The 57671-nt window shown below is 67.3% G+C and carries 26 protein-coding genes (2 of these 26 cut by a window edge); 7 read left to right on the top strand and 19 right to left on the bottom strand.

The window, feature by feature from the left end; genetic code table 11:
* Positions 1 to 394 carry the 5' portion of a hypothetical protein gene (locus ABZS43_RS06330; RefSeq protein WP_355034763.1) on the bottom strand. It extends 350 nt beyond the left edge of the window, so the window shows 394 of its 744 coding nt (coding positions 1-394); the start codon lies at positions 392 to 394; its stop codon lies off the left edge, out of view.
* Between the two features lie 328 nt (positions 395 to 722).
* Between ABZS43_RS06330 and ABZS43_RS06325 the strand changes: the two genes are divergently transcribed.
* Genes ABZS43_RS06325 through ABZS43_RS06310 form a run of 4 tightly spaced genes read left to right on the top strand, consistent with a single transcriptional unit; the run spans position 723 to position 4179 of the window.
* Positions 723 to 1067: a hypothetical protein gene (locus ABZS43_RS06325; RefSeq protein ID WP_355034762.1), complete on the top strand. Its 345-nt coding sequence runs from the start codon at positions 723 to 725 to the stop codon at positions 1065 to 1067.
* On the top strand, positions 1064 to 2353 hold the full coding sequence (locus ABZS43_RS06320; RefSeq protein WP_355034761.1) for a hypothetical protein: 1290 nt from the start codon (positions 1064 to 1066) through the stop codon (positions 2351 to 2353). Before ABZS43_RS06325 ends, ABZS43_RS06320 begins: the two co-directional genes overlap by 4 nt.
* Positions 2346 to 3014 (top strand): hypothetical protein, encoded by a 669-nt coding sequence (locus ABZS43_RS06315; protein WP_355034760.1) that lies wholly within the window; start codon positions 2346 to 2348, stop codon positions 3012 to 3014. The genes ABZS43_RS06320 and ABZS43_RS06315 overlap by 8 nt, the downstream gene beginning before the upstream one ends.
* Positions 3015 to 3024: 10 nt before the next feature.
* Positions 3025 to 4179 (top strand): RDD family protein, encoded by a 1155-nt coding sequence (locus ABZS43_RS06310; protein WP_355034759.1) that lies wholly within the window; start codon positions 3025 to 3027, stop codon positions 4177 to 4179.
* A 71-nt stretch (positions 4180 to 4250) separates the two neighbouring features.
* Here ABZS43_RS06310 and ABZS43_RS06305 read toward each other — a convergent pair whose 3' ends face one another.
* The 15 genes from ABZS43_RS06305 to eccA form a co-directional block, all read right to left on the bottom strand.
* Positions 4251 to 4691 carry a VOC family protein gene (locus ABZS43_RS06305; protein ID WP_355034758.1) on the bottom strand — a complete coding sequence of 147 codons (441 nt, stop codon included), beginning with the start codon at positions 4689 to 4691 and terminating at the stop codon, positions 4251 to 4253.
* A 208-nt stretch (positions 4692 to 4899) separates the two neighbouring features.
* Complete coding sequence (locus ABZS43_RS06300; protein ID WP_355034757.1) at positions 4900 to 5871, bottom strand: glycine betaine ABC transporter substrate-binding protein; 972 nt, start codon at positions 5869 to 5871, stop codon at positions 4900 to 4902.
* A complete protein-coding gene (locus ABZS43_RS06295) occupies positions 5868 to 6584 on the bottom strand; it encodes an ABC transporter permease subunit (protein ID WP_355034970.1) in 717 nt (238 codons plus the stop codon). Before ABZS43_RS06295 ends, ABZS43_RS06300 begins: the two co-directional genes overlap by 4 nt.
* An 80-nt stretch (positions 6585 to 6664) precedes the next feature.
* Complete coding sequence (locus ABZS43_RS06290; RefSeq protein ID WP_355034756.1) at positions 6665 to 7858, bottom strand: ABC transporter ATP-binding protein; 1194 nt, start codon at positions 7856 to 7858, stop codon at positions 6665 to 6667.
* On the bottom strand, positions 7845 to 8501 hold the full coding sequence (locus tag ABZS43_RS06285; RefSeq protein ID WP_355034969.1) for an ABC transporter permease: 657 nt from the start codon (positions 8499 to 8501) through the stop codon (positions 7845 to 7847). Before ABZS43_RS06285 ends, ABZS43_RS06290 begins: the two co-directional genes overlap by 14 nt.
* A gap of 170 nt (positions 8502 to 8671) precedes the next feature.
* Positions 8672 to 9610: an MHYT domain-containing protein gene (locus tag ABZS43_RS06280; RefSeq protein ID WP_355034755.1), complete on the bottom strand. Its 939-nt coding sequence runs from the start codon at positions 9608 to 9610 to the stop codon at positions 8672 to 8674.
* 360 nt (positions 9611 to 9970) lie between these two features.
* Positions 9971 to 10594, bottom strand: a complete 624-nt coding sequence (locus ABZS43_RS06275; protein WP_355034754.1) for a hypothetical protein — start codon at positions 10592 to 10594, stop codon at positions 9971 to 9973.
* Between the two features lie 454 nt (positions 10595 to 11048).
* Positions 11049 to 12641, bottom strand: coding sequence for a PfaD family polyunsaturated fatty acid/polyketide biosynthesis protein (locus ABZS43_RS06270; RefSeq protein WP_355034753.1), 1593 nt, complete (start codon positions 12639 to 12641; stop codon positions 11049 to 11051).
* A complete protein-coding gene (locus ABZS43_RS06265) occupies positions 12638 to 19792 on the bottom strand; it encodes a beta-ketoacyl synthase N-terminal-like domain-containing protein (RefSeq protein ID WP_355034968.1) in 7155 nt (2384 codons plus the stop codon). The genes ABZS43_RS06270 and ABZS43_RS06265 overlap by 4 nt, the downstream gene beginning before the upstream one ends.
* Before the next feature lie 5 nt (positions 19793 to 19797).
* Positions 19798 to 25974, bottom strand: coding sequence for an SDR family NAD(P)-dependent oxidoreductase (locus tag ABZS43_RS06260; protein ID WP_355034752.1), 6177 nt, complete (start codon positions 25972 to 25974; stop codon positions 19798 to 19800).
* A complete protein-coding gene (locus tag ABZS43_RS06255) occupies positions 25971 to 26315 on the bottom strand; it encodes an acyl carrier protein (protein WP_355034751.1) in 345 nt (114 codons plus the stop codon). The genes ABZS43_RS06260 and ABZS43_RS06255 overlap by 4 nt, the downstream gene beginning before the upstream one ends.
* A 224-nt stretch (positions 26316 to 26539) precedes the next feature.
* Positions 26540 to 27298, bottom strand: coding sequence for an alpha/beta fold hydrolase (locus ABZS43_RS06250; RefSeq protein ID WP_355034750.1), 759 nt, complete (start codon positions 27296 to 27298; stop codon positions 26540 to 26542).
* A gap of 20 nt (positions 27299 to 27318) precedes the next feature.
* Complete coding sequence (locus tag ABZS43_RS06245; protein WP_355034749.1) at positions 27319 to 27525, bottom strand: hypothetical protein; 207 nt, start codon at positions 27523 to 27525, stop codon at positions 27319 to 27321.
* A 313-nt stretch (positions 27526 to 27838) separates the two neighbouring features.
* Complete coding sequence (locus ABZS43_RS06240) at positions 27839 to 28543, bottom strand: hypothetical protein (protein ID WP_355034748.1); 705 nt, start codon at positions 28541 to 28543, stop codon at positions 27839 to 27841.
* Between the two features lie 645 nt (positions 28544 to 29188).
* Positions 29189 to 31006 carry a type VII secretion AAA-ATPase EccA gene (gene eccA / locus ABZS43_RS06235; RefSeq protein WP_355034747.1) on the bottom strand — a complete coding sequence of 606 codons (1818 nt, stop codon included), beginning with the start codon at positions 31004 to 31006 and terminating at the stop codon, positions 29189 to 29191.
* 228 nt (positions 31007 to 31234) lie between these two features.
* Here eccA and eccD point away from each other — a divergent pair, with 228 nt between their 5' ends.
* The 3 genes from eccD to eccCa are packed head-to-tail and all read left to right on the top strand — an operon-like array spanning position 31235 to position 38134.
* Entirely contained in the window at positions 31235 to 32689 is a 1455-nt protein-coding gene (gene eccD, locus ABZS43_RS06230; RefSeq protein ID WP_355034967.1) for a type VII secretion integral membrane protein EccD, read from the top strand.
* Entirely contained in the window at positions 32661 to 34112 is a 1452-nt protein-coding gene (mycP, locus tag ABZS43_RS06225) for a type VII secretion-associated serine protease mycosin (protein ID WP_355034746.1), read from the top strand. The genes eccD and mycP overlap by 29 nt, the downstream gene beginning before the upstream one ends.
* The gene (gene eccCa / locus ABZS43_RS06220; protein ID WP_355034745.1) at positions 34109 to 38134 is read left to right on the top strand and encodes a type VII secretion protein EccCa; all 4026 of its coding nucleotides are present in this window, start codon (positions 34109 to 34111) and stop codon (positions 38132 to 38134) included. The genes mycP and eccCa overlap by 4 nt, the downstream gene beginning before the upstream one ends.
* 91 nt (positions 38135 to 38225) lie before the next feature.
* On the opposite strand, the gene ABZS43_RS06215 is transcribed toward eccCa, so the two are convergent.
* The 3 genes from ABZS43_RS06215 to ABZS43_RS06205 form a co-directional block, all read right to left on the bottom strand.
* On the bottom strand, positions 38226 to 38609 hold the full coding sequence (locus ABZS43_RS06215) for a hypothetical protein (protein WP_355034744.1): 384 nt from the start codon (positions 38607 to 38609) through the stop codon (positions 38226 to 38228).
* A 95-nt stretch (positions 38610 to 38704) separates the two neighbouring features.
* Positions 38705 to 41020: a hypothetical protein gene (locus ABZS43_RS06210; RefSeq protein WP_355034743.1), complete on the bottom strand. Its 2316-nt coding sequence runs from the start codon at positions 41018 to 41020 to the stop codon at positions 38705 to 38707.
* A 59-nt stretch (positions 41021 to 41079) separates the two neighbouring features.
* Positions 41080 to 57671 carry the 3' portion of a C2 family cysteine protease gene (locus ABZS43_RS06205; RefSeq protein WP_355034742.1) on the bottom strand. It continues 23341 nt past the right edge of the window, so 16592 of the gene's 39933 nt are visible here — the last part of the coding sequence; its start codon lies beyond the right edge, outside the window — the gene reads right to left on this strand; it ends in the stop codon at positions 41080 to 41082.

Below are 57671 nucleotides of genomic sequence, written 5' to 3'. Positions count from 1 at the left end.
GCCGAAATGCCGCGACCAGGAAAAAGATATCGGCGAGGGCGACAATCGTCGCGCCACTCACGGCAGCGGTCAGGTAGCAGTACGCGAAGACATGGCTCTGAGTGGCCATGCGCTTCATCTGGACAACGATCACCATGAAGTACGGGGCCAGCAGGATCCCGCAGAGGTTCAGGGTGATCATGCTGAACCGGATCAGCGCCTGGTTATCGGCGTAGAAGGCCGCGACCTGTTCGGCGCTGTCGGCCGGGGACATGGGCGGATAGAAGCCGGGGAAGGCCAGGAACGCGATCAACAAAACACCACCGGCGACCGGGCCGGACCATAAGCTGATCGACTGGGTCGTGATGTCAGTGGTTGCGATGGGCGATTCTTCCGCCTCGGTGATTGCTTGCATCGGACCTCGAGTCACTCGGCGGTACAGACCTATCCGAATCGGCTACTAGCCGATCGGCTAGATAGACTATAGGCTCGCCGTTCGATGAAAGTCGATGCTTATCCCGAATCAGGCGCTCACCCCGCAAACGTGGGTTCCTGGCGAGGGGCGAAGGCGTTTTCGGGCAGCCATGAGGGTGGTCGTACGGACTCCCCGGAGTCGTCACGGGTGTTCACCTGCTCGATGGAACCGTTTTTCGTGCGGCTACGTCCAACTACTGAAGCGTGTGGTTTCCACCGATCCCATCCCGGGACCGGCTCGAACCATTTCGGCACGAAGGAGTGTGGGCATGGCCGGTGTTCTCAGTGTGGACATCGAAGTGTTGGGTAAGGCCGTCCGGTCGCTGGAGAGTGCCGAGCAGGTGCTGTCCGACGCGATGAAGGCGATGTCCGGAGACAGCCATGCCGATATCGGTACCAAGGAGCTGAACGACGCCGCCAACAGCTTTCAGATCCGGTGGAAGTACGGGATCGAGCGCATCGGTCAGTCCGCCGAGGTGACGGCGGAGGGCGTCTCGAAGTGCCTCGAGGCCTATCTGGCAACCGACAATGCCTTCGCGAAGGCGCTCGAGCAGGCGAAGGCCGTTGTCGACGGAACAGGTACGCAGCAGCCGAGTGCCCAAGAGAACGCATGAGCGAGAATCCATACCCCAGCCTGGGATTCAACCCGGTTCCGGGCGCGGTGACCGACGTGGCGAGTCTGCAAGGGCAGATCAGCAAGGCGTTCGAGGCGGTCGAAGAAACCAATGGGTTGTTGAGTCGCTTGCGTAACAGCAACGACGACGTGTGGAAGGGCGAAGCAGGCGACGCGTTCCGCGCCGACTTCGATGCCACACTGGCACAGGACCTCGGGTATGCGCAGAGTTCACTCGAGAAAGCGGTCGCGCTGATCCAGGAGTGGCATACGAGTCTGATCGCCTTCCAGGACACCGCCAAGGGACTGGAGACCGAGGCGGCGGAAGCCAAGGGACAACACACGCAGGCTGTCGCCAATTTGCAGAGTGCTCAATCCAATCCGGACTTGTCGCTGGCGAACACGAGTTTCTCGGACTCGGCAAGTTTGCAGACCGCGCAGACTCGCCTCGACGCTGCGGTCGCCCAGGTGCGAACGGCCAGCGCATCAGTGGATGATTGGCAAGCGAAGATCGACGCGATCATCAAGCGCGCCCGTGATCTCGAAGGGACTCATGACACCCTTGCCCGTCGAATCGCCCGCGAGTTGGACGCTGCCGCGAAGGATTTCGCCCCCAGCCCGCCCGACAAGAGCATCTGGGATCGGATCACCGACGCCATCGAATCTCTGGGCGAATGGATCGATGAGCACCGCGAGGGTATTCACCAAGTGCTCTCGATCATCGCCGCGATCGGCAGCGTCATCGCCGTCTGCACACCTCCGCCGTTCGACATCATCGGCTTCGCGGTAGCCGCAACCGCGACAGTGGGCCTGCTTGGACTTGATCTGTCCGATCCAGAAATACGACAGGGCCTCGCGAACGGCGAACTCGACGCGTGGAAAAAGGTCGGACTCGACTCCTTGGGGATCGCTCCCGTCGGCGGCGCCGGTCTTGCCGCCGGAAAGATCGGGTGGACTGCGCTCAGGGGCGGTGGTGAGGCTGTTCAACTGGGTAGGTATGCCGCACAGGCCACTGAGGGAGCGGGACTCGGCAGGGCCCTGTACAACGCGGTGACGCATGAGCCGCTGCTGTCGTCGAAGATCGTCAACAAAATCCCCGGTGTGTCGAGCCTTGCCGAAGGTGTGGGACTCACCAACTGGGCTCGCGACGTATATCAGGCGACAGGCTACGTCGGTTCGCATGCGGGGCCCGTCACTTCCCTCGAGGCTGTCGATCTGTTTGCCCGGACAGGTAAGTACTGGAAGTCCGTCGCCGGTCCGGTCGGATCAATGATCGGAGATGACTGATATGTCGGAAACCGACGCGTTGCCGACGATCTCAATCGCCATGGCCGTGCCGCAGGGGTTCGTGGCGCTTCCGCTCGGCACCATCGACGAGGCCATAGCACAAGCGGAATCGATGTTCGCTTCGCTCGGCCCCGGCACCGTGAGCTCAGCGGCTCCTGCGGTGCTCCAGGCGCTGCAGGTCCTGCTCACTCGCCTCGCGCAGCTCAATACGGTGTACTGCGGCCTCGGCAGGCATCTGTCAGCGGCCGGCCGGCAGATCTCGTCGACCCTGACCGTTTCGTTGCACGAGTACGGCGAGCGCAGGAACCCCCGGTTGACATTGGGTGACGTACTGAAGGGGAGATGTGACGCCGGTGAGAAATTCGAGAATGCCGAGTTCGTCGAGGTATCCGGGCGACCGGTGCTGTTACTCGACCAAGTGAGAGCGACGCCGACACCCGAACTGCCCGGGTACGACTCCTCCGATCCCGAGCAGGCGGTCTATCAACTCGAGGCCGTTGTTCCCGCACCGGACGGTTCCGCGATCGCGGTTATCGAGTTTTCCACGCCGTTCGTGGAACACGGAGTCGAATATCTTTCGACAATTGTCGTGATGGCCGCGTCGATAGAATTCGTGCCGATATCGAGAAGGTCTACGACCTCATTCTCGCTGGACCTGTGAGGGTATGGTCATGTCCTACAGCGGATCTACTGCGGCACCTCCGGCGATGTCGTGGCCGACAACCAAGGCAGCGGCGCGGAGGGGGAAAGTCGTTCGTTGGTCACTGCTATTGTTCGGTTCGGTGTGCTTGCCGCTGACCGTGGTGCTGATTGATATCAGAGATCGGCTCGAGTCCATGCGGCTATCGGCACTTGCCGGCGTCTGCATGAACTTTGCCGCCATCGGTGCGACTGTAGGTCTCATCTTCGGCGGAGGTCTGCTCTGGATGAACCGTAGAAGGCATCGGGCACTCACACGTCACCCATGGATTGTCTGGCCGATAAACTACATTTCCACCGGGCGCTATGAATGGGTCGAACTGCTCGATCAGAACCGTCAACCGGTTTCTGCCTTGATTTTGAGCACGTGGCCGAAAGACATAGGAAAGCTGGTGAATCACACGACGTCAGAGGTGTGGTTCGCGGGCGATCCAATGAAGTACGGCGTCCTCTCCAGACCCGGAGGCGGTGACCTCCGATACGCCTATTCTTCGAAAGCCCGCCAGCCTCCGCGGTTCGATTTCGGGGTGCACAACCCGAGCGATCAGGAGGATCACGGTGACCCCGTGTCGGTGACCCCGAAGTACGAGCTGACGCGGGAACGCGGTCAGTTGATGATGAAACCCGTTGGCGCGCAAGCGGAGGAACCGATACCGCACGGCGCGAAAGGTGATACCAGGTATGGGTCACCACGCATGCTCCGGCGAGTTCTGGCCTTCGCCTTCGACTGTGTCGTACACCTCGGCGTCGCGCTCGGCGCGGCGATCGCTGTCAGCCCCGCGTTTTCGATCGAGGCCGCTACGCGGTTCGATTGGAAGCATCTCGGCGTGAACCCGATCATCGCGCTCGGGTTCTGGCTGTCGGCATCGGCGGCCGATCGAGTCTTTGCGCAAGCGGTGTTCCATACGACGGTGGGAAAGGCATTGTTCGGATTGCGCGTCATTCGGCCCGACGACGGCGCCTACCCTTCGTTCGGAAGATTGCTGGCTGTGTGGTTGGTCGACCTGTACATGGTGGTGGCAGTTCCGATCGCGCTCGTCACCTTTTCCGATGTGCCCGGGCCGGATAAGATCGATGACTACTTTCTTCCGGCTGTACGAAGTAGGGACCTGCAGCAGCGCGAGTAATCGGAGGGCACCGGTGTGGCGGTGAGGTGCCGCAACTGAGCCAAGGACCTGGTCGTCGCCTACGGCGACCTTCAGCTGAGCTGCTCGGCAAGTCCGACGACGATGCCCTCGGGGCCACGGACGTAACAGAGCAGATAGATATCCTCGTACTGCACCAGCTCACCGACGAGTTCGGCCCCATGGGCGCGGAGCCGGGCGATGACGTCCTCGATGTCGTCGACGGCGAACATGATGCGACGAATACCCAGCGTGTTCGCTGGCGCGTCTTTCGGCTCGGTGGTGACGGCCTTCGGCCGGTGGAACTTCGCCAGCTCGACTCGGCCGTGGCCGTCCGGGATCCGCAGCATAGCGACGTCCTGTTCGACGTCGTCGAGCCCTATGACGCGCTCCGCCCCACGCCACTCGAGTGGCCCCTTACCCTCCAGCTCCATACCGAGTTCGACGAAGAACGCGATAACAGCGTCCAGATCCTCGACAACGATGAGGACGTTGTCCATCCGCTGAATCGCCATTTCGGGCCTCCTTCGATGTAAGTGCGGCCACGGTGTCCGCATCTGCCCCGGAGACGGCACCGCCAAGCCATTCTCGACATTCTCTGTCTCATCGCCTCCAACGACACAGCGGCGCTCGTCCTCGGCGCGGCTCAGCGGTGACGCACAACAGGCGTGCCGAGCACGTCGGAAGCGCCGAATCCGCCCGCAGGCCCAACCTGATCGGGTATCAGCCCTTCGTTACCATGCCCTGCGCGACCATCCAGTCGCGGGCCACTTCGGCCGGTTCCCTGCCCTGCACGTCGACCTGACGGTTCAACTCGGTGATCGTCTCGTTGGTCAGCAGTCGTGAGATCGGCGTCATGATCTCGGCCACGGCCGGATGCGCCTCGGCGAAGTCCGCGCCCATCACCAGGGCGGCATTGTATTTCGGGAAGAACGCCCTATCGTCGCGCAGCAGCACCAGATCCAGCCCGGGTATGCGGCCGTCGGTCGCGGCGACCGAACCGAAACGGCACTGCGTGGCGTCGGCGGTGGCCTGGTAGACGACGGCGTCCTGCACGATCTGCTTGCGCACCTTCCCGATGTCGATGCCGTATGTGCGTGCCATTCCGGGATATCCGTCCTGGCGTACATTGAATTCGGTGCCGACGCAGGTGGTCGCGGCCGCTGGATCGGCATCGATCAGGCGCGCGTAGTCGGACAGGGTGCGCACCCCGGTCTCCTCGGAGACGCGGCGGCTCACCGCGAGGGCGTAGGTGTTGTTCAGCGGGGCCATCGCCGTCCAGACCATGCGGTGGGCGGCGAGATCGGCCGCGCGCAGGGCCTCGAACTGACCGAGTTCGTCGGCGATCGGGGTCTCGTTGCCGAGATAGTTGATCCAGCCGGTGCCGGTGTAGTCGTAGGCGAGGTCGATCTGGCCGTGTAACTGGGCGTCGCGCAGACTGTTCGACCCCTGGATATTGGTCAGATCGCGCACGTCGGCGCCCGCGGCCACCAGGGCGAATTCGATGAGGTAGCCCAGGATGTTCTGTTCGGTGAAATCCTTGGAGCCCACCGTGATCGCGACGCCGCCGAGTTCGGGGACCGGGCCGATGCCGGCGGGTCCGACCCGCAACGGCACCGCGCCGCCCGATTGCAGACCGCAGGCCGCGATCAGCGCCGTCCCCAGCAGCGCGGCCAGCGCGCGCGCCGCCCTCATCGCAGCCCCCTCGGTCCGAGGAACTGCTCGGCCAGCGCGCCGAGCCAGTCGACGAGCAGGGCCAGCGCGACCGCGAGTACCGCGCCGACCACCAGGGTCACGTTGTCGCGCAATTTGTATCCGGTGTCGATGAGTATGCCGAGTCCGCCCGCGCTCACCAGGAACGACAGCGTCGCGGTGCCGACGGCGAGCACCAGCGAGGTGCGCAGGCCCGCGAGGATGTAGGGCACCGCGAGCGGGAACTCGATGCGCCGCAGTACCGTCAGCGCCGACATGCCCTGTCCTCGGCCCGCGTCGATGAGCACCGGATCGACCTGCTGGTAGCCGAGGATCGTATTGCGCAGCACCGGAAGCAGCGAGTAGAAGGCGATCGGCGCGACGCCGATCCAGAATCCGGTGGTGCGGGTCGCGAGGTAGCACAGCACGATCAGGCCGATGGCGGGCGCGGCGGCCCCCACATTCGCGACACCGACGAAAATCGGTGTCAGACGGCGATATCCGGGCCTGGTCAGCAGGGTGCCCAGCGGGACGGCGATCACCACCACGATGGCAACGACCGTCGCGGTGATCAGGATGTGCTGCCAGGTGACGGTCACGATATTGCTCGTGTCGAGGCTGGCCTGCTGGGTGACGGTGAGGTCGCGGCGCAACGCCCAGGTCAGCACGCCGACGGTCAGCAGCAGCACCAGCACCGGCTGGGCCAGCAGCCGCAGGTATTCCGCCCTGCCCTCGGTGGCGGGCCGCGCCCCGCGCGGTCGCGCGCTGGCCGGACCTGCGGTCTCGACGGCCCCGGTCACGTCGCCGGCTCCGAGGTCTCGCCCGCCGCGGCGCGCACCGCCGACAGATGACCGACGAGGGTGGCGATCGTGACCAGACCCGCGTATTCGCCGCCGGGCGCGGTGACCACAGCACTCGCGGACTCCTCGGCCAGTAATGCCTCGAGCGCGTCCTGGAGTGTGGACCGTGCCGAGACCGTCTGTCCCACCGGCGTTCCCGCCTCGCGCAGCGAGGTCGCGACCGCGAGTTGAGCGGCGGTGACCCGCCGCAGCGGGCGGCGGTTCTCGTCCAGGACCACCGCGAGCGGACGGTCCCCCATGGCGGCGCGCAGGGTCGCGGTCGGTTCGGATTCGACCGCGGCCGGGCAGTCGTCGAGGCGAACGTCCTCGATCCGGGTGAGGGTCAGCTGTTTGAGGGAGGCGTCCGCGCCGACGAATCCGGCGACGGTGTCGTCGGCGGGATCGGCGAGTACGGCGGCGGGGGTGTCGTACTGGAGGATGCGGGATCGGTCGCCCAGCACCGCGATCCGGTCGCCCAGTTTCACCGCCTCGGCGAAATCGTGGGTGACGAAAACGATGGTTTTACCCAATTCGGTCTGTAGGCGCAACAATTCGTCCTGCAACGACGCGCGGGTGATCGGGTCGACCGCGCCGAAGGGCTCGTCCATCAACAGGACCGGAGGATCCGCGGCGAGCGCCCGCGCCACCCCCACCCGCTGCTGCTGCCCGCCCGACAGCTGACGCGGATAGCGGTTACGGTAGGCGCCGGGATCGAGGCCGACCAGATCGAGCATCTCGTCTACACGCGCCGAGATCCTGCGCCGGTCCCAGCCCAGCAGTCCCGGCACGGTCGCGATGTTCTTGGCGACCGTCATATGCGGGAAGAGCCCGGCCTGCTGGATCGAATAGCCGACCCCGCGCCGCAATTGGTCGGGATCCATGCCGGTGACGTCGCGGCCGCCGATCGTGATCGTGCCCGAACTCGGTTCGATGAGCCGGTTGATCATCCGCATGGTGGTGGTCTTACCGCACCCCGACGGGCCGACCAGCACGACGATCTCCCCCGCCGGAATCGTCATCGACACCCGGTCGACGGCGGGATCAACTTGTCCCGGATAGTGTTTGGTGACGGCGTCGAGCACGATCTCGACCCCGGATACTCCGTTCACGGCGGATCCGGACCCGCCGGTGCGGGTTTCAGTCTCGGTCACGGATACCCCTCGAGGTGGTGAGACGCCCGACTAGCAGCAGGATCCCGTCGAGCGCCAGTGCGAGCACGATGATGAGGACGGTGCCGGTCAGCGCCTGCGGCACGGCGTTGGGGCTGCCCAGCCGCGACAGGCCGGAGAAGATCAGATTGCCGAGACCGGGCCCCTTGGCGTAGGCGGCGAGCGCGAGGATGCCCATGATCATCTGGGTGCTCACCCGCATACCCGCCAGGATCGACGGCCAGGCCAACGGCAGTTCCACCGCCGCGAGCACGCGCAGCCGATTCATGCCGACACCGCGGGCGGCGTCGGTCACCGCCGGGTCCACCGACGCGAGCCCGATGATGGTGTTGCGCAGGATCGGCAACAGCGCGTACACGACCAGGGCGACGATGGTCGGCCCGACACCGAGGCCGAGCAGCGGGATCAGCAGGCCGAGCAGCGCGAAGGAGGGAACCGTGAGTACGGCGCTGGCAACGGCGGTGGCCGCCGACGAGCCCAGCGGACTGCGATACACCACGATCCCGATCAGCACCGCCACGACGGTGGCGATGATCAGCGATTGCACCACCGCCGAGACATGCAGATACGAGTCGACGAGCAGTTGATGCCGCCGCGAGACGACGAAATTCCACAGCGTGTCCAGGACCGCACCTCCCCGTCGCCCGTTTCCGGGAGACTATCTCGCGGAGAATGCCCGCCGCACGGCAAACGGAAACAACGACTTCCGCGCACCATCGCGCGGACCCCGTTGCGCGGGTGGCCTTTCGGGGGCGGATCGTCGCCGACCCGAGACACGGCGGCTCGTGCCACCGCCTACCTGGGGATGTGGGGACGCTGACCAGTGGGCGAATCCGGCGTACTGGCCGGCCAGTACTGGGAGGCGGGGGGACGGGCGGGTCGCGTCGACTCGGGGCGGTCCCTGTCCTGCCACCACGGAATATCTTCGGCCGAAGGGTATTCGGCGCGTTTCGGCGGTGCGATCCCGATGTCGGTGGTCGGCCAGTTCGGGGTGCGGGGAGCGGTGCGAGTGACGGGCCCGCGTTCGATCGAGGTCAGGCCGACGCTGATGAGCAGCAGCATGGTCACGATGCTTATCACGGCGATCAACGGGCCGAGCAATTGCAGCGCTTCCGCTCCCGCGGGCGTGCCGTGGTGCCCTCTCTCATGGGCGTGCATGGAGGCCATGCCGGTGTAGTGCATGCCGGAGACCGCGACGCCCATGATCAGTGCCGCACCCACGGTGGCGAACGCTCCGTCGATCCGCAGCGTGAACCACAGCGCCGCCGTGGCGGCCACGACCGCGATCAGAACCGACAGCGCGACCAATCCGGCGTCGTAGGTGACGGCCGCATCGGATTTCATCGCATACATACCCGTGTAATGCATGCCCGCGACACCGATCCCGGTGATGGCGCCACCGGCGAGTAATCCGGGTATCGTCGGCTCCGGCTTCACCACCAGCAGTAATCCGATCCACACCACCACGATGGCAGTGACCGCACTGAACAAGGTGATCGGCACGTTATATCGGATCTGCGCGCCCTCGATCGAGAATCCGAGCATCGCGATGAAATGCATCACCCAGATCCCGGTGCCGCCGATCGCCAAGGCGGACAGCCCGAGCCACGATATCCGGCTTTCCTGCCTGGCGCGTGCGGCGCACTGCAATCCGAGCAGGCAGCCGATGAAAGACATGCAGTAGGACAGCAGTGGCGTTAACCACCCGTGACTGAAGTGATAGATGTCTAGCATCTCGGAAAGACTACTGGACGGTTGCGCCGAGATCACGAAATGGAGAAGCGAAGCAGACGATACGGTCGGTTACCGGCGGACCGCCGACGAGAATGACGCTTCAGTCATCGTCGAGTTTATCGGACAACGCACAGGGAGAAGTCACAATTATTTCTCATCGCTATGCACTAGCTATTGATTTGCGCCGCGAGCGAAACCCGGGGATTCACCCGAGAACTACCGTATCGACCGGACCGCAACGACGATTACGCCAGGTTCGCTGGAACATGACCGCTCGATTCCTCGAATTCGCACGGTTGCGCTCCGAACGAGCTCATCCGGCCGGGAGTCTGCGCTCTGCGGCCGGACGGGCTCGCAGCGTCACACCAGCTCGGGCACGCGCAGATGCGCGAAACCCAGCCTGAACTCCGCCACTTCGAGAACCTCGGCATCCATCCTTCGGGTCGCGGCGGCCCGGATCCGATCCGCCTGCTCGCGGCTGTTCTCCAGCTCCTCGATGCTCGACCAGACGGTCGAGCCCACCGCTCGGCCGGTCGCCCGGTCGACGAACAGACTGGCGCTGCGGAATCCCTCGATCTTCTCGAACTCCGGCAGCAGACTGGTCTTGAACGTGTCGATCATCGTGTCGATCCCGGCCGGATCGACCTGCAACCAGGTGCATCGCGTGCACGCGCGTGCACCGGCCAGGTGATCGCGGTGCATGACCGCGACTTCCCATTCGTCGATCTTCTCGGTCTGCCCGTTCAGCGCCTGGACCAGACCGTCACGCAGCGACTGGACGCGCGGCCTGCTGGACTGCAGCGCATCCTCGGATTCCCACGCGGTCGTGGCGATGCAGCGCCCCGTCGCCCTGTTCATCATCAGCGACAGGCCGACCCAGCCATCGACCCCGGGCAGATTCGTCATCACCTCTTTGCGGAGGTACGCGATCCCGCTGTCGATCGACGACGGCTGGGCCGCGATAGTGCTCGAACGTGCGTACACAGGCCACCTCCCACTCCAGGAAGGGCGGCGCCCCCGGTGGACGCCACCGGACACACCCACTGTCCTCCTCGCTCGCCGTCCGCACAATGCAGCGCGGACGCTCCCTCGCGGAACCTCGAAATTCGACCGAATTCTTGGCCCGCAGGTATTGACAGCGGGCAAATCGGGAGAAGACTGGATACATACCGGAACACCGGAAAAGGGCCGCGCAGCCGACGGAGACGTCCGTCGACCGTAGGGACGTTTTTCCAGGATCTGGCTAAGCCCCCGGCAAGCCAGTCGAAATACCGCAGTTGTCAGCGACGACTGAGACTGATGGTTTCGATGGAGACTACCGGGGACTGTTCTGTCCGGGGGGCGAGTACGTCGCCTGCGGGCCGGGGGTGTTTCCGACACGGTGATCGCGGAGACGCGGGAACGGTCGTGCCGACCGCTGGAGGAAACGACACAGTGGTCAGGGCTGCCCCTGGTTCGGCAGCGGGGCAGGGCGAAAGTCGGCGCAGCCGGGCGGGACGCGGACCCCGCACAGCGCCAACTGCTGCACCCGGGATGCGAAGGCAGCGCCGTGCAGGAGGTTCATGGCCACGTCGACAACGCGGCGGTTCTCGGCAGGCGCCAGATAGGAGTCGCGCACCCACTCGTTGAAACTACCCATCGCCGGGCCGCACCAGATCTGGTAGTCGAGCCCCCGGCCTGCCTCACCGGTGGATGCCCAGCGCGACGCCATGCCGAGATACCACCGAAAGACCAGGGCCATCTTACGTTTCGGGTCACCGGCGGCCCGGTCGAGCCGACCGGGATCACGACGAGTGAAATATTCGACCGTGTCCTGCCAAACGTCCTCGACGCTGCGGTGGAGAACCTGGGTCTCGAGTCGTTGCAGTTCCTCGGTCGGCAGGGCCTCCAGAGACGGGTAACCGCAATACAACTCGTAGAGGCGACGGGCGCGCATCGGAAACATGGTGCCCTTCTTGAGTACCTGCAGTTCGACGCCCAGTTCGAACATGTCCGCCGCCGGGGCCATCTCGACGTCGGCGACCCCCGCCTCCGCGAGCATGCGGCGCACCTCGTCGGAGGTCCCCGCCTCCAGGCAGGACTGGTTCACCGAGCCGGTGACGATGTAGTCGGCGCCCATGGTGAAGGCGGCGGCCGCCGCGAGCGGAGTTCCGATGCCGCCCGCCGCGCCGATCCGTACCGCGAACGGCAGACCCAGTTCGTCCCGCATTCGATCGCGGGTGCGGATCAGCGAGGGCACCAGGGTGGTCAATGGTCTGCGGTCGGTGTGACCGCCGGAATCGGCCTCGGCGGTGACATCGTCGGCGAGTGGCACATACCGCGCGAGTTCGGCCTGTTCGGCGGTGAGGTGACCGGCCGCGACCAGTTCGGCCACCATCGCCGGCGGTGCGCAGCGCATGAACTTCTCGGCCACCTCCGCGCGGGACACCTTGGCGATCACCGAATTCCGCACGACCAGTCGGCCGTCGGCCGTCCGCGACAATCCCGCCACCCGGTAACGCACGATATTCGGCGTCACATCCATGAACGCCGAGACCTCGACGCAGCGCACTCGGTAGCGCAGGAACAATTCCACCGCGGCGCGTTCCATGGCTGGTTCGCTGGGGCTGTGGATCAGGTTCGCGGCGTAGGGAAGTCCGGGGATCTCGGCGGCGAAGCGCCGTAACGCCGCCTCCACTCGCGAAGGAATCAGCCCGGCCGCGCCGAAGGAGCCGAGGCACCCCGCCCTGGCAAGGGCGATCACGTACTCCTCCGACGCGATGCCACCGGCCATCGCGCCGCCCATGTAGGCGTATCGCACCCCGTGGTGGGTGCGGAAGGCGGCGGACCCGAGGCGTTGCGCGGGCAACGGTCCGACAGCCGCGATCACCGATGTGTCATCGGCGGGGCGTGCGGTGCTCAGGCCGACGGCATCGGGCGTGCGCACCACGTACACGGGTGAGTCGAGATCGGTCAGGATTCGATAGAAGCCCCGGTGGTCGGTGTGGACCACGGGCTCGGCGAAATCGGGGGTGCCGATGGTGGCGGTCATCGTTGGTCCTCTCGACGGTTGTGCACCTCGACCGCGATGTCGGTGATCTCGTATATGCGCATGCCCGGCTTCCAGACATTGGCGTCGGCGATCACCAGAATCCGGGCGGATCCGGTTTCGTCCTCGTCGCGTCGAATCTCCTTGATGTGCAGGTCGAAGGTCATCGGGCCTTCGGTCCGCAGAATCTGGCCGCGGTATTTCCATGTCATCGCGACGCCAAGCGGCATGGCGAAGACCGGGTCGGCGAATTCCGCGCCGAGCCCGGACTCGATCGCGTACACGTGCAGTGCCTGGATCAGGGCCTCGACACCCAGCGAACCGGGCATGACCGGGTCGAGATGGAAGTGGCACTCGAAATACCAGTCGTCGGCTCCGATGTCGCGACGCCCGTACAGGTAGCCGTTGCCGTAGCGACCTCCGGTGGGCAGTATCTCCAAGGCGTCGACCAAGCGCAGACGACCGTCGGCCAGGCGCAGGCCCGGCCGGTCGAACCGGCGCTCGTCCGCGCGCGCCGCGGGCATGCGGTTGTCGGAGGACGACAGCCGCTCCCGCTGATGCAGCCAGGGAGCGACGTATTCGCCCGCGTCCAAGCCGGTCTGGTTGGCGAGTGCGTCGGCGGTGTGGAAGCCGAACAGCGATTCTCCGCGATAGAACAGCACACCGTCGGCGAACAGTTCGTAGCTGAATCGCTGGAGCGTGGTGCCGGGCATGATCTGACTGAACGTCATGACCGTGCGCTGCCGGATCGTTGTGCCGCGCAGATCGATCCGCGCCACGACGGTCGCGGTGCCGTCCAGATTGCGGATGCTGCGATCCTCGTCCGGGGTGGCCAATGTCGCGCCAAGGTGGCAGCCGAGCAGCGCGGCCGCCTGCAGCGAGGACTCCATGTACACGCAGTTCGGCATGCCGGCAAACGCGTTCTCGTGGAAGTACCACGCTTCCGGCGCGCAGTCGTACTCGGTCTCCATCGCGGCGCCCGGCGTCAGAATTCCGCGGACACCGTCGAATCGCATGACCCGGTCGACGAATCGGAAATCACCGCTGGGCATGTGACACGGCTTGCGTCCGGCGTAGATTTCGAACTCCGGTCCCAACGCGATGGCGACATCGCCCTCGGCGGCGTGCGCGAGATGTAGTTCGTTGATGAGGGCCGCCTCGCCGTGCTGATTCCGCCGTCCCAGAAACGGTGGGATGCCGCCGATTCCGGCCCGGAACGCAGTGCCGGGCTTCTCGCACACACGCACGCCGAAGTTCCGCAGGCTCATGATCGCCTTGTCGCCGTCATAGACGGTCATATCCGCGATCACGGTCGGGCGGGGCAGCATGGTCAGCTCGGTGATCTCCACCCGGTAGCGCAGGACGCACCGCCGCGGAGTGATCTGGCCGCGGACCTTCAGTTCGGTTCTCATTCCGGGCACCGACTGGAATTCGGCATCGGGAAACACCAGGTGCATACCCAGGTACATGGCGTAGATCTGCAGCAATTGCACACCGCCCTCGGCCAGCAGAGAGCCGGGAAGCACCGGGTCACCGGGGAAATGACTCCGGAAATACCAGTCATCCGGATCCACCTTGGCGATGGCGTCGATCTCACCGAGGCCGCGCGGTCCGCCGAGCCGGTCGATGGTGGTGACGTCGGAAATCATGCGTAACCGAGGAACGGAGCCCGTGGAGCCTTCGTTCGCGCCCGCGGCGGGGATGCGGATCGACCGATTGCAGCCGTCTCGGATTTGATCCCAGGCCGCGCCGAACACCTCGCCCGGGCGTCCCCGGGCCAGCAGATCCAGGTCCGCGCTCGACAGCGAGGTCCGCTCGGTGCGGGCCAGCGGCTTGAACCAGGTGGGCCGCATGGCTTGTCGGCGTGCGCGGTCCATTCCGCTGGGAACCACGCCCGACGAGCTGTCCAGTTCATCGGGTGAGAAGAAGCCCGCACTGGCTCTGAGCAGCTCCAGGATCAGCACACCGTCGGCGTAGCAGCGGTAGCTGAAGAAGAACAGCAGCGTGTCGCCGTTCCATACGAAGCGGTCGATGGTGATGTCGTAGCGCAGGGTCTGGCCGACACGCGGCAGGCCCGCGTGGAACACCAGCTCACTGTCGAGCAGGCGGTAGACCCGCTGCCCCCGATAGCGGCGGTCTATGCCCAGGTAACCGATCAGCAGCAGGTCACCTTGACCGGCCTCGATGGTGACGGCCGACGGCACGAGACCATCGACGGCGTACCAGGCGTCGACCGGCACGTCGTATTCCGTGGTGATGGAACAGGGTTCGTAGACACCGGGGGTAACGTCGAGCGCCGTCACGCGGGTCACGAAGAGATACGGCGGGGCGGGCAGCCGCACCCGCCTCGGGTAGGTGTCGATCTCGGCGAAATCGGGCCCGAAGATACCGGATACCTTGCCGGAGGCGAATTCGAGCAGCTGCGCCCGGTCCCATACAACGGGGCGATCCGGCGCCGGATCAGCGGCGACGGGCCCGTCGGCGGCGGGTCGCGCGGCGGTGTCCGCGCCCCCGCCCCCGATCGGCAGCGCACGACGCGCCTCGAGGTCGTCCAGACTGCGTGACAGCAGCGCGTCCTGCCACCGCAGGAACGATTCGTGTGCCTCGATCATGGTGCGCCTCATCGGCGCGAACACCCGAGTGCGGGCCGCATCGATTCCGAGAGCGACAGCGGGCGCGGTGATTCCGACCGGGGACGCTGTCGCGGGTGGCACATCGGGGATCGGCGACGCGGCGAACGCGGCTGGCGGTGATGCGGCGGGCAGCGCGGTGAGTGTCGCGGTCGACGACTCGACCGGAACAGCGATCGACGGTCCGGCAGCCGCCGCGGCCGGGATCGCCGAGCGAGCGGGGAGAAAGACGAAAGGTTCGCCCTCGATGGCGATGCCGTCACCGGTCACTTTCGACACGACGTCGACGACGACCGGCGCGGCGGCGGCGCGCACGGACGCGGCCATCGGCACCGCGACGTCGGCCAGGGCCGCCTGCGCGCGCACGCGCACGCGTTCGATGAGTGATTCGCCGCCACAGGCGGCACGCGCACGGAACACCGCGCGCGCCGGTTCCGGCGCGGGGAACAGTCGCGCCAGATCGACCGGCACACCGTGGCTGACCAGGCGGGCGAGGGCGGCTCCGATGGACTGACCGACGGACAAAGCGCGCTGGTCGACGCTGACGGCGACATGCGGACGGTCGCCGAGGGTATCGCCGATCCATCGGGTACAAGTCGCGCCTGCACCGACTTCGACGAACACCCGGAAGCCACGCTCGTAGGCGGTCTCGGTCAACCGCACGAAGTCGACGGTGCGGCACATCGTGTGACCGATACGTCGGGCGATATCCGCGCGGTCGGTGACGGCGATCCGGTCGTAGTCGAAACTCGACAACAGTTCGAGGTCCGGGGCGGTGGCGCCGAGTGGGAAGTCGCTGAGTCGCGCGCACTGGTCGTGCACGGAATCCAAGATGTCGCAGTGCATCACGCTGTTGATCGGTGATCGGGCGGATTTGCACCCCAGCCGTCGCAGTAGTTCGCGCACCTGGTCGGGGAATCCGGCGACAACCACTTCGCGCGGGGTGTTGATGTGGGTCAGATACACCCGATCCAGGCCGCTCATCGCCGCGCGGACGGCCTCGGCACCGCTCAGCAGCACCTTCGTGGTCCAGACTTCGGTGTCGGGCAGCGTGTCCGGCAGCTTCCACCGGCGGCGCACCAGCTGTTTCGGCCCGCGCAACTGGTCGACGAACAGCGGTGTCGTCCGCAGCACCGAGTCGTCACGCCGCGCGGCGTCCCAGACTCCGGTGGCGAACAGCATGCTGGATTCGCCGAGGCTGTAGCCGTACCCGCCGTCCGGGGAGATGCCGAGGATGTCGCGCATCAGACACGTGGACAGCACCGCGAGGTGGGTGCCGACGGCCAACATGGTCGGGATGGATTCGATCAGCTCGCCCTCGTGGCGCATCATCGCGCTGCGGTCGAGGCCATGTGGCGCGCTGGGGAACAGCGCCGCGTGCTTGTACTCGCTCCAGGGTGCGCGCGAGTCACGTTCGAACTCGCCGAGCAGTCCGGGGAATACGGTGAACAGCTCGCGACCCGCCCCTGGATAGGCGGTGAAGGCGCCCGGATAGACGAAGGCGACCCGGCCCGTGCCGACCGGGCGCGCGGTGCAATAGCTGCCGGCCGGTGTGGACCAATCCATTCCGGCGGCCAGCCGGTCGGGCAGATGCTTGATCGCGGCGCCGAGTTCTCGCCGCAGCACGGCCGCGTCGGAAGCGACCAGGACGGCGATATATCGCCCGGCCCGCGCCGCGGCGATCCGGACACGGGCCAGGTCGGCGGGACCAGCGCCCGCGTCGAGGTCGTCCAGACACTGCCGGGCCGCCTGCGCCAGCGCGGCGCCGTCGTCTCCGGACAGCGGAATCAGCACCGGCGCACCGGATCCGAGCCAGTGCACGGCTTCGAGCGCGGGAGCGGCGGGCGCCGCGGAGACGATGATGTGCGCCGCGGCGGCGCCGTCGACGGCGTGCACCGCCGCCACCAGTCGCTCACCCGCTTGTCGTGCCAGCCACGGTGCCGGGGCGTCGAGCAGACGCAGGGCCGAGGCGCCGAACCCCTCCGTCGTGGTGGTGCGGGCGCGTTCACGCAGATCCGATGGCGCCGGTGGCAGCTCGCGGTGGCGCAGGGCGAGCACAGCGCCGACGACACCGGTCAGCACACAGGCCTGCTGGGTGTCGCCGACAAGCGGAACCGCGCTGCCCACCGCGCAATTCGGCAGATCGGTGCGGGAACGGTAGACAGCGGCCAGCGCGTCCAACTCGGCGGCGCCCGCGGTGGTCGCCAACTCGAGGTACCCGACCCGATCGGTGTCGAATCCCACCGCGGACAGCGCTGTTTCGATGCCTGTCGGCATTTCGTCGGCATGCCCGATCACGACGGCATCGATGGTTAGTTCGGAATCGTCGGTGGCCCTGGTCAGCACTACCGCGGCGGCGCCATCGCCGAGTACCGGGCGCCGTCCTCCCGCGAGAACGGTACGCACCATGGTGTTCTCGTAGCCTGCCGCCAGATCCACGCCGCCGACCAGCACCGCCTCGACGGTGGGATCGAGCAGCAACAGATTCGCGACCTCGAGTGCCAGGGCGCCGCCGGTCGCGTCGACCGAGACAGTGAACGCGGGTCCGGTCAGATTGTGGGCCGAGGCGATGCGCGCGGCCATGATGTTGCCGGTGTACGACATCACCTCGTTGGCGCTGAGGGATCCGTGGATGCCCGCCTGTGCCGCCGCCACCAGCCGCTCGACCTCGTCGGCGCCGAGACCGATCCCCGCACGCGCTATCTCGGACCGGAGGTGATGGCCGACATCGGCGGGGGCGCGCAGTGCGTGGGTGCGTGGCTCCATCTCCATCGCGACCACGACCGCGACCCGTCGCGATCGGCGCGCCGGACCTCCGGACGAGGTCGCCGAACCCGCCAGGCCGGCATCGATCAGCGCCTCGTCGGCGGCCTCGAACAGCAGCAGATGCTGGGGGTTGGCCCAGGTGAGCTCACTCGGCAGCGTCTTGTACCCGCGTACGTCGACCTCGATGGTGTCGACATAGCCGGCCGGTGCCTGCGCGGATGGTCCCGCTGCGCCGACGGCTTCCAGTCCGTACCAGCGGTTCTGGGGCCGGTCGATGAGGGCGGGGCGACCGGAGCGACGAACGCGGCGCAACGCGGCGGCGCCCGAGACGGCGCCCACCCTGACCCCGGCGCCGACGACGGCCATCCGCGGCCGGTCGGGAACCGGGTCGGCGGTGCGGGCGGTGGTGTCGGATAAGGCGGTATCGGATGAGGCGGCCAAGATCAGGTGGGCGTTGGTTCCGCCGAATCCGAAGGCGGATACGCCGGCCCGGCGCACGCGGCCATCGCTGTCCGGCCACGGCCGGTTGGCGGTCACCAGCCTGCCCGCGACGTCGGCCACCCCTTTCGGACGGATCGGCACCGCGGGCGGCGGGGTCGCGGGAATGGTGCCGTGGCGCATCGCCAAGACCGTCTTCAGGATGCTGGTGAAGCCGGCCACGGTCAGCAGGTGACCGATATTGCCCTTCACCGAGCCGAGCAGCGGAATGCCGTCCGCGCCGAAGAACTCGCAAAGGCCGGTCAGTTCGACAGGATCGCCGACCGGCGTACCGGTGGCGTGACATTCGATGTAGTCGACCGACGCGGGGTCGATACCGCCGTCCTCGTAGGCCTGTCGGTAGGCGGCCAGTTGCCCGGCGACTCCGGGTACCAGCGGATGCGCTCCGGCACCGTCGTTGGACAGACCGATGCCCTCGACCACCGCGTGGACGCGGTCACCGTCGCGCCGCGCGTCGGCCAGACGCTTGAGAACCAGCACGCTCGCGCCCTGCCCGGTGACGATGCCGGTCGAGGCGGCGTCGAACGGGCGACTGATCCCGTTGTCCGCGAGTGCGTGCAGGGTGGAGAAGAACAGGTGAAGTAGCGCCGGGTCGGGCGCGCACACCGCCCCCGCCAGGACGACATCGGCGGCGCCCGTCGCGAGGTAGTCGCGGGCCAGACTGATCCCGTAGACCGCGGACGCGCACGCGGCGTCGAGCGCGAAGCGCGGACCGCCGAGCGCGAGGGCCTCGGCGATCATGGTGGCGGGCAGCCCGGACGGCCACAGCGAACGCGCGGGCGCTTCCGGCCGCCACGGTCCGGAATCGTTGCCGGACAATGGCAGTCCGGCCTGCTCCATGCCTCGCATGACCCCCTCGCGCAGCAACGGCAGGCACAGGCGCATCGATTGCTCGGTCGGCAGGGAATAGTTGCCGAGGATCAATCCGGTGCGGGCGAGTACCTCGGCGTTCTCATCGATGCTCGCGTCGGCCAGTGCCTGCCGAATCACATGAAGCGGCCACCGAACGACCGGACCCTGCTCGTCGAGTGCCGCCGCGTCGACCCGTAGACCGTGCACCGCGGGCTCGGGTTCGGTCACGAAGCTGCCGCGCATCGAGGCGATCGGGGGCGTACCCGTAGCGGCACCGACGCCGGCCTCGGTGCGCAGATCCACTCCGTCGACCAGGTTGTCCCAGAACTGCTGGGGGTTGTGGGCGCCGGCGAACAGGCAGCCGATGCCGACGATCGCGATCGGGGTGTGCCGTTCGAGGTCCGTCATCGATGTCACGCGATCCGATCCGATTGGTCCGTCATGGTTTTCGGGTCGGCTCCGATGGTTTCGATTCGGTTCCGCCGGAATTTGGGGGCCAGCGCCGCGTCCGAGATCAGCCGCACGTCGGCGAACCGCAGCAGCACCCGGCCGTCGCGGGTGCAGGCCAGGGCGTCGCCCTGCCCTTGGGCGCCGGTGATCCGCAGTGGACTCACCACGACGAGGAACTCCGCATCGATGGGCAGCGGTGCGCGGACCTCCACGGCGCCGATGCCCGCGGGCAGCGCGTTGAGGCCCGTCATGCGGTGCGCCAGCACCCCGATCGCCTGTAGGAGCAGGTCCGCCGGTTCCGGCGCATACGCCCCGGCGCGGAACAGTCCGCCGCCGATCGCCTCGGGTACCGGGCGGCACAGCGCCACCAGACCTCCGTCCGCCGTCGCCGCGGTGCCGATGATCCCGGCCAGAATGGGGCCGTGGAACAACACACCGTCGGCGTAGGCGGTCACCGGCTCGAAGCCCTCGAAGGCGGGCAGAGTGACGACCGCCGGCCCGGTCAGCGTCTGATCCGCGGGGACCGAGGCCCGGAAGCGCGGGCGGCCCGCCTGGTCGGCGACGACGACCTGCTCGCCGGTCACCGTCACGGCCAGCTGTTCGGGTGAGTCCGGCTCGAAGACAACACCTTTCAGCACCGAGAACCCGGTGAGCCGGGTCGTCTCGGCACCGCGTAACCGCTGCGCGGCGCCCAGGATCGCGCCGACCGCCGCGGTAGCGAGCAGCACCGGGGCGCCGTCGATCGCGTGATCGCGCAAGACCGGGTCCCACGCGAGGCCGGTGACCGGCACCCCGAGCACGGTCGGTCCGGTCGGGACCGGACTCGGCGCCACGGGCGTCGGCGGCTGATTCGGTCCGACCACGCACACCACGTCGCCGGCGCGTTCGGCGGCGAACTGACCCGCGAGGAAATCGGCGCCCCGCGCGAGCGGGATCAGCGGGACCCCGCGTTCGGTGAACATCCGCGCCAGTTCCGGTGTCACCATGCCGCCCTCCCACGCACCCCAGATCATGGCGGTGACCCGGGTGCCCGGCTGTCGGCGGCGCAGTGTGGCGGCGATCCTGGTGAGCGCGGCATTGGCACTGGCGTAACCGGATTGCCCCAGGTTGCCGAAGAATCCGGCGAGCGAGGAGAACAGCACCACATGTCGCAGGCGTTCGGCGTCGACCGCGTCCAGCACCGAGCGCAGCCCGGCCACTTTGGTCGCGAGCACCGCTGCCACGTCCGCGCGCCGCTGGTCGATGATCGCCCGGTCCGCGATGACGCCCGCGCCGTGCACCAGACCGGTGATCCGCGATCGGTACGGAGCCAGCGCGGCGGCGGTGGCCGCGGTATCGGTGATGTCGACGGCCAGGTACTCGGCGGTGGCACCCGCCGCGTGTATCCGGTCGAGGGTGCCGCGGATCTCGCGGCCCGCCACCAGCGTTCGGTAGGTGTGCTCGACATCGCGCGGAGTCGGTGTGTCACCGGCCGCGCGCGCTCGGGCGATTATCGCGCCCTTCAAATCGGATTCGGGAACTCCGGCGGCCCATTCGGGTTCGTCGGCGAGCGGGCTGCGCCCAAGCAGCAGCAACCCGTTTCGATAGCGTCGTGCGAGCTCGACGGCACAGGCCGCGGTGACGCCGCGCCCACCACCGGTGATAACGAACAGATCCGCCTCGGTCGGCTCCGAAATCGGATTACCTTGGGGCAGCAGCGGATCGGTGCCGTCACCGGGCCCGGCGACGAGCTGTCGGCGACGGCCGTCGGTCGCGATGCCCACCTCCGCGGGCCCGGTGTCGGCATCCGATATCTCGGCGAGCACCCGCTCGACCGCTCGCGCGATCGGTAGTTCCGGGCTCAGGTCGAGCGCCCGGCAGAACAGCGAAGGCGCCTCGATGGCAAGTGTCTTCGTCAGCCCGGGCAGACCGCCGAGCAGTCCAGCGGCGTCGCGGGCGCCGGACAGCCCGTGCACGCCGTCGACCCGGCTGACGGTCACGAACGCGGCCCGGTCGCGCCGGGCCGCGCGCTCCAGGCAGCGCTGACTCGCGGCGGCCAGCAACTGCGCCGCTTCCAGTGCTGCGACCGATTCCGGCCAACCGACCGGGTCGTCCGGTGCGAAGAAGATCACCAGATCGACGCGGTCGGAGGTGTCCCATCGCGTGGACTCCGTGCCGTGTCGCACGATGAACCCGGACGCGGCGAGGGCGCTCGCGACCGGGCCGATCAGGGCGCTGTCCGTGCCGGCCAGGACCGCGACGGACTGCTCGCCGTACGCCGCGGCCAGCGGATAGACAGCGGGGAGTTCGACAAGGCGCGCCTGCATCCGGGCGATCCCGGGTACGGGCGCGCCGTCAGCTTTTGGGTGGACACCACCGCCCACGCCCTCGGCGAGGAAGGTGGCGATGCCACCGAGCGTGCGCAACTCACCCATCCGCTCGGGGCCTGCCTGCGGACTGTCAGGGAAACGGTCCTGGAGCGCTCCCATGATCTCGACGCGCTTGATGGAATCGATGCCGAGGTCGGCCTCGACATCCATGGTCAGTTCCAGCATGTCGGTCGGGTAGCCGGTCTTGTCGGCGACGACCTCGAGCAGCGCCTGCTCGACAGTGGCGGCGACATTCTCGACAGTGGCGACATCCTCGGCGGGCGCGGCGACCGGAGCAGACGCGGCGACAGCGGTGTGTTCCGGCGCGGGAACAGGTGCGATCGGCGCGGGCGGGGGAACGTGAACCGTTGTCGCCGGAACGAATTCGGTTTCCGGGATCGATCCGATCGCCGCGGGCGCTTGGGCGTCCGGCGTCGCCGGGACATATCCGGCCGCCGGCATCAGCGGGGCGGCGGCCGGTGGAAGCTCCGGACGATGGAGGACGGGGCCCGGCACCGGCTCGGGCCGCGACACGCGCTCCAGCGGATGCCGGACCGGAGCGACGGCGCCGAGTCCGGCCTCCAGGTAGGCGAGGCCGAGTTGCACCTCGCTCGCGTGGCTGTGTGCCTGGCCTATCGACACGCTCTGATCACTGACGGCGACCAGACCGGCCAGGGTCCGCTCATCGAGCGAACCGCGGCGGGCGTCGTATTCCAGTATGCCGCTGAGGCGTTCGGCCACCCGAAGCTGACCCGCGAGATATTCGCGATGCATCGCGAAATGGTCGGCGACCATGTCCGCGGTCGCCGTGGGAGTGACCGAAATCGTCGCGGCGGGCTCGACGGGCCGCGACGGCGGGTACCCGTTTCCGTTGCCGTTACCGTTACCGTTGCCGCCGTTACCGTTGGCATGTCTGCCGTCGTGGCTGCCGTCGACGTGACCGTCGGCGTTCACGGGCGGCGTGATCCGATATCCGTTCTCCAGAGCGTCCTGATAGGAGCGCCTGCGCTCCTCTGGGACGAAATTGCTGCCGTTCAAGGAGATCCTCATTCCTTTGCTCTCGGGTATTTCACGGACCGGCGCGCTGTATCGGTCGAAACCCGCCAGCGGCAGCCCGAGCACGGCGAGCCGCGCGGCGAGCTGTTTGAGGCTGCGGTCTCCGTCGCCGCCGGGACCGGCATCCGCGGCGAGCACGACGACGTCCTCGTGCTCCGCGAGGGTTCTGCGCACCAGGCCGGACAGCACCGACTTGGGACCGAACTCCACGAAGACTCGGAAACCCGCCTCGTACAACTGCCGCACACGCGGCGCGAAGGCGACCGGCTGGGTGATCTGCTCGACCAGCACCCGGCGGTTGTGCTCGGCGTTCTCGCCGTACTCCGCACCCGCGGTGTCGGCGTACACCGGAAACGCGGGTGCGGCGAACGGGACTTCGGCGACCACGCTGCCGAACACCTCGACAGCGTGTGCGACATAGGGGGTGTGGAAGGCTGCCGACACCGGCAGCAGCTCGGCCGACAGACCGGCGGTCCGTGCCGCGGTGACGAAATCCCGCACCGTTCGCGTGCCGCCGCCGACCACCGTCTGCTCGGGTGCGTTGATATTGCAGATCACCACGTCGGGGTGCGCGGTGAGCAGCTCGGTCAGCGCTTCGGGGTCGCAGTGCAGCGCCGCCATGGTGCCGCGATCGGAGATTTCGTCGGGCAGATGCGCCATCGCCGTGCCGCGCGCCCAGGCCAGGGCGTGGAAGGCTTCGTCATCGAATACGCCCGCCGCCCACAGCGCGGTGAGTTCGCCGAAACTGTGGCCGAGGGCTGCCTGTACGTCGAACCCCAGCTCGGTCAGGTAGCGGTACTGACCGGCGGCCAGCGCGCCGATCGCGGGCTGGGCGTAGTCGGTGCGTCGGAGCGCCGCTTCCTGGGCGGCGGCGGTTTCGTCATCGAAGGCCTGGGGCGGGTAGAGCACCCGGCTGAGCGGCTCGCTCGGGTCGGACATCAGACTGGCGGCGTCCAATGCCGCCCGCACCGTGGGGACGGCCACGGCGGCGCGAGCCCCCATTCCGACGTACTGACTGCCCTGTCCCGCGAACAGCGCGGCCACCTTGCCAGGCACCCCCGCGCGGCGGCGATAGCATGTCCCCCCGGGCAGTTCGAACGACTCCGCGGTGGGTGCGGCACGAAGCCGCTCGGCAGCGGTGTCCCGCAAGGCGTCGAGTTCGGCCGCGGTACGCGCTACCACGGCGAGGCGGGCGTGCTCGGCGGGTATCGCCTGCTCCCCCGCACCACCGCGCGGGTCGCTCGCCATCGCGGCGAGCAGGCTATGCGCGTCCGTGGCGTGCCACACGTGAACGCGGTAATCCTGATGCAGGACAGCGGATTCCACGCCCGATTCGTATTCCTCCAGCACGCAGTGGAAGTTGGTGCCGCCGAATCCGAAGGATGAACTCCCCGCGCGGCGGACCGTGCGGCGCGGCTCGAGCAGCCACGGGCGGGTGGAGGTGTTGACCCAGAACGGCGACTTCGGAAACTCCGCGCCGCGACTGGGTTCGGTGACATTGATGGTGGGCGGCAGCACCTTCTGATGCAACGCGAGCGTGGCCTTGATCAGCCCGGCCGCGCCCGCGGTCGCCTTGGTGTGCCCGATCTGCGACTTCACGCTGCCGATCGCGCAGAACTGCTTCTCGGTGGTGGCGGCGCCGAACACCGCGCGCAGCGCCGACACCTCGGTGTGGTCGCCGACAGCGGTGCCAGTGCCGTGGCATTCCAGCAGGCCGACCTGCTCGGGCTCGATACCGGCGTCGGCGTAGGCGCGTTCGAGCGCGACGGTCTGGCCCTCCTCGCGGGGCGCGTAGATACTTTTGAAGCGGCCGTCGCTGGAGGAACCGATACCGCACAGCACGGCGTAGATCCGGTCGCCGTCGCGTTCGGCGTCGGCGAGCCGCTTGAGCGCGAGCATGCCGATGCCCTCACCGATCATCGTGCCGTCGGACCGCTCGTCGAACGGTCGGATGACCTCCGACTTCGATAACGCGGGCGTCTTGGAGAAGCACATGTACATGAGGATGGTGTTCTCGGCGTCACAGCCACCGGTGATCATCAGATCGGCTCGGCCGGACACCAATTCCGATACCGCCATGTGCACGGCCGCCATCGAGCTGGCGCACGCGGCGTCCACGGTGCAGTTGGTGCCGCCCAGGTCGAATCGGTTGGCGATGCGGCCGGCGATGACATTGCCGAGCATGCCGGGAAAGGAGTTCTCCTCCCACGGCGCGTAGGCCTTCTCGAATTTGGCCGCGATCTCCTCGGCGTCGCGTTCGCTCAGCCCGCAACTGCGCACCACTTCCTTCAGCACCGGGGTCTGCAATCGGCTCGTCAGCGGCTGGGCGAGCGAATTGGTGCCGATGACGCCGAGGATGCAGCCGGTCCGGCTCGGGTCGTACCAGGTGGAACGCGGGGCACCGGCATCGGCGAGGGTCTGCTTGGCCACGACCAGGCTGAGCAGTTGCAGGACGCCGGTGACCTCGAGCTGGTTGGGTGGCAGGCCGAACTCCATGGGATCGAAGTCGACGAACGGCAGGAAACCGCCGCGCTTGGCGTAGGTCTTGTCCGGCGCGGTGGGGTCAGGATCGTAGTAGTCCCCGATTTTCCAATGTGTCGCCGGAACGTCTTCGATGCAGTCTCGTGCCTCGACCACGTTGGACCAGAATTCGGACAGATCGGTCGACTGTGGGAACAGCGCGCCCAGGCCGACGATCGCGATCGGGGTATCACCGAGTTTCGTGGAATTATTCATATCTGTGTCCTCGTCGGCGCGCGATGCTCGGCCGTGCCGAACCGAATCTCCTCTGTGGCAATCGTTTCCGCGGCAATCGTTTCTGTGGTAATCGTTTCTGTGGCAATCGTTTCCGAGACGATGTAGGCGGCCAGTTCACTGACGGTCGGGTGGTACCACAGCGCGGTGGCCTCCAGCTCGATACCGAGCCAGGTCTCCAGCTCGCCGGCCAGGACCAGCGCCCGGGCGGAATCGAGGCCGAAGGAGTCGAAGTAATCGTCGTGGGAGATCTCCGACGGGTCGACATGTGTCGCGCAGGCGATCCGGTCGGCGAGCCAGGCCCGCACCCGCTCGACGGTCACCCCGGGTATGACGGCATCTTCAGTCATGACAGAACTCCGGTCAGAGAGGCTGGAATGCCGAGAACTACGCTGTCGACGGCGCGAAAGCCGCTGCCCCGGTGCGATTTCACGAACCACGGTGCGGCAGGCAGTGACACTGTAGGAACCACTCGGTTCGAACCGCACCCCGTGGCGCCGGAAAATTCTTGGAATCCACCTTGGTGACATGTCGGTGAACTGCGGACTCAGCCGGCGAGCCGCAGTGCGGAATTGACGATCGCCGCGACGTCGGCGGGCACCAGGTCGAGATAGAAGTGGCTGCCGGGGAACACGTGCAGTTCGAACGGTCCGGTGGTGTGCGCGGACCACGCGCCGACCTGGGCCGGGGTGGTGATCGGATCGTCCACTCCGGTCAAGCCGATGACTGGACAGCGCAACGGCGGGCCCGGCCGGTAGACATAACCGGCGACGGCGGCGAAATCGGCACGCACGGCGGGCAGCACCGCGGCGGCCAGTTCCGGCGCCTCGCGCAGCAACCGAATCGAGGCGGGATCGTTGGCCAGGCGCGCCATCTCGTCGATCAGGGTGGCGTCGTCGGCGTTCGGTAGCCAATCACCCGCGGGTTCCGACGGCGCCGAACGACCGGATACGTACAGGGCGGCGAGTGTCGTGCCGCCGGCCTCGAGCAGACGAGCGGTCTCGAAGGCGACGGTCGCCCCCATACTGTGCCCGAACAGCGCCGGTTCCCGGCCGAGCAGCGGCTCCAGCGCGGGCGCGATGCGCGCTGCCAGCCCGGTCAGCGACGAGATCGGGGCCTCCCTGATACGTTCTCGACGCCCCGGATACTGCACGGCGTAGACGTCGGCCGCCGGATCGATATGCCGGGCCAGGTCACGGTATCCGGCCGCCGCGCCGCCCGCTGACGGGAAGCACACCAGGGCGGTGCTCGCCCCGGGTTCGCCGCGCAGCCGACGGATCCACGTCGCGAACAGGTCGCGCGCCATATCGGATCTCCCCGTGCCGGTCAGGATCGGCCCGAGTCCGGAACCAGCTTCTTCTCCGACGCCAGCAGTCCGAACGCGGCCGTCTTCGCGGGGCACTCCCCGACGGAGCAGTTCTTGTGGATCTGCATGGTGTAGTGGGCGTTCGTCGTACTGGACACGGCCCACGATGTTGTGCCGCAGTCGAATCGTTCGGCCAGCAGCACGGTGTGCACGATTGGAGTGTTCACGGCGTCCTCCGCGAGTCGGCCCCCGGAACCGGGGCATCGGTTCGGGGGACGGTTCCCGCCCTGCCGGGCAAGGGGGGCGGGAACCGCCGTCCCGTCGAGACAACTACCGGGTTACCTCGATTTCCCACGGCCCGCGATGAGGGGTGATCCCGAGGGATCGAACGAGCCGCGCTATTGATCCTGCCTGGTCCGTGCCGGTGTCCGCCGCCACGGACGGCCGGATTCATCGACCGTTCAGTTGTTCACGTGCACGCCATATCCGTTCACGCACAGCAACTTCGCCCCGGCGCGGCCGGGCGGGACCTCGGGCGCGTTACTTCGCCGGGGCGTTGAACGGCCCCGAGATGGTCGTGAAGTACTGGATCGCCGCGCCGATCGAGACCGGGGCGGTGACCAGGATCTGCCCCACCAGCGTGCCGATCGCGCCGACCGCGACGATGCCCGCGACACATCCGACCGCCGCGGCCGGGACGAACGGTCCGAACAGACCGATGATGGTCGCCGAAGCGACGGTCGCGCCCGCGATACCGCCGAGAACACAGCCGAGCGCCCCGCCCGCGAGGCCGCCGACGAGGGTGCCGATGGTGGCGCCCGCGCTGATGGTGGACGTCAATCGGCTCCAGGCGGCCTGCTCACGGTCGTAGGGCGTCTTCCACGGCGCACCCTCCTCGTAGGGCAGCGCGACCGGCCGGTACACCGCGGCAGCCGGGTCCAGATTCGGAGTCAGGGTCGCGGTGTGGCCGGAAATGGCTGCGGCGATGGGGAATTCGAAGTCATCGAGGCGGAACGTCAGCGGGGTGGCGGCGACTACCGTGCCGCCGCCGGTCTTGACCTCGAACGCGCCGTCCTCGACCACGAGGGAACCGGAGTCGACGGTGACGATCGAGCGGCCGTCGTCGGTGGCCCTGGCGGTGAAGTTGATCGGGGTCTCGGCCGGAGCGGCCGCACTCACGGCCGCGGACATGACACCGGTCGCGGCCAGCAGTGCGACGGCGGTGGCGAATTTGGTTATTTTCATCGTATCTCGCTGATCCTTCATCGTATTCGAGAATTCGTGGGACGCGTTGTCCGGCCCGACGACCCCACGATCGTCGAGCCGGTCCAATCCTGTGCGGTCCCGGTCACGGCACCCACTGCGTTCCATCCCAATTCATCGATTGTTAGAGAATTAACACTCGCGCCATTTCGATTTCGACGACTCGCCGCACGATTCCGGGAAAGCGTCCGGCGAGTTCGACCGAGGACCAATATCACCCGGCACCGATGGTTCACGGTGAATTCACGCCGAATCGCTCGATCCCCGAACGATTCTCGATACGACCCGCACGAAACGGCGGCGGGCGGCCGACGCGCCCGGCGCCGAACACAGTGTGCCGCTCATCGGGAGCGAAAGACGGCCGGGCCGATTCGGTCACGAGTTCGGAATCGTCCGAACCGGATACGGGAGAAAGGCTCCACACGGTCGAGGGAATTCGGATATCGGGATTCCGGATCGCGGAACCGAATCGCGCCCGATCGGCCGTGATTCCGCGGCGGGCGGTCAGCGAACGGGACGGGACTGTTCGGCGGCGTGGCGGGAACGCACGCGCCGCGGCGTCGAAATCATCCAGCGGGACTCCCCCGCGGCCCACCGGGCTCGCGGGTGGTCAGCGAGCCGATATCACTACGTCAGCGACGCGAGAACGATCTGCAGCGCGTTGCGCATATCGGCGGGCTCGATCCGCATCAGGGTTTCCTCGTCGAGACTGTGCGGGTCCAGGCTCTCGTCCATCGCGAGCCGGTATTCCCGCTCCTCCTCGGCACTTTCGATGACATTGCGGATGAAACGACCGTTGCCCGCGATGTCGACACCGCGACGCGACAGGCCGCTCTGGTCGATGCGTTCGGCGTCGTACAATTCCGCGCAGGCCGCGCGCAGCAGATCTATCGCTTCATCGGCGACCGTGGAATCGCGTTTACCGGCGATGAATCTGCCGATATCGCACAACTCGTCGGGCGAATACGAGTCGAATTTCACGCGTTTGGCGAAACGCGAGGCCAAGCCGTCATTGCTGGCCAGGAATCGGTCGATCTCACCGTCGTAGCCCGCGATGATCACCACCAGCCGATCGCGGTCGTTCTCCATGCGCGCCAGCAAGGTGTCGACTGCCTCGCGCCCGAACGCGTCACCGCCGGACAACCCGGACTGGATCAGGGTGTACGCCTCGTCGATGAACAGCACGCCGTCCATCGCCGAATCGATGAGCTGATTGGATTTTATCGCGGTGGAACCCAGATGCTGCCCGACGAAGTCGGCACGCTTGGTCTCCACCACCTTGTCGGTCTTGAGCAACCCGAGCCCGCAATAGATCTTGGCGACAACACGCGCGATGGTGGTCTTTCCGGTGCCGGGCGGGCCGGTGAACGCGAGGTGCTGCCCGCGCGACATGCTGTTGAGCCCCTTCTCCGCCCGGATCTTGGCCATGGTGGCCGAGGATTGCAGCTTGGCGACCTGAACCTTCACCGCGGCCAGGCCGATCTGGGCGTCCAGCTCCGCACGGGCGGCAGCCAGGATCACCTCGGCCCGGTGGTGCTGCTCCTGTTCGGCGGCTTCCTCCAGTGACGGCGCCGAAGCCGGATCCCAGCGATCGGTACGGGATTCGATGTGCTCCTTGGAGGTGATCACGATCCGGAACTTCGGATCACGTATGGCCTTGGCGTTGGCCGCGAAATCGGGTACCTGGGTGTAGACCGTCTCGAACAGGGCCCTGGCCTCGTCCTCGTTGCCCTGTTCGCGCAGCGCCAGGCCGCGGCAGTACATCGCGGCGGTGCGGGCCGCCGGAATCGGTCCGCGCTCGGCCAGTTCCAGCCGTCGGGTCGCCTCACCGAGCAGGCCCAGGTGCGCGCACGCCGTGCCGACCATGACATGCGCGCCCGCGGCCATGTATTTGTCCGGCCATTCCGCCGAGCCCGCCAGCACCGCCATCACGTCGGGCCAGAGCTGGGCGGTGAAGTACAGCACGCCGTGCGCGTAGGCGCAGACTCTGTCGTCGACATCCCGCTCCGGATCGTCGACGAGCTGCCTGCGGCGATACGCCAGCTCCCCGAGCGCGCGCTCGGCCTCGTCGTATTCGTTGTCCTCGACGAGTCGCATCGCCCAGGCGAGCCAGATCTCGGTCGAACTCGCGATCGGATAGTCGATGTACTGCCCGATCTGGAAACGCCCGGCGAGCTGGCGCGGTGGCAGCCCGAGTCGGCGTTGTTCGCGATACAGCGAGGTAGCGGAGGTCCGGTGCAGCTGGCGCAACACTTCTCGGCTCATGTCACCGGCGGCGACGCGCCCCAGCCACGCGTCACACATGTCCGGGTCGAGTTCGGTGGCGCGGCGGAACGCGACCTTGGCGTAGTCGAGATTCTTCGCGGCCTGCTGACCGTCGACCATCAGACCCAGCGACAGCACGCCCGCGTCGAAGATCTGTTGCGCTTGCCGAGTGGCTGACATGCCCGCAACGTATCCGCCGGGGGATCCGGTGGCATGCCGGACCGTGCGGCGCGCACCGGGTGTTCACCGCCGGTTCACGCGCCGAAGCGCCGGGCGCGGAATAACGCCATGTCGGTTCCGGCCGTCCGGTGACAGCGAGGGAAACTCCGTCCACGCCACCTGCGAGCGATCAGCCTCGTTGCTACCTTCCCGACATCGCAACCAAGGAATTCGGGAGTCTTCAGCGTGATGGAATCGACGGCCATCGAGCCGCAGCTGTGCCGAGTCTCGGTGATCGGCGGTAACACTCAGGTCGACGTGGTGCTGCCCACCGCGATCCCGATCGCCAATTTCATTCCGGATGTGGTGGCGCTCATCGCATCCCGCAATCCCGACCTGTCCGAGCACGACGACAACGGCCCGCTTGCCGCGCAGCACTGGACGCTGTCGCGACTCGGTCGCGGCGCGATCGATCCGGGGCGCACGCTCACCGAGGCCGAGGTCTTCGACGGTGAGCTGCTGGTGCTGCGCGCGGTGGACTCGGTCGAGGCGCCAGCGCTTTTCGACGATGTCATCGACGCGGTCGCCCGGCTGACCGAGAGCTCATTCCGTGGCTGGACCTCGGAATCGGCGGGCCTGGCCGGCCTGGCGGGCGCTGTCGCCGCGGTCGCGTGCGCGGGCCTGCTCCTGCTGGTCGCCGCGGCGCACGGTTCGGGAGCCCTGGCTGCCGCCGCCGGTCTCGGCATCGGGCTGCTGACGCTGATCGGCGCCGGGCTGGTGGCCCGGATGTACGCGGCGCCGTCGCCGGCCGGTGCGCTGGGGCTGTGCGGCCTCCTGCTGATCGGCAGTGGCGCGGCGGCACTGGTACCCGGCCCGGCGGGGTCGCCGCATGTGTTGCTCGGGTGTTCGGCCACCCTGCTGCCCGCGGTGATCGCACTGCGCGTCATCGGGGGTCGACCGACGGTGTTCGCAACGGTCGTGACCGTCGCGGTATTCGGCATCGCCGCCGCGGGTACCTCGACACTGTGGGACGTGGCGCCGTACAAGACGGCGACCGCGACCGTAGTCGCCGCGCTGCTCGCCATCACGCTGGCGCCGCGGCTCGCGGTGGCGGCCGCCGCGCTACCGGTGCCGCCGGTGCCGACCGCGGGCGGGGTGATCGACCCGCGCGACCACGAGCCGCGTCCCACGATCGAAGGTATCGGCGCGATCGGCGCGACGGCGATCCCGTCGGCGGCGGGGCTGGGCCTGCGGTCCCGGCTGGCCAACGACTACCAGTCCGGAATGACCATCGGCATCGTCGTGGTGACCGTCTGCGCCACGATCATGACGGTGGCCGGGGCGAGTGGACATCGCTGGCAGGCGGACGCGCTGGCGGGTGCGGTGGGTATCGTGCTCACCCGGCGCGGGCGGTCGTTCTCCGATCTGACCCAGGCCGCGACGCTGGTTGCGGGTGGTTTCGCGGTACTGATACCGACGGCGGCGCTCGTCGGCATCGGCGTGCCGGACGCGACCCCTGCCGCGGCGGGCGCACTGCTGGTGATCGCGGCGCTCGCCATGCTCATCGGGGTGGCGGGGCCGAATCTCGACGTGTCGCCGGTAGTCCAGCGAGCCGGTGAAGTGCTGGAGTACTTCATGATCTGCGTGATCGGCCCGCTGGCCTTCTGGATTCTCGATGTCTACGCCGTCGCCCGCAATGCGTGAGCGTGTTCTTCGGCGGCGCGGCGCGGCGCGCACCGCCATCGACACGATCACCGCCGCCGCCCTGTCCGTACTGCTGGCCACGGCGCCTGCCGGTGTGGCGCGGGGCGTCGCGCCGCCCGGTGTCGATCCGGGCGCGTTGATCACCGGTGCCCCCGTCGCACCACCGGAACCGTCACAACAGCGGTTGCTGTGCTCGAACCCGATCTGGACCGGCCCGGCGCCGACGGGTGTCCCCGCCGCCCAAAAGGCGCTCGGGCTCGAACGCGCCTGGGATTTCAGCCGCGGCGAAGGACAGACCGTCGCGGTGATCGACACCGGCGTCAACCGGCATCCGCGGCTGGCGGTGGTCCCGGGGGGCGACTACGTCTCCGACTCCGACGGCACGGCCGATTGCGACGGGCACGGCACGTTGGTGGCCGGAATCATCGCGGGCAGCCCCGCGCCCGACGGCAGCGACGGGTTCTCCGGCGTCGCGCCGCGCGCGACGATCCTGTCGATCCGCCAGACCAGCCTCGCCTACCAGGCCAAGAACAGTTACGGCGCGGAGCAGTCCGGCGGCATGTCAGCGGGCGGCTACGGAACGGTCACCACGCTCGCGCACGCGGTGGTGCACGCGGTCGACATGCACGCCTCGGTCATCAACATCTCGGAGGTCTCGTGTCTGCCCGCCGGCGCGGCCCCGGTGGACGGCGCACTCGGCGCGGCCCTGAAATACGCCAGCGACCGCGATGTCGTCGTGGTGGCGTCGGCGGGCAATCTGCAATCCCAGGGGGCTTGCAAGGAGCAGAACGGCACCGCGGGGTGGAACGCGGTGAATACGATCGCGACACCGGCCTGGTTCTCCCCGTATGTGCTGTCGGTCGCCTCGGTCGAGGCCGACGGAGCACCCTCGCCGTTCACGTTGTACGGACCGTGGGTCGGCGTCGCCGCTCCCGGCAGCAATCTGATGTCTCTCGACAGCGCGCCCGGCGGCACCGGCCTGGTCAACGGCACACCGCAGGCCGACGGCCAGGTGGCGCCGGTCAACGGGACCAGCTTCTCCAGCGCCTACGTCGCGGGTCTGGCGGCGTTGGTCCGCGCCAGGTACCCGCAACTACACGCGACGCAGGTGATCGACCGCATAGTGCGTACCGCGCACGCACCGGGTAACGGGCACGACAGCCGGGTCGGTGCGGGCCTGATCGATCCCGTCGCCGCGCTCACCGCGGTGCTGCCGCCGGTGACCGGTCGCGATCCCGCCGGGGGCAAACAGATCGCCGCCCCGATACCGCCCGCGCCGCGGGACCCGTGGCCGCGTCGGATCGGTGTGGCGGGCGCGGTGATCTGCCTGACGCTGCTCGGACTGGCACTGCTCCTGTCCGCTCCGTTCCGGCGCAGACAACCCCTCGTCCTGCCGGGCGACGACTTCGAGGAACGAGTGTGACTACGCAGGGATTCATCCGACTGGCCCGTATCGCGCCGCCCCGCTCACCCGGCGGCGAGGTGGTCCTCAACGCGCCGCCCGAGATCACCTCGCCGGTGCCGAGCCCGCTGTGGCAACGTCTGATGCCGATCGTCATGGTGGTGGCGATGGTCGGCATGGTTGGCCTGATGTTCACTGTCAGCGGCAAATCCATGCTGACCAATCCGATCACCATGATGTTCCCGATGATGATGTTGATGTCGATGGTCGCGATGTTCGCGGGCCGCACCGGCGGTGGCGGAAAACGGGCCGCCGAACTCAACGAGGAACGCAAGGACTATTTCCGATATCTCGAGCAGTTGCGCGGCGACGTGCGCGGCACCGGCGCCGCGCAGCGCGAGGCACTGCTGTGGAGCCATCCGCATCCGGTCGATCTGCACGCCCTGATCGGCACCCGCCGCATGTGGGAACGCAGGCCGGGCGACCCGGACTTCGGCCATGTCCGCATCGGGGTCGGCAGCCACCGCATCGCCACCAAACTGGCTCGCCCCGAGACCGGACCGCTCGAGGACCTGGAACCGGTGTCGACGGTGGCGCTGCGCCGGTTCGTCCGCACCCATTCCGTGGTCCACGGCCTCCCGACCGCGATCTCGCTGCGCGCGTTCCCCGCGGTCAACATCGACGGTCCCCGCGAGTACGGCCGGGAACTTGTCCGGTCGATGATCCTGGAACTGGTCACCTTCCACGGCCCGGACAACCTCGCCGTCGCCATTGCCACCGCCGATCCCGACGGCGAGGCGTGGCAGTGGACCAAATGGCTTCCGCACCTGCAACATCCCCGCGACAGGGACGAAATCGGCTCGGCCCGTATGCTCTACGAGTCACTGTCGGAGCTGGAGACCGCGTTGTCGGAGGATCTGCTCGAACGGGGCCGTTTCCTGCGCAACGCCCCGCCGACATCCGGGCGGCTGCACGTGGTGGTGGTGATCGACGACGGCTATGTCAGCGGCTCCGAGCGCGTCATCAGTGACGCGGGCCTGGACTCGGTGACCGTGCTGGACCTGACCGCCCCCAAGAACGGACTCGCGGTGCGCCGCGGCCTGCAACTGGTGGTCGAGCAGGACACCATCGGCGCCCGCACCGGTGGTTCGGTGGAGAATTTCGCGGGTCCCGACCGGGTCGCGGCGGACACGGCGGCGACCTTCGCACGCGCGATGGCACGCTATCGGATCGCCACCACCGCCCAGGTCGTCGATCTGGGCGACGACGTCGGCGGAGATCCCGGCCTGATGACCCTGCTCTCGATTCCCGACGCGGCCACCATCGAGCCGACCACCGTGTGGCGACCCCGCTCCGCGCGCGAGCGGCTGCGGGTGCCGATCGGCGTCACCCCCGACGGCACGGCGGTCGAGATCGATATCAAGGAGTCCGCCGAGAACGGCATGGGCCCGCACGGACTGTGTATCGGCGCGACAGGTTCCGGAAAGTCGGAATTCCTGCGCACGCTGGTCCTGTCGATGGTGACCACGCACTCACCGGATCTGCTGAATCTCGTCCTGGTCGACTTCAAGGGTGGCGCGACCTTCCTCGGTCTCGATCCGCTGCCCCACGTGGCCGCGGTCATCACCAACCTCGAAGAAGAACTCTCGATGGTGGACCGCATGCGCGACGCGCTGGCCGGCGAATTGAACCGCCGCCAGGAACTGCTGCGCGCGGCCGGAAACTTCGCCAACGTCACCGAATACGAGAAGGCTCGCGCCAACGGCGCGCAACTCGATCCGCTGCCCGCGCTGTTCATCATCGTCGACGAGTTCTCCGAATTGCTTTCGCAGAAACCGGATTTCGCTGAGCTTTTCGTGATGATCGGACGACTGGGCCGCTCGCTGCGAGTGCATCTGCTGCTGGCCTCGCAGCGCCTGGAGGAGAACCGGCTGCGCGGCCTGGACTCGCACCTGTCCTACCGGATCGGTTTGCGCACATTCTCCGCCGGGGAATCCCGGCAGGTGCTCGGCATCACCGACGCGTACCACCTGCCCGGGCAGCCCGGCGCGGGGTATCTGAAAAGCGACTCCTCGGACCCGTTGCGGTTCAACGCCACCTATGTCTCCGGCCCGTACGTGCCCGCCGTCGGTCGTCGGGCCGACGGCGGACCGAGCAGCGCCACATCGGGCGCCGTCGATCCGTTCACCGCCGCGCCGGTGGCGGTGCGCGCGGCGCCGAGTCGGGAAGTACCGCTGCCCGATCTCAGCGAACTCCTCGCCGATCCCCCACCCGTGGAATCGGAACGGTCGCTGCTACAGGTGGTGGTCGAGCGGCTGACCGGGCACGGCACGCCGGCCCACGAGGTGTGGTTGCCGCCACTGGATATCTCGCCCTCCGTCGATATGCTGCTGCCCGAAAAGGATTGGCGTTCACCCGGCAACCGCACCGGCAATCTGTGGCTGCCGATCGGCATCATCGACAAGCCCTACGAGCAGAAACGCGATGTCCTCACCATCGATCTGGCGGGCGCGCAGGGCAATGTCGCGGTCGTCGGCGGGCCGCAGTCGGGCAAGTCGACCACACTGCGCACCATCATCGTGGCCGCCGCCGCCACCCACACTCCCGAACAGGTGCAGTTCTACTGCCTCGATTTCGGCGGCGGCACACTCGCGGCGCTCAACGGCCTGCCGCATATCGGTTCGACGGCCGGACGGCTCGAGGGCGACCGGGCCCGACGCACGGTCGCCGAACTCGGCGTGCTGCTGCGCAGGCGTGAGGCCCGGTTCCTGGAACTCGGCATCGAGAACATGCGTGATTTCCGTAGATTGAAGGCGGCGATCGCACAACTGCCCGAGGACGAGCGAGCGGCGCATCCGCTCTCGGCGGATCAGTTCGGCGACGTCTTCCTGGTGATCGACGGCTGGGCCGCGTTCCGGGAGGAGTTCGAAATGATGGAACCCCAGGTGCATGTGCTGGCCGCGCGCGGTCTGTCCTACGGAATCCACCTGATGCTCGGCGCGAACCGCTGGGCCGAGATCCGTCCCGCGGTCAAGGACCAGATCGGCACCCGCATCGAGTTACGCCTCGGTGAACCGTCGGACTCGGAGATGGATCGCCGTGCGGCAGTGCATGTTCCGATCAACCGGCCCGGCCGCGGGATGACCACCGACAAATTGCACATGTTGATCGCCCTTCCCCGCCTCGACACGGCGGTCGATCCGAATACCCTGTCCGAGGGGGTCTCGACGGCGAAGACGGAACTCGCCCGACTGTACGGCGATCGACGCGCCCCCGGAGTCCGCATGCTGCCGCTCGAGCTCCCCCGCGATCAGGTGCTCGACACCGCCCGCGAGCAGGGCATCCGACTCGACGAGACGCGGTTGCTGATCGGCTCGAGCGAATCCGAACTCCAGCCGGTTGTGCTGGATTTCGCGGAGCAACCACATCTGCTGATATTCGGCGATGTCGGCTGCGGCAAGACGACGCTGTTGCGCAATATCGCACAGGGCATCGTCGAGAATTCCCATCCGAACAAATCGCGCATCATCCTCGTCGACTATCGCCGGACCATGCTCGGCGCGATCGATGGCCCCCATCTGGCCGGATATTCGACCTCGGCCCAGACCTCGGTGCCCACGCTGAAAGAGGTCGCGCAATTCGTGTCCGATCGCATCCCCGGTCCCGACATCACCCCGGCCCAGCTGCGTGAGCGCAGCTGGTGGACCGGGCCCGAGGTGTACGTGATCGTCGACGACTACGACATGGTGGCGTCCAACAATCCGCTGCTGCCGCTGGTGGATCTACTCCCGCAGGCCCGTGACATCGGTCTGCACGTGATCATCGCGCGCCGCGCGGGTGGCGCGTCGCGGGCTCTCTACGACAATGTGCTCGGCCCGATGAAGGATATGTCGGTCGGCGCGTTTCTGATGAGCACGCCCAAGGACGAGGGCGTGCTGCTCGGTGACGTGCGCCCGGCACAGTATCCGCCCGGGCGCGGCATGCTGGTGTCGCGCACCCAGGGCCGCGAGCTCGTCCAGATCTGTCAGCTACCCCCGCTGTGAACCCTGCGGGGGCATCCGTTCCCATCGGGCGGCCTCACGTGAAGGCGGTGGCATCACGTGAAGGCGGTGGCATCACGTGAAGGCGGTGGCATCACGTGAAGGCGGTGATCGACGACTCCTCGGTGTTGTCCAGACCGCCGGCCGCCCGACGCATGCCCCGGGCGAACTCCGCGAGCGTCCGCGCCATATCGAAACCGCCCTGGAGCAGTTCGACGCTCATGGTCGCGTAACCGTCGGCGCCGGACGCGAACGTCCTACCGTAGGAATCGGTGCCCCACGGGGGTTGGTCGGCCGACACCGAGCCGACCACGACGGCCGCGTTATCGGTCGGCTGCGCCGAAATCGGGTCGCCGCGCCCGGTGAGAGTGTGTACCAGGGTGTCGAGCGCGTCGTTCACGGCCGCGTGCACGCGGTCCAGTCCTTCCGCCCCGAGCCGTAGCCGGTCCGTCGATTCTATCGAAATACGCTGCGCCACATCTCATCCACTTGGTCACTGTCTCGAGTAGTCCACTCTCGCAATGGATTCGAGACAGCACCGAGATGGCGTGTGACAGACGGCGAAACATATTCCTAACACGAAGTTCTGATGCCGCGTTCGCAGCCAGTGCCACCGTCGCAGCCATCGTGGTCGCCGTCGCAGCCCTCCTCGTGACAACCGCGGTGATCGCAGCCGTCGCCATGACGACAACCATCGCCGTCGCAGCCCTCATGGCGACACCCGCCGCCATCGCCCTCGGGCGGCGGCGAGACCGGCGGTGGGGTCCCCCATTCCGAGGGATCCGGCGCCGCCGGTGCGACGTACGGGCTGATCTTCGGAGCGTGGTACATGTCGAGTTTCGGCCTGGTCTTGCCGCGTAGATCGGTACCTTTGCTCTGATGGTGATCCGCGCCGGGACCGCCTGTGCCGTACTTTTTCCCGAGCCGTTCGCTGCGCATCAACGCCCGTTTCCACCAGGTGTTCTCATCGGCGCCCGGTGGCACGATCGTCGTGGCCTCACCGTCGGCCTTGCGGTTGATCGCCTCACGGCTGACGCGCACCATACGAAGGTCGTCGGCGCGGCTCTGGGCGCTGTCCGCCACGCGCTGGAGGTCATCGGCGCGGGTCTGCAATCGGTCCGCCAGGCGCTGCTGTTGGCTCGCTCGTTCGACGGCGGTCTCCAGTTCGTCGCCGACGCGGGTTCGCCTCGCCTGCGCGCGAACCACTTCCGCCTCGGCGGACTCGAGCAGGCGCGGGTCGGGATTGTCCGCGGCGCGCTGCTGTGCCAGCTGGTTCCTGGCGTCATCCACCTGGCGTCGCGCGTCCACCACCGCGGACTTCGCGGTGGCGACCGCTTCCTGCGCCGTCGTCGCGCGAGTCTGCTGCGTGGTGGCTCGCCCCTGCGCGGCGTCCGCACCGGTCTGGGCGATGTCGGCCCTCTCCTGGGCCACCTCGGCCCGTTGCTGCATGGCGTGGGCACGCCCGGACATGCGCGAGGACCATGGCGGCTGCCGGTCCACCGATTCCGATCCCGACGGCTCACCGAGCGCGCGGGCACGCGGCCTGAGCTGCTCGGGTGGTTCCCTTTCACCCGATACCCGTCCCGTCCGGTCGCCCGTGGTCCGCGGCGCGTCCGCCGTCGGATCGGTCGGTTGCGCCCGCAGCTGGGGCTGGCGCAGACGCAACTCCCGCTGGTACTCGCGCAGATTCGCGGCATCCTGGCGATCGAGGGCGCGCAATCGTCGTCGTTCATGCGCCGAGAACGGCGCCGATCGATCGATAGCTGGCCGCTCCACCGGTACGGGACGCTGGGGGCCCTCGGTGGACGGCGTGCCGCCCGCAGCCGCGGCTCGGCTCGCTGGCGCGTATACATTCCCCTCGGCGTCGACCTGGAAATGGCGGAGAAATCCCGTCCGTGAGGGACTGTCCGGGATCCGATTCAGCTGGAACAGGCCGCGGCTCCCGCCCGCGACCGCGCCACGCAGCGGTCCGCCCGTCATCGCCGAGCCGAGTCCGGTTCCGCTGAAAGCACCGTGCCAGTCACCCGAATTCATCGCCGACCCGACCGCACCACCCGCGGTACTCACCACACCTCCGAACGTGCCGACAGCCGCACCGCGGAACACACTCGCCGCGGGACCGAGGCTGTTGGTGAGCCTGCCGATGGACGCGTCGAAACCGATACCTCCCCAGTGGCCCGCGGCCCGGCCGGTCAACGAACCGAGATAGGACGAACCGAACGACAGCAACACCTCGTTGCCGTTGAGCGACCGCCGGGTGCCCCCGGCCAGCTGACCACCCTGGACGGCCAGATCCAGTACTGCCGCCTGCGCGCCCGACACCGCGCCTTTGACCGCGTAGGTGGACAAATTCTTGACGACCAGCCTCGCCCATGACCGCTGTCCGACGGCTCCGGCGACCCGCAGGATCGCCCGCTCGATCGTGTCGATCGCCAGGTCCTCGAGCAGGCGCAGGCTCGACCTGGTGCCGTTCACCGCCGCCGCTTCCAGGGCCGGAGCTGTCGGCGGGAACATCCAGGCCCACGCGATTTCCACGGCAAGCAGGGCGTAGGAAAGGATCATCATCAACTTCGCCTGCTGCACCGTCGTGCCGAAATCGAAAGCGGCGTCACCGATCTCGTCGAAGGCCGTGGCCAACGCGTCCAGTGAACCGGTACCGTGCAGCAGGGTGTCGAACAGCGCGCCGATGGTTTCCGCGCCGGAGCCCGCGGTGTATGCCCCCATCGCGTCACGCTGGACGGCGGCCAGCGGATCGATCTGGGCGGCGATCACCTTCGCCGCCTCGTGCCAGGCCGCGCTGATGGCGAACAGCGCGTCCTCGTCGCCCTGCGGCGGGTCGATGCCGACCAGCCAGCCGAGCCACCTGACGTCGGGCGGGATCTCGATCATGGCGTGGCCACCGGAAGCGTGCGCATCCGTGCGGCTTCCATTCGGGGGTTACCTCACTTCTATCGACGTTGACGCTTGTTGACGCGGTCGTCGGGGTCGATAGGGCCGACGATGTCCCTGGCACGCCGACGCCGTGACGGTGGTGTCGGTGGTGTCGGTGGAATCTGCGCGCTGCTGCCGGATGGTTCGGAGTTCGCCGGGGCCGAGACGGAACCGCCGTCGTCGGTTGGGATGTCGTCGGGATGTGCTCGCCGGAACAACCGCTCGGCCTTGGCGTTCTCATCGAACCACCAGTCGATGAACCCGGCGCGTTTGGCGATGTCGTTCTCGGACCAATTCGTCTGCGCCAGGAGCTGGTAGTTATAGGCCTTGATGATCATCAGCGGCCAGATGGGATTGCCCGGTTCGGCCACCGGCGTACCTGTCGCCGTCGGATAGACGGTTCGGTCGACCGAGCTCAGAATCGGATCATCGTCCACGACAATGGCGACTCCGAATCTCTCGCTGCCGATCAGTTCCGTTTCCTCCACTCGCACCGGTGCCCAACCGCCGTTTTCCGTCCGCCGCATCGCGATGAACATCGTTTTCACGGCGTCCGGGTCGGCTGCGGCGAATCTACGCAGCTCGTCGACGATCGCCGCGTCCGCCAAATCCTTCGGGACATCTTCGGGCTTGGGTCCGGTCGACCGATCCCAGAGCGGACCGGTCATCTGAACTGCGGGCCGCAGCCCGACGGCGGCCGCGTCATCGGTCGCCATCCGCCAGGTATCGCCTGCCAAGGACTTGATCTGCACGATTTTCGGGTCGGCGGCTTCCTGACCGACGAAATACCGTCCCCCGTCGACCAGATAGCCGACCTCGGACGGACCCACCCCCGCGACCGTTACCAACCGGACGCGACGCGAATGCCCTCCGACCTTGATGCCGTCGGATTCGCCGTCGACACCGGGCCGCAATCGCAGCCGCGGCGGAGTCGGCGGTGCGTGCACTATTCGCGTGAGTTGGGTGCCGTTCGGCACGACGAAGAACGGACGATACGGCCCCGGGTCGGGGAGATTCGGCACCGCTTGATCCAATCGCCGCACCGTTACCACGGCGGTCGGCGGTCGCTCGATGAGAGCACCGGGGTCACCGGGTTCGGACTCCAGCTGCCGGAAATCGGGATGGACGACCAGACCGCGGCGCGTCCACAGCGCCAGCGCCGAATCGGCCAATGCTCGGAGGGTCCGCCCGCCACGATTCCGGTCGATGAGCGACACGGTGACGCCGTCGTGCACTTCCATCCGCAGGGTTCCGATAATCGGGACACCGAACGCCAGCGTGGCGCTCTGCCGATTGTGGTCGATTTCGGGGGGCATCAGGAATACCCGACCCTGCAACCCGACCGCGACCTCCAGATGACGAGTCGACGGCGTACGCGGCACCCAGTAATCGTCGTCGCCCTGGGGGAGGGTGCCCCAACCCGATTCTATCGGTCTGCCATCGAGGTTGTACCAGCGGCCGTCCTCAGGGTTTATCCGGATCTCGCATCGCGCCCTGTTCCGACTCGCGACCCGCTGATCGAACGATCCGTCCCCGCGCATCGCGCGAACACTATGCGGCGAACGGTCCCAGCCGTACGCGAACCGCGTGCCCATCCCGATCGACGAGAAATTCTCGAACTGGTTGAGATACTTTGCCGAAACCACGATTCCGTCGGCTGATCGGCGTCCCGGTCGGTGCTCGATCGGATCGATCACCCGCACACCCGTCACACGTCCCGTGCTCTCGTCGGTGACCACACCGGACACGACATGTGCGTGGTCGCCCAACAGGCCGGTGCCGGGAAGCTCCCACAGGTGGCCCGTCGGTGTCACGGTGCCGAGGACCACGATGTCGCCGCGCTTCGACAACTCGGCGATACGGTCCAGAACCCATTGGGTGACCACCGACTCGATCAGCGGCTCGCCCGACTCCCACCGCACCATCTCCGCAACCATCGGCGCCAAACGTGGCTCGAGATCGACGAATTTCGTTTCACCCCAGGTCACCCGCAGGAATTCGAGCAAGCCACTAGACTTCTGCGGATCGATGCCGTTCAGCCACGAGACGTACCAGGACCTCAGGTCCGCCTCCGACCGCGCCCGTTGCCGCATCCAGTCGACCATGGCCCTCGCGTGGCGCCAGTTGTCGGGGTCGACCCAGCCGGCGATCCAATCGCGCCAGTCGCCCTCGAGGTCGAGCAACTCCTCGGCCAAGTCGTCACTCTCGAGCAATTCCGCCAGCACATCACGACCGAGCGCCATCGGATGGGCGAACGCCCGATCGTCCACCGCGCGAATCGGCGCGCTCCGGTCTGTTCCCTCGGTTTGCGGCCACAGCGCCATCGCGGCCTTGGCCGCCATCCCGCCATCGATGCCCGCGTAGCCTTTCTCCGCGCCCCGGTATACCGCCCACGCCTTCTCTATCACCGCGGGCCACATCGGCTGCCCGGGTTCGTGCAACGCATAGGCCATGTCCTTGCCGTAGGCATAGAACCGCAGATCCACCGGCACCCATACCTCGCGCCGAGCCGACTCCCCGGTCACCACGTCACCACCGGCCGGGTTCTCCCGTCCATCCACCATTCCCTCGAAGAAACGCACCTCCAGGTCGCCGTCGGACCTCCACCGAATCATCTGCCGAACCCAATCCGGGTGCCGCGCGGCCAAACCCATCAGATCCGCCATCAGATAGCAGGTACCCGCCTCACCCTGTCGCACATCCGAGACGCGCGGTACGCCGTCCGGCCCGAACAGCGGATTGGAAACCCGCACCACTTCGGGAACGACGATTCCGGCGTCGGTGCACGCCTTGCGCTCGATCAGGAACCACTCCCGCGCACCACCGGCGCTTTCTGGGGAATACACCGCGATCTGGTCGGGTCCGCCCAGATCCATACGCACCGGGAGGATCGAGCCACCGTGGAACCGCACCGTCTCGTGCGTATCCGAGCCGAACGCGAACGACAGATGAGGCGGGACTCGCAACAGCGCTGCCGGGAGGCGCGCACCCGCCCGCGGTTCGTCCTCGGGGTCGGGCCGCACCGGCGATGTGGTGATGACAGCGGCGGCGGCAGAACCTTCGGTCGATCCATTGTCGGGCCGGTCAGAGGGGAATTCGATTCGGGCGACCGTGTCCATGGGCGGTCCCTGCTCTACGTGGACCACGGTCGTTTCCCGCTCCCGCGGGGAAATATCGCGATAATCCGCAGGCACATCGTCGGCCCAATTGTCGGCCCGATCTCGCGCGCGCAGGTATTCCCCGTCCTGCCCGTCCAACCATTCGCCGACCCTGGTCTGTAGCGCGGCGAGCCGATCACCGGATTCCGCCAGCGGAACCCAGACGCCCGCGTCCTCGTCGTATTCCCTGTCGCGCCGGGCTTGCCGGTACTCGCGCTCCAGTTCCTCGTCCGCCACGGCGGCATGCGCCGCGAGGATCATCGCGGGCCAGATCGCAACGTCGGTGCCCGTCGCGAAGGGGAAATCGACGTACCGATTGATTGGCACCCATTGCGGGTGTCCCTGCACCATCAGCAACACTTCGATCCTGCCGGCGGCGGGTTCGCGCACCATCTGTCGGATCGCGGACGCACCCTGCGCACCGGTGACGAGCGCTCGCAGTTGGGCGAGCGCCGTCGACCCGGAGAAGAACGCGGAATCGGGAAGGTCCGCGGCGACGGGGCCCGACGCACCGAAAAGCGGGCCCGCGAGGCGTCGACTCGGCCGCAATCCGTACCTCGCCGCGATATCGGCTCGCACCGATCCCAGTTCTCGGCCGTCCTGTTCCACGATGACCTGCCTGGGATCATAGGGATCCGTTTCCACGACGACCCGATCGCCGAATCCTAGGGATACCTGACTCGACAGGCCCGGCATCGATACCTTCAGGACGAAGCGCCCGCTCTGACGCTCGTCGATGTATCCGAGATCGGACAGGCGTTGCGACGCAACCCACCCGGAACCGTTCGCGCCGGTCACGAAGTACGCGGTATTCCCGTTCCGGTCGATTCCGCGCGTCGCTGGACCGTCGCCGTGGCGCAGGAAGCCGCCGGGGAAAGGTTCGATCCACTGTCCCCCTTCGGTTTCCACGTCATAGCGCGGAATCTCGTCATCCGCGGCTCGGTCGACAGCGCTGCGCGCGTCGCCCGCATCGACGGGCAGTTTCGGCAACACCACGCGAGACCCCCGGTTGACGGGTATCCACACCGCATCGCTGAGCGTCCCCGGTGGAACGAGTGGAATGGGACCGGAACCGGCCGCGTCGTCGCTGACGCGAACGATCGGCTCCGGCAATGCCGGATCGGGGGCGCGCCGGTGATCGTGTTCCCGAACCATCCAATCCAGCTGGTCCTCCTCGCGTTCGACGCCCATCACCCGACGGAAATCCTCGTCGACAATCTCCGCCCGATCGGCGTGCATCACATGACGGAAATCCTTGTCGACCACCAGACCGGGACTACCCGAGCGCAGCGTGTCCAGCGCGGCGGCATTCTGTGCCGAGGTGATCGGGTACTGGCCACCGACATCCATCATCACCGTCAGCACCCCGCCACGAACCTCGACCACCGCCGCGGCAGCGGCAGCGGCACCGTCCAGCAGCGACGCCCAGGTGATCTCCTCCTTGCGCGACGCCCTGTCCGACATGGTGATCGCGTACATATTCCCCCGCACGTCCATCACCAGAATCGCGCGCCGGTCGAGGGGGTCCTGCGATATTCGCGCGCCACCGTTGTCCGGGAGATCCATCCCCATGCGCGTACCCCACGTGGTGTCGAAGAGGCCGCCGTCGATTGCCCGATACAATCGACCGTCCGGGCCGACCACGATCCGCGACTCCTCACGCCGAGCCGGGGATATCTCGACGTAGTCCCAGCCGCCCACGCCGTCCCTCTCGACCCCGGCCATTTCCGGCGCACCGGTCGATCGATTCGGCACCCGCACATCGGTACCCGCGAAGACCGGTCGATGGTCACCGATCACCACCGACGCGCCGTCGGCGGCGAACAGTGCGGCCAAGTCCGCCCCGTCATCGCGGAATTCCCCGAGCGATTCGGTTACGGCCGTATCATCGGCCGCCACTCGGCCCCAGGCTTCCAAGTAGTGCGCCGGCCAGGACGGCCGATCCGGCGAGGTCACCATCGGAAGATCGGTACGACCATCCCCACGCACCCACCGCCATTCACCCGCGACCTTCAGCAGTACCTCGACACCACCCGCGACCCCGTGGCGCAACTTGGAGCGCAGCGCCATCGGGGAATTTGCTACCAGACCGCGCAACTCGTCGAGCACCGCCGAGAACCCGGAAGCCCGCAACTCAGCACTGTCCAACACCTCCAGATCCCGCGGCTGCGGAACACCCGATTCATCGAACAAATCCCCCACGATCAACCGCAACGGACGCAGTCCGACCGCCGCCGCATCAGCCACCGACACCGCGAATTCGTCATCGCCGCGACGCAACAACACCCGGTCACCATCGCCCGCCAACTCCTCGACCACTACCCGATCCTCTTCGGACAGCTCCACGAATTCGGTCGATTGCACAGCCACCTTCGATGGCACACCCGCCACGGCTATATCCCACTCGACACGGTCCTGGGCAACAGCGAACCGCACCACTCGCGGTCCCACCCCCGATTCCCCTACACCGTCAACGGATTTCAATTGGATACGCGCGCCACGGCGAACCAGTTCCATCGACGCACCGATCTCGCCACCGTCACCCGACGGCTCGCTGTGGCCGACCGTCCCGAGCGAGGCGAGCAGCTCGATCTGGTTGAGGTACTCGGCCCGGATCTCGATCTCGCGTCTGCTGTCGAACGGATCGATCACGCGGACACCGGTCACACGTCGGGTACCCGCGTCGTCGTACACCTCCGATACACCCGATACCGCATAAGAATGACCGGGCAGCAGACCGGTACCCGGGAACGCCCGCACCCCATCGGGACGCATTCTGGTTCCGAGGACCAGGACGGCGCCCCCCTCGAACTGTTCCGCGACACGATCCAGAACCCGTCGGGTGACCACCGATTCGGCCAGCGGCTCACCCGACTCCCACCGCCGCATCTGCGCCAGCATCGGCGCCAGCCGCGGCTCGAACTGAGCGAACTTGGACTCTCCCCAGCTCACCTCGAGGAATTCGACCAGACCGTACGACGTGCGCGGATCGATACCGTGCAGCCATGAGGCGACCAACGCCCTGGCCATCTCATCGTTCAGTCCCCGTGCTGTGAACTCGGTGTATTTCGCGATCGCGGGAGCCCAGGTGTCACGCTCGACCCACCCGGCGATCCAGTCGCGCCAGGCCCCGTCGAGATCCGACAATTCCCGCGCGGGCTCATCACCCACCAACTCCGCCAACACATCACGACCGAGCATCATCGGATGCGCGAAAGCCATGTCGTCCACCACGTGAGTCGACGCGCCCCGATCCGACTCCCGGCCCTGCGGCCACAACGCCGTCGCGACCTCGGTAGGCGAGCCGCCTTCGATACCCGCGTAACCCCTGAATCCGCCCTGGTGGATCGCCCACGCCTTCTCGATCACCGCGGGCCATATCGGCTGCCCCGGCTCGTGCAACGCATAGGCCATCTGCTCGCCGTACGCGTAGAAGCGCCGATCCACCGGCACCCACACCTCACGGCGAACCCGTTGCCCCGCACCATCGTCGGCGTCCTCGAAGAAACGCACCTCCAGATCACCGTCGGAGCGCTCACGAATCATCTGCCGCACCCACTCCGGATACCGCGCGGCCAAACCCATCAGATCCGCCATCAGATAGCAGGTGCCCGCCCCACCCTGCCGCACATCCGAAACCCGCGGCACACCGTCCGGACCGAACAACGGGTTGGCAACCCACCTCACCTCGGGCACCCTGATGCCGTAACCGGTGAATATCGCGCGATTCGCCATGGCCCACGCTTGCACGCGACCCGCGAACTCCTTGGGGAGAGCCGCCGCGATTTCCTCGGGACCACCGCCCAGGTCCGTGCGCACCGCGACGAACGAACCGGGGGTCAACTGCACTATCCCGAACTGGTCCGCGAAAAATGTGGGCGCAAGATGGCCCGGGATTTGCACGGCCGCAGCCGGGAGGCGCTTGCGCGCCTCTGACTCGTCCGCGGCAACAGGCCTGTCCTCGGAAGCCGGCTCGATGGCGAGGGGTGACTCGACATCGGATATCGTGCGCGCACTTTCGTCGCTATCGCTGTCGCGCCGGATTTCGGTGCCCGTCACCTGCGGGAAGTCCTGCGAACCACCCACACGACTGTCGTTCCCCGGCAGACTGTCGAACACGCTGTCGTCCACAACATCTGGGACCCGACGGCCGCCATCGGCCACGTCCTCGGCCGTCATCTCCCTGGCCCTGCCGCGCTGCGACGCCGAATCCCCCGGGACCAACTCCGCATCGAATCGGGACCCCGCCCACTCGTCCCACCGAACGTCCTCATCGCCCTGGCGCGGGGCAATCGGTGGCGTATCACTCTCGTCATCGGACGACAATTCCGACAGTCCCGCGAGCCACCGCTCGACCTTGTGCTCCGAGCGCTCGCCGGCCGACCGACGGTCGCCCTCGTCCCCCGCGACCACGTCTCCGGCGTCCACCCGGGCATATGCCTCGAGGAAATACACCGGCCACGACGGCCGATCCGGCGACATCGTCACCACAGGAAGATCGGTACGACCGTCACCGCGCACCCAGCGCCACTCACCCCCCACTTTCAACAACACCTCTACCGCGTCCCCGGCACCCCGACGCAACCTGTCCCGCAAATCCGTCGGATGGTCCGTGACAGCGGCACGCAACCAATCCATGACGCCCGCGTACTTCGATGCCAGGAACTCCGCGGTCTCCAACACCTCCAGATCCCGAAGGTGCGGAAGATCCGACTCATCGAACAAATCTCCGACGATCGACCGCACACCCCCCGGACCCTGATCCGACTCGCCGTACAGCACACCGTCACCGGACTGCGACCCCGGTCGGACACCGATGCGAACCCACTCCACCACCCTGGTCCCATCGTCCACATCCGTGGCCCTGGGCCGAGAGACCGCATCCGCCTCGACCGACTCCGCCCCCACACTCGTCACCGCCGGAGGAAGCCACATCCCTGTCCGCGCGTCCAATTCCAGCTCGCCACTCGCACGCAGATATTCACGCTCCACAGCACCGGCATCCACATGCTGCGACTCCGACGGCGCGGGATGGTCGACCACCGGCTGGTCGCCCGGCGTGATCACATCCGAAACCACCGCAACGGGCGACGGTACGCCGAACTCCTCCACCCCCGACGGCACCGAATCCGACGGCGATGCCGAAACGGCCGCGGTCATATCGGAATACAATCTGTCCCAGCCGTATACGAATCGAGCACCCGGCCCTGTCGACGAGATCAGTATGAACTGATTGAAATGTTTCGTCGGCACCACAACCCCATTCGGGAACCGCCTCCCCGGCCCCTGCCCGTGCGGATCAAGCAAGCGCACACCGGTCACACGCCCGGTAACCTCGTCGGTCACGACACCCGAGACGGCATAGCCGTGGCCGTGCACCAGGCCGGTGCCAGGGTGCTCGCGGGCCCCATCGGGAAGCAGACGGGTGCCGATCACCACAGTGTCACCACGTTTGAACAGTTCCGCGACGCGGTCCGCCACCCACTGGGTCACCACCGAATCAGCCAGCGGTGTCGTGGACTCCCACCTCTTCATCTCTTTCAGCATTGGTTTCAATTGCCGCGACCGTTTCCAGTACCCGAAAAGGCCCCATTTCTCCCGAAGGAAGTCAGCGAATCCGGCCGACGTTCGGGCGTCGGGGCGTCCGATCCACGGGTAGCGGTACCTTTCGGCCATCCAGTCGTGCCAGTCCGCCTCGACGTCCAACAACGCGCGGGCGATCTCATCACTACCGACCAACTCCGCCAACGCATCCCGACCGAGCATCATGGGATGCGCGAACGCCAGGTCGTCCACCGCCCGAATCGGCAGCACCCGGCCCGCCGCACCGGCCGTCTCCGCAGGCCACAATGCCCTCGCGGCCTCCCCGGGGCGTGCGCCGGAAATACCCGCATACCCCGCGTCCGCGCCGCGATAGATCGCCCATGCCTTCTCGATCACCGCGGGCCACAACGGCTGTCCCGGCTCATGCGCCGCATACGCCATCCTCCCGCCATAGGCGTAGAAGCCCAGATCCACCGGCACCCACACCTCACGACGAACCGGCCGCCCGAACACCACCTCACCGTTGGGCAACGTCTGCCGTCCGTCACCGATCTGCTCGATGAATCGCACCTCGAAATCACCGTCGGGAAGCGAACGAATCATCCGACGCACCCAGTCCGGATGCTGCTCCACCAAACCGATCAGATCAGCCAGCAAATAGCACGTGCCGACACGACCCTGCCGCACATCGGAAGCGACAGGCATATCTCCCGGACCGAACAGCGAACCAGTGGCCCGCACCAGGTCCGGCAACGGTACCCCGGCGTCGGTGAATACCTTGCGGTCCACCAGATGCCATGCCGGCGAACGGCCCTTGTCCGTGAGAAGCACCGAAACCTGATCGGGCCCGCCCTCGTCCAGGCGCACTGCGACGACTGTCCCACCGGCCAAGCGCTCCCGGTAACCGTTAGCCGAGACGAACCTGATCGTGGAATTCTCAGGGATTCGCACACTGGCCGCGGGCAGGCGTCCGCGCGCACGCGACTCGTCCGCCTCGTCATATTCCCTGTCACGGCGAGCCTGACGGTGTTCGCGCTTCAGTTCATCGGCCTCCACGGCAGCAAACGCCGAAAGAATCACCGCGGGCCAGATCGGAGCACCATCCACGACGAACGGCAGATCGGTGAACCGATCCACCCGAACCCACCGTGGACTACCACCCACCATCAACAACACATCGATCGCGCCCGGACGATCCTCCCGCACGATCCGCCGGATCGCGGACGCACCCGCTTCACCGAGGACGAGAGCACGCAACTGCGCGACAGCCGGAGCCAGCGCCGCGGGCACCGCATCCGGGAGATCCCCGACAACCGGACCCGAATCACTCCCGAAAAGCGGTCCCTGGAGCCGACGCGACACACGCAACCCGAATTTAGCCGCCAATTCCGCCGACACCGACACCGGCGGCTCACCACCACGACGCACCAGAACCCGGTCCAGGTTATCCGGATCCCGCGTCACCGTGACTCGCTCGTTCATCGCGAGTTTTATCGACTTCGGCCGACCGGACAACTTGACCCGGGCGACAAAGCACCCGTTGTCGTGTCCGAAGCGATAACTGGCCTCGGTCAACCGCTGCTGCAGAACCCAACCCGATCCATTCGCCCCGGTCACGAAGAACTCCGTGTTTCCCCGCTCATCCAGTCTCCGACTCGCGGGCATGGCTGTGTGACGCAGCACGCCATCGGGAAACGGCTCGAGCCACTGCCCCGTATCCGCGCGCAGGTCGAACCGCCGGTTCGCGCGCAGGTTCGCCGCATTGGCGACCTCATCGGGATTGCCGTCCGCATCGAGCAGATCGGTCGGTAGCTTGCCCGGCAACTCGACACGGGAACCCCGACGAACGGGTGTCCACACCGAATCGGTCGACACGCCAGGCGGAACAAGCGGAATCGGGCCGGACACGCCACGCGGCTGCGACGCCCCCCTCGACTCCACCACCATGCTGCTTCCGATCCAGGACGGCGGAATGGCGTCGCCATAGATCGCGCTCGTGCCCGCACCCGCGGAGGACACGAGGTCGAGTTGGTTGAGGTGCTGAGCGAGTACTTCGACTATCTCGCCTTCGGTGTCGGCGGGGTTGCCGGGATCGATCAGCTTCACACCCGTAACACGCCCGGTGACCGGGTCGGTCATCAACCCGGAGAGGGCATAGGCGTGATTGTCGGGCAATCCCGTGTGCGGAAGCGGCTCTCCCTCTCGGTCGCGGGTATTGAGGACAACCGTGTCACCCCGCTCGAAAAGGTAGACGATGCGATCGAGCAGCCATCGGGTGAGTACCGAATCCGTCTGCGGCGCATCGGTTTCCCACTCGTCCAACACCCTCCACAGCGGTGCGACGCGTTCGATCACTTCATCGTATCGGCCTTTCGGCATGGTCGCCGCGAGGAAATTCTCGAAGCCGACGGACTTTCTGGCGTCATTGGCCTCGAGCCATGCCCGGTACTCGTCCTCGAACGCTTCGCCTTCGAACCCCTTTTCGCGCAATTTCCTTCGGACTCGCTTCGCCCTCGGCCAACGGCCGTGGTTACGCCAGTCGTGCAGCCATTGGCGCCACGCGTCTTCCAGAGACAGCACCTCGTGCGCGAGATCCACTCCGCCGACGAGTTCGGCCAGCACGTCCTGACTCAATTCCATCGGATGTACCGCGAGGAGTTCGTCCACGGCGCGTGTCGGCTGCGTCCGGCCTGCGACACCCGGTATCAGCCGCGGCTGCGTTACTCCCGCCATCCTGCCGGAGAGTCCGCCGTCGATTCCGCTGTAACCCAGGTCCGAGCCGCGGTAGATCGCCCACGCCTTCTCGATCACCGCCGGCCACAACGGCTGCCCGGGATCACCGGCCGCGTAGGCGAGAACCCCGTCTCCGTAGGCGTAGAAACGGCGATCGACCGGCACCCACACCGCGCGGCCATCCGCCTCGAGGAACCGCACCTCGAAATCGCCGTCGGCGCGCAGCCGGATCATGTCGCGTATCCAGTCCGGGTGGTCCTGCGCCAGAGCGATGAGCGGGGCGAGCAAATAGCAGGTGCCCGCCTGGCCCTGCCACACATCCGACCGCCGCGGACCGTGCGGGCCGAACAGCTCGTTGCCGACCGTCACCAGCTCGGGAAAATCCTCACCGAGGCTCGCGAAAGTGTTCTGGGGTATCACCCGCCACATCGGTCTGTCGCCGGTCCCGCTGTCGTCGAACAGCAGGATCCGATCGGGCGCGTCGTCATACGGGCGGATCGCCACGTTCTCACCCGCGGCGAGTTCTACCGTTTCGCCATTCCACTCGTAGGTGAGACCGCCGTCGGGAACAACCACCATCGCCGCGGGAACCCGCTCGGTGGGCGTCGGATCGTCGACGAACGTCGACCTCGTATGCGCCTCGAGCAGCAGTATCGGCCAGATCGGATCGTCGTCGCGGATCGCTTGGCTCGGCGCCGACGTGGCGCGATCCATACGGACCCATTGGGGTCGGCCCGCGACCATCAACAGCACATCGAAGCGCTCGATCCCGCCCGCGCCCGTCGCCACGGGCCGCACCATCCGCTCGATGAAACCCGGTCGGGTACGGAGGATTTCGCGCAGCTGTTCGGCGAGATCCGCATGTCGTCCGTCCAGCACCCGCAGGTCCTGTGCCACCGCGCCCTCCGGCCCGAACAGCGGGCCGCGCAGGTTCCACACCTGCGGCAGACCCACCGACTCGGCCACCGACGCCGCGACCGAAATCGGGGTCCCGCCGACCCGGTTCACGAGCACCTCGTCTTCGTCCGCCCCTGGTTCCACCGAGATCCGGTCGTAGACGGACAGGGTTATCGCCACCGGCGCACCGGGCAGCGTCCGATGTCGCACGAACCCGCCTCTGACCGCGTCCCAGAGATATTCGGACTCGGTGAGGGCGCGGTGCGAGACGAAACCGCTGCCTTCGACTCCGGTCACAAGGTAGAACGTCGATCCGTTGTCGTCGCGAACCGTGTCCGGACCGGGGATGTGCCGCAGCATTCCATTCGACGGGGTGAGGATCTGGTCGAGGTCGGTGCGTACGGCGTTGTCCGACAACGTGATCCGGTGGCGGTGCCGACTCGGGAACATCACGGATTCACTCGTCGCCCCGCGCGGGACCAGCGCGAGCGGACCGTCGATGGCCGGATCGGGCGTGTGCGTGTTCTCGATCGGCACGATGTGCCGCCGCACCTGCTCGGTCCATCCCGTCGTCTCCGCCGACGGTCCGTCGGCCCGAACGAGATGGGTCCGACGCAAATCCCTGTCGACCCGCAGCGGCTGCGACGAACCGAAGAGATGATCCAGTGCCGCGTCGTTGAGTGCGGAGGTGTTCGCGTATTCCCCGCCCTGATCCGAGACGAGTGTGAGCACGCCAGCGCGAACGTCGATCAGCGCCGCGGCGGCGGCCCGGCCACCGCCGAGCAGCCATGCGTGCGTTCGCCGTTCGCCGCGCTGCTCGAATTCCGGAATCGCGTACATATTCGCGTACTCGTCCATAACCAGCACCGCACGCGAGCTCGCGCCGCCGAGAAGATTTGTGCCCCACGTGGTATCGAACAGACCACCGTCGGATCGATACAGCAGTCCGCGCGGTCCCACCACGATGCGGAAGCTCTCCCGCTCGGCGGGTGTCGCCTTCGCGGCCGTTTCCGCCGTGGGCGCCACCCCCGCGAGCACCGTATCACTCGCGGTGTTTCGATCCGGGACGCGAATATCGGTGCCCGCGAACACCGGTCGGATATCGCGGATCGGTCCTGACTCCGTTTCCGGTCCGTACTGTTGGGTCTCCAGTCCGTCGTAGTCGGGCAGGGAGTCGAGGAAACTCTCCTCCTCCTCGCGCACCACCTCGGGATCCACCGCGGCCATATGCCTGCGGACGGTGCGCAGGGGAAGGCCGAGTTCTCGACGCTTGGTTCGGCCGAGCATCGTTTTCAGGAAGTCGACGAAGCCGTCGGCGTAGCGAACATCGTGCAGTCCCATCCACCGCCGGAACTCACGCTCGGCGAACTGCCTGGCATAGGCGTCGATCGCGCGATCGCCGGTCACCCCCTTGGCGACAGCGTGGTTTCGACCGACCGCGTGTGCTCGATCGTAGGCAACACGGGCCGACGACCAGTCGCCCCGATTCCGCTGGGCCCGGTACCAGTCGCGCATGCGAGTGCGCCAACGGTCCTCGAGCCCCAACACTTCCGCCGCCACCGCGGTGCTACCCAGCGATGTCGCCAGCGCGTTCTGGCCCATCGCCATGGGATGCGGGGCGAAATCACCGGCGCGGACGGCCCCGGTCGACCATGTCCAACGGTTGACATCCTCGGGTCGCAACGCCTCGGCGGCGGCCCCGGACCATTGGTCGCGTCCACCCGCGTAGCCCTGTTCCCCGCCGAAGTACACCGCCCATGCCTTCTCGATCACGGCGGGCCACAGCGGCTGATCGGGAAGATGTGCCGCGTAGGCCATCTCACCGGCGCTGCCGTAGGCGTGGAAACAGCGGTCGACCGCGACCCGCACCGTAGTGCCCTCGGCCGTCCTGAACAGCACCTCGAAATTGCCGTCCACGCGTTCTCGCACGATTCGACGCACCCACTCCGGACGTTGCGCCAGCGACAGCAGCACGGCGAGCAGCGCCGACGAACCCACACCGGTCTCGAGCACATCCGCGGTGCGCACGGACCCGTCCGCGCCGAACAACGGCCCGTGGGCCTCGGTCACGATCGGCATCTCGACGCCGAGGGCATCCGCGGGCACCGACTGCCACTTGCTGTATTCCTCCCCCTCCAGGGGGGCGAACACCCAGACGTAGCCGGGAACATCGTCATCGGGGAACGCGGCCACCGGCTCGCCCGCGATCAGGCGCACGATCGACCCGGTGATCACGGATTCGACCTCGACGGACTCGGGAACGATCACCGCGGCCGCGGGCCTGTTCGATGGGTGATTCACCGGCCGGTCCAGCCGAGAGGTCCCGGCATCGCCCCGCGTCGAAGTAAGCCTGTCGTCGTATTCCTCGATGGCGGGCTGGTCGGCGGCGGTGGTTCGACGACCGGCGCGGAAAGCGGCCAGCGCGTCCGCCGATCCGGTGCCGTCGAGATCGCGTGACTCGCGCCGGGTTTCGTCGTCGAGCCACAGCACGGTCGCGATATCCGCCGACGGATCTTCCTGCTTCGCCGCCGCGTACATGTCCAGCGCGCGGGCGATGCCGTCACCGGCCGCGGAACGCTCGGTGTCGAATCCGGGAACGTGCCATGCCACCCGCGTGGCGGTGTCGGTATTCCCGAAACCGATGACCAGCGCGCCGCGCAGGTCGAACGCGTCGGGATCGCATTTCAGCAGATGCACCGGTGGCGCCGGAATACCGGACAATCCGGCTGTCAGCCGAGTTTCCAGTTCGGCCTCACACAGGACGGACAGCATGTCGTCCAGCCGCAGGAATCGGCGGTGCTCATCGGACAGCGATGTCGAATCGGCGTTCGCGCCGTGCCGGGAAAGATCGCGTGCGAACTCCTCCAACAGGGTGTAGACGTACTCACGGTTGAGCGTGTCCCGCACCGCGGCCGGAATTCCCTCGGAATTGCGCAGCGCGGGGTAGTCGCGCACCAGAAGAGATCGGTGCGCCCGAGGCAGAGCGGCGAAATTCAGCGCATTCCACCACTGCCCGCCGTGCTCGCCCCACCAACCGGCCATGCGCGCGGCCGAATCCACCGTCGCGCCCGAGACGTCGAGTTCGGTCGGAAGACGCGGCGCGACGATCGTGGCGAAATCCACGAGGTCGGCACCCGAGGGTGGCTCCGGGAGATCGGGGGAATCCTGCGCCGGTCCGAGATCTTCGCGCCGTTGGAGCAGTTCCAACATATGGGCGTTCAGCAGTTCCTGAACCGCCGAACTCGTCCCGGCCCGCGATAGCCGGTTCGACAGGACCGCGGTCTGCTTGTTCAGTGCGATCCACCGGCGATCGGTCTCGATGGTGGACCGCTCGGACGCGCCGTTCGATCCGGGCAGCGCCACGGTTTCGAGCAATGCCAGACGCGCGCTGACGTCCGCCGTGCCCGCTGCTTGCGGGCCGTAGGCCGACACGGTGCCCGGGCCCGAGGTGCCTATGCTGTAGAACCGGTTGAGGTTCTCGATCGCGACGGTGAGCTCCGGTCCCCCGTGTGGATCGAGTATCACGACCGCGGTCGGCGCCGCGGCATTCCCCACCCCGTCCCGTTCCACGCGGACAACGGAATACGCGTGCGTCGGAATCAGCCTGGGGCCCGCGTGCTGGATGACAGAGGTCCGCGGGCCGGTGTTGAGGTTCACCGTATCGCCGTGCCCGAGGATGCGATCGATCCGCTCGGCAAACCACCGCGCGATTCTCGTATCGGACAGGGGGATATCCGATTCCCACGCCCGCAGCTGGGTCAACACGTTGTTCTGCGATATCCACTGCTCTCGGAGCACGATCTCGAAAGCCTCGTGGTTGTCGTCGAATCGCAGCTCGCCGGGGTGTCCGGCGCGGTTCCATCTCGACAGCAGGTCCGTGACGGCGGCGGCGAGACCGTCACTCCAGCGCAGTTCGCGGACCATCGTGGCGTGATCCATGGCGGCGAGATGCGATGGCAGTAGTTCGTCGCCGTCGTCGCCGTCTTCCAGCATCGTCTCGCACACCGTGTCGATCGCGTCCTGGAGCTTGGTGGTCAGGATGTCGGCGAACGCGCCGTATCGGTCCCCGGTGACCAGGTACTCCCAGTCCAGGATCATTCGCGCCAGCCCGGGGCTGTTCACCAGGTCGCCGAGGGTGTCGCGATCCAGCTGGAACGGGTCGGCGAACAACACGCCGTCGAAGCTGCGTGTCGGCTGGATCCGCCCCGACGCGGTCGGCGCCGCCGCGGGCCGCACCATACCCGCCGAGGAACCCGCGAGACCACTATGGACGCCGA

The organism is Nocardia sp. NPDC005366, from assembly GCF_040606855.1.
In the GTDB taxonomy this organism is placed as follows: domain Bacteria; phylum Actinomycetota; class Actinomycetes; order Mycobacteriales; family Mycobacteriaceae; genus Nocardia.
The sequence above is the reverse complement of the archived record's forward strand: the minus strand, read 5'-3'. Positions and strand labels throughout refer to the sequence as shown.

What these genes read in the sequence shown, in the direction of transcription:
- ABZS43_RS06325 (WP_355034762.1), top strand. Translation starts at nt 723, where the DNA reads ATGGCCGGTGTTCTCAGTGTGGACATCGAAGTGTTGGGTAAGGCCGTC.
- ABZS43_RS06320 (WP_355034761.1), top strand. Translation starts at nt 1,064, where the DNA reads ATGAGCGAGAATCCATACCCCAGCCTGGGATTCAACCCGGTTCCGGGC.
- ABZS43_RS06315 (WP_355034760.1), top strand. Translation starts at nt 2,346, where the DNA reads ATGACTGATATGTCGGAAACCGACGCGTTGCCGACGATCTCAATCGCC.
- ABZS43_RS06310 (WP_355034759.1), top strand. Translation starts at nt 3,025, where the DNA reads ATGTCCTACAGCGGATCTACTGCGGCACCTCCGGCGATGTCGTGGCCG.
- ABZS43_RS06305 (WP_355034758.1), bottom strand. Translation starts at nt 4,691, where the DNA reads ATGGCGATTCAGCGGATGGACAACGTCCTCATCGTTGTCGAGGATCTG.
- ABZS43_RS06300 (WP_355034757.1), bottom strand. Translation starts at nt 5,871, where the DNA reads ATGAGGGCGGCGCGCGCGCTGGCCGCGCTGCTGGGGACGGCGCTGATC.
- ABZS43_RS06280 (WP_355034755.1), bottom strand. Translation starts at nt 9,610, where the DNA reads ATGCTAGACATCTATCACTTCAGTCACGGGTGGTTAACGCCACTGCTG.
- ABZS43_RS06270 (WP_355034753.1), bottom strand. Translation starts at nt 12,641, where the DNA reads ATGACCGCCACCATCGGCACCCCCGATTTCGCCGAGCCCGTGGTCCAC.
- ABZS43_RS06265 (WP_355034968.1), bottom strand. Translation starts at nt 19,792, where the DNA reads ATGACGGACCTCGAACGGCACACCCCGATCGCGATCGTCGGCATCGGC.
- ABZS43_RS06260 (WP_355034752.1), bottom strand. Translation starts at nt 25,974, where the DNA reads ATGAATAATTCCACGAAACTCGGTGATACCCCGATCGCGATCGTCGGC.
- ABZS43_RS06250 (WP_355034750.1), bottom strand. Translation starts at nt 27,298, where the DNA reads ATGGCGCGCGACCTGTTCGCGACGTGGATCCGTCGGCTGCGCGGCGAA.
- ABZS43_RS06240 (WP_355034748.1), bottom strand. Translation starts at nt 28,543, where the DNA reads ATGAAAATAACCAAATTCGCCACCGCCGTCGCACTGCTGGCCGCGACC.
- eccA (WP_355034747.1), bottom strand. Translation starts at nt 31,006, where the DNA reads ATGTCAGCCACTCGGCAAGCGCAACAGATCTTCGACGCGGGCGTGCTG.
- eccD (WP_355034967.1), top strand. Translation starts at nt 31,235, where the DNA reads ATGGAATCGACGGCCATCGAGCCGCAGCTGTGCCGAGTCTCGGTGATC.
- mycP (WP_355034746.1), top strand. Translation starts at nt 32,661, where the DNA reads ATGTCTACGCCGTCGCCCGCAATGCGTGAGCGTGTTCTTCGGCGGCGC.
- ABZS43_RS06210 (WP_355034743.1), bottom strand. Translation starts at nt 41,020, where the DNA reads ATGATCGAGATCCCGCCCGACGTCAGGTGGCTCGGCTGGCTGGTCGGC.